The following is a 56379-nucleotide window of genomic DNA, read 5'->3' on the forward strand; positions in this document are numbered from 1 at the left end:
GAAACTCCTGAACGATGTCACCCAAGTCGTCGCTCACTGCCACGCTCCCCTTCTCCGACGGCCCAATCGACCGTCGGAGGGGGAACCTGAGCAAACAGCGGCCACCCGGCGAGAGCGGCCCGGTCCGGCCGGGTTACTGGCGGGCGCTGGTGCGTTTGAGGTCGATGTTCAGGCCCGCGCTCGTGAGGTTCATCGCGACGTTGCCGCAGTTGAGCTTCCGCGGCGGGAGGTTCCGCGCCGAGAGGTTGCGGGTGTAGACGTGCCCGTTGTCGTTGTACAGCAGCTCCGTGCCCTGGGCCCGCGGGTTGCTGTAGATGATCTCGCCGTTCTCGACCCGGTAGGTGTAGCTGATGAATCCGGTGAAGAGGAACTCGTATCGGGAGGATCCCTTGGTGCCGGCCAGGCGGAGGCCGTTGTCGTAGTCGAAGAAGGCCACGCCGTCGTAGCTGTACCGCTGGAACGTGCCGCCGCCGTGGACCGTGACGACGGTGCCGTCGGGGGTCGTGAGGTCCTCGTCGTGCCGTTCCTCGAGCCACACGCCGACGATGCAGGGGTCCCCCGACGGCGACGGACTGGCGCCCGGGCTCGTGCTGTCGCTCGGGCTGGGACCCACGCTCGGGCCGACGGTCGTCTCCGGCGTGCCGGCCGTCGTCACGGGAGCGGCCGTCGGCGCCGCCACGGTGTCGTCGGAGCCGTCGCCGCTGGTGGCCGCGTAGACGATGACGGCGGCGATCATCAGGACCGCCACCACGGCGAAGGCGATGCCGGGAATCAGCAGCGGGTTACGCTGGACCGGAGGGGGCGCCCCGATCCGAAGGCCGCACCGCAGGCACAGTCCCTGCGCGTCGACGCCGGTCGCACCGCATCTCGGACACCGCATGCGGACACGGTACAGTGCGACCCCAAGCCACGACACTCCACAGTGGAGTGAGACCCGGTGCGGTAGCATTCGGCTCAGGTGCGCCGGGAAGTCTGGTCGGCAGGACAGGATGAGTCTGCCCGCTGGAAGGAAACCCGGGATGGCACGTGGCACCGCACGCCGGCTCGACATGCTGCTGGAGTTCCTCCGCCTGGAGACGACCGGTGGCCGGCTGCTCATCCTCGCGACCGGGGTCGCCCTGCTGTGGGCCAACCTGCCCGGCGGCACCTACGAGCAGTTCTGGTCCCTGCGCCTGCCGTCCTCGGCGGTCCTCGACGCGCTGCACCTGGACCTGACCCTCGCGGGCTGGGTCACCGACGGACTGCTGACCGTCTTCTTCTTCGTCGCCGGCCTGGAGGTCAAGCGGGAGCTGACGGTCGGTGAGCTCGCCGGCTGGCGGGTCGCGGCCCTGCCGGTCGTGGCGGCGCTCGGCGGCATGATGGTGCCGGCGGTCGTCGCGATCGCGGTGTCGGGCGGCGCGGCCGCGCACGGCGGGGCGTGGGCGATCCCGGTCGCCACCGACATCGCGTTCGCGCTGGGGGTCCTGGCCCTCGCGGGCTCGACGCTGCCGTCCGGGGTGCGGGTGCTCCTGCTGTCCCTCGCCGTCATCGACGACCTCGGTGCGATCGCGCTCGTCGGGGTGTTGTTCGCGCACGACGTGCGGCTCTGGTGGCTGGCCGGCGGTCTGCTGCTGTGCCTGGGGTACGGGCTGCTGCACCGCCTGCGCTGGACGCCCGCGTGGCTCGTCGTGCCGGTCGCGGTCGGTGCGTGGGTGTGCGTGCAGGGCGGCGGCGTCCACGCCACCGTGACGGGCATCGTGCTGGGGTTGCTGACGCCGGTCCGGACCCGCGGCGGCGAGGACGAGTCCGCCTGCGACCGGCTCCTGCACCGGCTACATCCGTTGTCCGCCGGTGTGGTGGTGCCGATCTTCGCGCTCGCCGCCGCCGGAATCCCCCTCGCCGCGGCCGCCGACGCGATCGGCGACCCGATCGCGCGGGGGGCCGCGGCCGGGCTGCTGCTGGGCAAACCGGTCGGCATCCTGCTCGGCGCGTGGCTGGCGGTGCGGATCCGGCTCGGCGCGCTGCCGCCCGAGGTCGGCTGGGGTGACGTGCTCCCGGTGGCGATGCTCGGCGGGGTCGGCTACACGGTGAGCCTGCTGATCGCCCGCCTGTCGGTGCCCGGCGAGGCCGCCGACGCCGCGGCTGCCGCCGTGCTGGCCGCTTCGGTCGTCGCGGCGGTGCTGGCGACGATCCTGGTCCGGCGGCGGGGCAACGCCCGCGACAAGCTCCGGAAATGGTGAGACCGGCATCCACGGGGGAAGACGCCGGTCTCGTTGAAAACGATAAGGCTCGACGGGACTTTGCGCCAGCCGTGCGCCGAGGCAATCCACCGGAACCGGTTACGGATCTTCGGGCGTGACAGGGGGCGGTATCGTGTCGGTCCGTTGATCCGGACCTTTGGAGACTGATGTCGACGCTGCTCGTCGTCGGGCTCGGCCTGGTCGGGCTGGTGCTGCTGACCCTGGGCGCCGACCAGGTGGTGGTGGGTGCGAGCCGCCTCGCGACGCTGCTGCGGGTCGCGCCGGTCATCGTCGGCGTCGTCGTGATCGGGCTGGGCACCAGCGCCCCGGAGTTCGTGGTGTCCGGCACCGCGGCGGTCCGCGACAACGCGGGCCTGGCGCTGGGCAACCTCGTCGGCTCCAACATCCTCAACGTGACCCTGGTCCTCGGGGTGGTCGCGGTCGTGTCCCCGGTGATGGTGCGCTCGTCCGTGCCGGTCCGGGAGGCGCCGCTGATGGCGGCGGCGGTCGCGGTGTTCGGCGCGTTCGCACTGGTCGGGCTGAAGTTCGCGGCCGGGGTGCTGCTGGCGGTGCTCAGCGTCGGGACGCTCGCGCTGCTGGTGCGGCTGTCCCGGGTCCAGGACGGCGACCCGCTGCCGGACGAGGTCGCCGCGTTCGTGTCGCAGCGGCCGCGCCGCTGGTGGGTCGAGGCGCTGCGGACCGTCGTGGGGCTCGCCGCGACCCTCGGCGGGGCGCAGCTGCTGGTCGACAACGCGGTCACGCTCGCGCACCGGTGGAACGTCAGCGACCAGGTCATCGGCTACACCCTGGTCGCGTTCGGCACGTCGCTGCCGGAGCTGATGACGTCGGTCCAGGCGCAGCGGCGCGGCGAGGGCGACCTGCTGGTCGGCAACCTGTTGGGCAGCAACATCTTCAACAGCCTGATCGGCGGTGCGGTCGTCGGTCTCGCCGCGGGCAGCTCGACGATCGCGCCGTTCGGCTTCGCCGCGGTCACCGCGATGGTGTTCGCCGCGGTCCTGGCCTGGTTGCTGCTGTGGCGGGGCAGCAGGATCACCCGGCCGGAGGCTTGCGTCCTGCTGGCCGCCTACGTGTGCGTCCTGCCCCTGCTGATCTCCGCCAACCCGTGAGTTTCCGGTTCCGCTGACTGGGTACGCGACCTCAATGGGCGACGCGATGGTCCGGACACACCGCTCCGGAGATGTACTTGTGGTGGAAGTGTTGGGCCCGCTGGAAGCGGCCACGGTCGGTGCGCTTCGGTCGGTGGTGCTCGACACCATCGACGTCCAGCGTCCGGCGGTCCTCACCGTCGACCTGCGGCGGGTCCCGTTCATGGATTCGATCGGCATCGGCACCCTGGTCGCGATCAACAACAAGACCCGGGACGTCGGCGGCCGCATGGAGGTGCGCAGCCCGTCACCGTTCGTGCACCGGCTGCTGCAGGTGACCGGGCTGACGGAGCTGTTCGGGCTGCCGGACCTCCCGATCGACGCGCCCGTCTCGGGCGCCGGCGCGATCCTGCCCTTGTAGGTGTCAGTACCGGTCGACGACGACGCCGGACACTCCGGCGGTGTTGTCGATCTCGAACCGGTCGTTCGCGGTGGTGTCCCCGCTCGTGAACGACGCCCCACCGGCCACCCCGTCGTGGCGGGTGCCGTCGAGGGTCACGCTGCCGGCGCCGCCGCCGGCGACGACCCGGACCGGCCGGCCCTGCGGCAGATGGATCCGGAAGGTGCTGGCGCCGCCGCTCATCCGCACCGGGACCGTCCCCTTCGCGGCGGGAAGGCTGAGCTCGATGGCGGAGACGCCCCCGATGTACTCCACACCGCCGATCTCGCGCAGGCCGCGCAGGTCGGCGGTGTTGCTCGTGGCACCGGCGGTGAACCGGACGGTCCAGCGCACGTCGCGGTTGAGCTCGACGGCGACGACGCCCTTGTCGGCCGCGCCGTTGCCGGTGTCGTTGAGCTGGACGCCGACCCGGCCGCCGAGGTCGGCGACGCTGGGGACCATGCGGCCGCCGTCGGGGGTGCGCACCCGATACAGCACGTCGCCCAGGTCCGCGGCGGTCACGGTGACCGCGGTGACGCCGCTGAGCAGGTCCAGCGTCGCCTCGTCGCGACCGGCCACGGCCGCGGTCACGGTGTGTGACGCCCGGTCTCCGTCCTTGTGCCCGGCGCGCCACACGGCGACGGTGACCGCCGCCAGCACGAGGACGGCGAGCAGGATCATGCCGCCGATGAAGAGCACGGTGCGTGGGGGCGGCCCGGCGGCGTGTGCGGGGGCCGTGGCGCGCGGGCGAGCGGTGGTCACCATGTCGATGTGGTCTCCGCGCGCTCATGCATCGAAACGCGTCTCGGCCTGACCGGCCGCCCGGGATTCAAGACCGGGGCCGCCGCCACGGGGGAAGCGGCGGCCCCGGCGTCCTTGGATGCAACGCAATGTACTCCCAACGTGAGCCACTGCACAGCCCCCAATCCGTGCCGTCTTACCAGTGTCGGAGAACCGTCCAATGTAGAACGTCCAGCCGACGTAACCACACAGATTCACACACGTTCGGTGGGCCTCAGCTGAGCGCGGCCGCGCGACGGCCGACCTCGGCCGGGGTCAGCAGCTCGCCGTCGAGGACGACGGCCCAGAAGGCGGTGAGGGGGATCCGCTCGAACAGTGGCGAGCCGAGCCCGTCGAACACCCGCTCCGGCACCAGCTTCAACGACGTGGTGACCACGACCGTGGGGATGCCCTGCGCGAGCTTGAGGGTGCCCTTGATGTTGAGCACCCGGGTGGGGCTGATCGCGTCGGCCCCGGCCAGCCCCGTCACGGGCAGGAGCCCCTCGGTGCCGGGCGCGTCGACGGTGCCGGTGGGCAGCTGCGCTGCGACGGCCTTCACCAGCGCGCTGCTGGGCGCGGTGCGGGCCCAGCCGCCGCGCTGGTGCAGCAGGCGGGTCGCGGTGGCGACGCTCGCCTCGACGTCGCGGTCGAGCTGCTCCCGGATCGCGCGCAGGGCAGGGCCCGGGTCATCGGCGTTGGCCGCACGGGCGATGTGCCACATCGAGGCGTACCCCGGCAGCAGCCCCGGCAACGGCGCCACCACCTGGCGCAGCGTGACGGGATCGTGCACGAATTCCGCCAGGCCGTCGAGGACCTGCCGGGCCACTCCGGTCGCTCCGGAGGTCCTGTCCTGCACTGCCGCGGTGAGTAGCGGCGACAACGTTGGCGCGCTCATGAAAACCGGTCTCCCCTGTCGAAAACGGACAACGACCCCAGATGGACCTCATGTATGAGACAGCCGGGGTCGATCTCCGTCAAGGTACAAACGAGGTAGAACCGGTTGACGCTGCGGGTCTTTACCGACCAGCAATCGGAGCGTAATCCCGTGCGCCGTAACCGATATACACCTGACGCGGACGGCCGATCTTGGTCTCCGGGTCGTTGATCATCTCACGCCACTGGGCGATCCAGCCGGGCAGCCGGCCGAGCGCGAAGAGGACGGTGAACATCGTGGTCGGGAAGCCCATCGCCTTGTAGATGAGGCCCGTGTAGAAGTCGACGTTCGGGTACAGCTTGCGGGAGACGAAGTACTCGTCCGACAGCGCGATCTCCTCGAGCTGCATCGCCAGGTCCAGCAGCGGGTCGGGCTTCGCCATCCGGCCGAGCACCTCCTGCGCGGCCTTCTTCACCAGTGCCGCGCGGGGGTCGTAGTTCTTGTACACACGGTGACCGAAGCCCATGAGGCGGGTGGCGGTGTCCTTCTTGTCCTTGACCCTGCTGACGAACTTGGCGACGTCGCCGCCGTCCTCGCGGATCACCTGGAGCATCTCCAGGACCGCCTGGTTGGCACCGCCGTGCAGCGGGCCGAACAGCGCGTTGACGCCGGCGGACACCGACGCGAACAGGTTCGCCTGGCTGGAGCCGACGAGCCGGACCGTGGACGTCGAGCAGTTCTGCTCGTGGTCCGCGTGCAGCAGCAGGAGCATGTCGAGGACCTTGACCGCGACCGGGTCGATCTCGTACGGGGTCGCCGGGACGCCGAACGTCATGCGCAGGAAGTTCTCGACGTAGCCGAGAGAGTTGTCCGGGTACAGCATCGGCTGCCCGATCGCCTTCTTGTAGGCGTAGGACGCGATGGTCGGTACCTTCGCCATCAGCCGGATCGTGGAGATCTCGACCTGCTCCTGGTCGAACGGGTTGAGGCTGTCCTGGTAGAACGTGGACAGCGCGCTGACCGCGGAGGACAGCACCGCCATCGGGTGGGCGTCGCGCGGGAAGCCGTCGAAGAAGCGGCGCATCTCCTCGTGCAGCAGCGTGTGGTGCTGGATGCGGGAGGTGAAGTCCTCGAGCTGGGCCGGCGTCGGCAGCTCGCCGTGGATGAGCAGGTAGGAGCTCTCCAGGAAGGTCGACCGCTCGGCGAGCTGCTCGATCGGGTAGCCCCGGTATCGCAGGATGCCGGCGTCGCCGTCGATGTACGTGATCGACGATACACAGGAGGCGGTGTTGACGAATCCGGTGTCGAGCGTGACCTGACCGGTGTCCTTGAGCAGTTTGCCGATCTCGAGACCAGCGGGCCCTTCCGTTGCCTTGCGTGCCGGCAGGTCGAGCTCGCCGTCCGGGTAGGTGATCTTGTACTCACTCATCAGCGTCGTTCCCGTCTCGTCCCGCAGTCCGGCTTCTGGCCGCGGCCGCCATTGCCCACGACCGGCGCTTATGGCGCCGACGCGCAGGATTTCAGACGCTCGGGCCGCGCCGCCACGCGGGGCGCTCACGTGCGATATTTCCTACTCGTTACCTCATCCTCGCACCGGAGGAAGTGCGGGACCAACCGCACCTTTCTGGAAACTCTCAAGTTTACCGGGTGACCCCAGTGTCATGTTGCCACTCCTCCGCGGAAGGTGTTCGGCGATCACCCCGGTGCGGCGGCAAATGGGAACATGCGAAGAATCCTGCTGTCCGGCGCCATGCTCGCCGGTACGACGGCCGCGCTCGCCCTCCCTGGCGTGGCCGCGGCCGAGGGCGCCGGCGCGGTCACCCCCGAGACGGTCAAACCGGGCGGGCGCGTCACGTTCAGTACCGTGTGCGCCGACGGGGTGAAGTCCGCGGACGTCGCCGGGACCACGCTCGGACTGGCCGCTCGCATCCCGATGGAGGCCGGCAAGTCGCCCGGCACCTTCTCCGTCTCGGTCGACATCCCGGCGACGATCAGCGCCGGCACCTTCAACGTCAGCATCGACTGCGCGGACGGCAGCTCGTCGCTGGTCAAGCTGGTCGTGTCGCCGTCGGGCGGGATCCCGACCGGCGGCGGTTCCACCGCGCAGGGCCCGAACCGCACGCTCATGGCCGCCGGCGGAGGCCTGCTGCTGGTCGGCGCGGCCGGCGCCCTGGCGCTGCGCCGCCGGTCGGTGTGACGCCGAGGCACCGGCCGCGGCACATGCTCGTCAGGTCCAACGGGACCTGGCGGGGCGGCACCGTGGTCGGCGTCATCACCCTGGCCGTCAGCGGTGTCTCGTTGATCGGCGCCGGCTACGGCACGCCCGCACCGCCGCCGGTCGTGGAGTCCAGCGCCTCCACCGGACTGGGTTCCGCCACGCAGGCTCCCGCCTCGCCGCCGGTCGGGCTCAGCATCGCGGCGATCTCCGTCGACGCGCCGGTCGAGCGGGTCGACGTCGACCGCGACGGCACCCTGATCCCGCCGTCGCTGCGGACGGCCTCCCAGGTCGGCTGGTATGAACGGGGGCCCACCCCCGGCGAGACCGGCAACGCCGTGCTCGTCGGCCACGTCGACACCGCCAACAGCGGACCGGCGGTGTTCTACCTGCTCGGCCGGCTCAAACCCGGCGATCTCGTCACGGTGCGCCGCAGGGACCATTCGACGGTCACGTTCGCCGTCGACGGCGTGCGCCTCTACCCGAAGCAGGCGTTCCCGGCCGACCTGGTCTACGGCCCCGCGGACCGGCCCCAGCTGCGGCTGGTCACCTGCGGCGGCACCTTCGACCGGGCGACCACGACCTACTCCGGCAACACCGTGATCACCGCGACGATGGTGTCCTGGCGAGCCGCTCCAGGGTGACCGAGTGGATCCGGCCGGCCGGCACCGACCGCTCCAGCAGCATGTTGCGCATCACGCCGACGCCGAAGGGGGTGCCGCACAAATAGACGTCGTGGGAGGTCCACTCGGCGAAGTCGACCACCACCTGGGGCAGCGACCCGCTGAGGTACGGGTGCGCCGGCCCCCTCGCCACGACCGCGTGCACGGTGGCGTGCGCGCACTGAGCGGCGTGGGCCCGCAGCGACTCCAGGTCGTACAGGTCCTCACGGGTCGACACGCCCCAGAACAGGTGCACCACCCGCTCGTCCTGGCGGGCCGCCAGCTCGTCGAGCAACGCCTTCACCGGGGCGACGTGCACGTCCTCGGCGACGATGAGGATCGCCCGGCCGTGCTTCTCGATGACGAACTCGCCCTCGGCCCGGTGCAGCCGCACCCGGTCGCCGACCCGGGTGCCGTGCACCAGCGCGCCGGTCGCGTCGTCGCTGGGCATGGCCTGGACGTGCAGCTCCAGGCGGTTGTCGTCGGTCGGCGGGGCGGAGATCCAGCAGGACCGCCACGAGCCCGGCACCATCGGGTGCTCGACGACGGCCCGCTGTCCGGAGCGCGCCGGATACGGCAGGTCCGTCGCCAGGCGCAGCACCGCCACGTCGTCGCGGCGCTGGTCGTGCGCCAGGACGGTGGCCGTCCAGAACGGGATCTGCTCCTGCTGCAACGACTTGGCCTGGCGCAGCCACCCGACGACGAAACGCCAGCCTTCGCGCCACGAGCCGTCGTTGTCGTCGCTCCATTCGCCGCGGTACGTGTCGCGAACGGCCGCCACGAGCGCCTCGCCGAACAGGTCCAGCTGCCGGCTCCGCGGCCCGATCAGCGCGTCGAGCGCCGGGGCCAGCTGGGCGAAGTGCGGCACGACGGCGCTCGGCTGGTCGAAGTGCTCCAGCAGCCAGACGAACCCGCGCTCGGCGGCCGCGGGGTCGGCGGCGATCGCGCTGTGCAGGACGGTGCGCTGCTCCGCCGGCACCTCCGCGAGCCGGGCCACGACGGCCCGCTCCTTCACGGTTTCCCGGAGGCGCTGCTGGAGCTGCGTCAGATAGCCCTGATCGCCGGGTTTCGGCCCGTCCGTGGGACCGTCCTGTGCAAGACTGTCCTTCGGCTGATCTTGCACCCGCCTGGGCCTGGGCGACGCCGCCCGATCGTGCTGCTCGAGCTGGGCCTGCCGCCACGCCCAGAGCACCGTCAACGGCTCGCCACCAGTTCCGACCGGTCCCACGTGTGCCACGGGTCCAGTCTCCCGGGTTCAGCGCGTCAATGTTGCCAATTCCGACATACCTCCGCGTTTTGCCCCTGCTGCTTTTTGTCGTACCGCTTTCGTAGAGTGCGGTGCATGTCGTTGGATTTGCTCGAGCTGCTCCCCGCCGGCTGGCGGGACCTGATGAAGCCGCACCTGGACCTCGAGATCGTGCACAAGCTCGAGGCGTTCGTGGAGGCGGAGTATGCGGCCGGCCCGGTCTATCCCCCGCTGCCGGACCTGTTCACCGCCTTCCGGCTCTGCTCGCCGGAGGCCGCGCGGGTGCTCATCCTCGGCCAGGACCCCTACTTCAAGGAGGGCCAGGCCCACGGGTTGAGCTTCTCGGTGCGCCCCGGCGTGTCGATCCCGCCGTCCCTGCGCAATGTCTACAAGGAGCTTCGCGAGGACCTCGGCGTCACCCCTCCCACCAACGGTGACCTCACCGGCTGGGCGAGCGACGGCGTCCTGCTGCTCAACGCGGTCCTGACCGTCCGCGCCGGCAAGGCCGCCTCCCACGCCAACAAGGGCTGGGAGCACTTCACCGACGCCGCCATCGCCGCCCTCAACGCGATGCCCCGCCGGGTCGTGTTCGTCCTGTGGGGCAGCTATGCCCGCAAGAAGGCCGTCCTGGTCACCAACCCCCAGCACAAGATCGTCGAGGCCGGCCACCCCAGCCCGATGAACCCCGCCGGCTTCCTGGGCTCCAAGCCCTTCAGCCAGACCGACGCCGCGCTCATCGAGGCCGGCCTGCCCCCGGTCCGCTGGGTCTGACCCCACCATGAAGGCCCTCGAGGGACCGCTGTGGCGGGCGCTGCTCGTCTTCCGCATCGCCGCGCTCGGCTATGCGGCGGTGCTGATGATCGGCAACTTCCAGCACTATTACTGGCCCCTCGGCGGCTGGCTGATCCTGTCCGTCATGGCCGCCTGGACGGTGGTGAGCAGCCTGGCCTATGCCCGCCCCGAGCGGCGCGACTGGCCCCTGCTCATCACCGACCTCGCGGTCACGGCCGGCTGCCTGCTCGCCACCCGCTGGATCGTCCAGCCCGACGGTCTCGGCGTCGGCGCACCCACCCTGCCGATGGCGTGGGTGGCCAGCCCCGTCGTGGCCTGGGCCATCTCCGGCGGGCGGCGCCGCGGCGCGATCGCCGCGCTGCTGATGAGCGGCGCCGACGTGGTCGTCCGCGACGGCTTCTCCCAGGCCACCGTCAACGGCCCGGTCCTCATGGTCCTGGCCGGCATCGGCATCGGCCACATCGCCCGGCTCGCCATCGACGCCGAGGCCCGCCTGCAGCGCGCGACCGAGCTCGAGGCCGCCACCCGCGAGCGCGAGCGCCTCGCCCGCGGCATCCACGACTCCGTCCTGCAGGTCCTCGCCCTCCTGCAGCGCCGTGGCGCCGAACTCGGCGGCGAGGCAGCCGAGCTGGGCCGCCTCGCGGGCGAGCAGGAGGCCACCCTGCGCTCCCTGGTCACGTCCAGCGGACCCCCGCCCGCCGCCACGACCCGCCGCCGCACCACGTCCGCGGCGCCCCAGCCACCCGGCCGCCGCTCGTTCCGCCTTCCGGCCAGCCTGTCCCGTTCGCCGTCCACCACCCAGCGCGCCACGCCGGCCGCACGCGCCACCGCCGCAGCCGGCGTGCGCGGAGCGTCCTCCGCCGACCTCGTCGACCTGCGGACCCTGCTCGCCGGCTACAGCGCCATGGGCGTCAGCGTCGCCGCTCCGGCCACCGAGGTCCTGCTGCCGGCCGCGATCGCCGCCGAGGTCGCGGCCGCCGTCGCCGCCGCCGTCGACAACGTCCAGCTGCACGCCGGCCCGGACGCCAGGGCGTGGCTGCTGGTGGAGGAGCTCGACGACACGGTCACCGTCACGATCCGCGACAACGGCCCCGGCATCCCGGACGGCCGCCTCACCGAGGCCGAGCAGGCCGGCCGCCTCGGCCTGGCCCAGTCGATCCGCGGCCGCATCCGCGACCTGGGCGGCACGACCACCATCACCAGCACCCCCACCACGGGCACCGAGATCGAGCTCCAGGTCCCCCGCTGACCCCTCCACCCGCTGGCCGACCCGCAACCCCGATCCGCCCCGCGCCACTCCGCGCCGAGAGTTGGGGATGTGTTCGGAGTTCTTGGTGCGTCGGCGAGGAGCGCTCGGTAGACGACGTCGGAGAGTAGGCGTTTGAGTGCGCGCAGGGATTCGCTGGTGCTGTCTGCGTTGGGAGAGTCGATGGCGTTCTTGGTTGGCTGACCAGACGGGTAGTGGTGCTGTGCCGTTGTGTCGGGCGTAGGCGTGGCGGGAGCGGAACCTGCGGATGTCAGCGGTCTCGCCGAGGATCTTCGCGGCGGTCAGGGTGGCGCATCCGCGGATCGTGAGCAGGGTGGGCGCCAGGCGGTCGACGAGTTCCTCGAGCTCTTGCTCGAGAGCATTGCAAGAGCGGACATGGCCACCGCCGGAGCGGGGCATGCCGTGGTGGAGCGAGTCCGCCGGACACCACGAAGCTAGTCACTGACTGCGGTGGTGTGCGGCCGCGTGCTGGATCGAAGTCGCCCCGTAGCCCGTCCGGACGGCCGGGCCGCGACTTCGAACTGTGCAGGGCCCCAGCGGCATGGCGCGACAAGCGGAACCATTTCCGGGGTCAGGTGCCCTGGGATCCTTCCGGTTGTGGAGAAGTCCGGCGACGACCCCCGCACGTCCGGCTCGCGATCCGGCGTTGCCGAGGACCGGGTCAGCGCCTTCGCCCGTCTGCACTCCGCCGGGAGCGGATCTTTCCCTGGCGATCGAGGTCGCGGGCCGGGGCACCGTGCGGATGTCCGCCAGAAAGCGTGAAGGTGGGGGCGTGTAGACGCCCCGGTGCTGCACGCCTTCACCGAAACTCGGCCGGCTCGTTCGTGATCCAAGGCGCCACCCGACCGCTCGCACACCACCGCAGCGGACACGACCAGTGGATCTCCCCGGCGGCAGGATCGGACCGTGCGATGTGCGGCCGGATCGACCAGCTCGTGGTCCGGGTGCTTGTTTCCCGGTGACCGGCGGGCGGGTGGACACGGGCAGCCGGCGGGGAAACGGACCTATAGGGTGCTGGGTGTGGACGCAGCGGGACGGCTCCGGGTGATGGTGGTCGATGACCACCCGATGTGGCGTGAGGGTGTCGCCCGGGATCTGGCCGAGGCCGGCTATGAGGTCGTCGCCGCTGTCGGTGAAGGAGCGCAGGCGGTCCGGATCGCGGGGTCGGTGCGGCCCGACGTGGTGGTGCTCGACCTGCAGCTGCCCGACCGGTCCGGCGTCGAGGTCATCCAGGGGTTGCTGGCGTCGTGCCCCGAGGTGCGGATCCTGATGCTGTCGGCGAGCGGCGAGCAGCAGGACGTCCTCGACGCGGTCAAGGCCGGTGCCACCGGCTACCTGGTGAAGTCGGCGGCCCGGGAGGAGTTCCTGGCCGCGGTGAGCCGGACGGCCGAGGGGGACGCCGTGTTCACGCCCGGGCTGGCGGGGCTGGTGCTCGGGGAGTTCCGCCGGCTGGCGACGGTGACGCGGGCCGAGGACCCCGACGCGCCGCGGCTGACCGAGCGGGAGACCGAGGTGCTGCGGCTGGTGGCGAAGGGCGTCACCTACAAGGAGATCGCCGAGCGGCTGGTGCTGTCGCATCGCACGGTGCAGAACCACGTGCAGAACACGCTCGGCAAGCTGCAGTTGCACAGCCGGGTCGATCTGGTGCGGTATGCGATCGAGCGCGGGCTGGACGAGTAGTCCACCACCGGGTGGTCGCGCCGGTCCAGTGCCGGATGGTCACACGCCGTAGATGTCGAGCAGGTAGTGGCCCAGGACGGTCTCGGTGCGCAGGTCGAGGACGAGGACCAGGAACACGTTCGGGGTCTCGCAGTTCACCAGGACGTGTTGCAGTTTGCCGAGGGGCATCTGCCAGGCGTAGTTGACGCTGCCTTCGCTGAAGTCGTGGCCGCCGAGGTGCGCCTCGGGGATGGCGTCGAAGTAGGGCCAGAAGTCGAACGGCGGCTCGTCGTCCGGACCGATCTGTATCGGTTCGGGCTCCATCGTCGCCTTGTACTCAGCCTCGGTGAGCAACCGCATCCCGCCAGCATGCCGCGTCGCTCACGGGACAGGAAGATCTCACTACTCAGACGAGGATGAGTAGGGCACCCGATACGCACAATGCCCTTGCGGGATCATCCTGATCGGCATGATGACGTATCCGTGCCCGTTCTGCGGCGGCCAGGCCGACCTGGAGGCCGGCTGTGCCGGCTGCGGTCGGGCGCCGTTCCCGGATGCCGCCGAGGTGGTACGGCTCGGTGTCCGCGCCGACGAGCTCCTCGCCGAGGTCGAGGCGGCCCGCGCGGAGTTCGACGAGGCACGCAGCAGGTACAACGCGGCGGTCCAGCGGCTGAACGCGGTGCGCGCACAGCGCAACATGCTTGCGGCGCGGGTGAGCCAGGTGGTGCAGGCGGCCAAGCGCGCGCTGTCTCCGGCAGCGCTGGCGCCCGCCGCGCCTCAGCAGCCGCCGGCCGGAGCCGTGCCCGCGCCGGGTGGCCGCGGGCCGGTCCTTGCGCCGGGTGGCCGCGGGCCGGTGCTCACGCCGGTGGGGCGGGCCGAGGCCAGTCCCGGGACGGTGCAGAACCTGCTGTTCGTCCTCGGTGGCCTGTTGCTCGGCAGTGCGGCGATCGTGTTCACGGCGGTCGCCTGGGCGAGCTTCGGAGTGCTCGGGCGGGCCGCGATCCTGGCGACGGTCACGCTGATCACCCTCGCGGTGCCGCCGGTCGCGCTCGCGCGGGGTTTGCGGTCCACGGCGGAGACGTTCGCCGCGCTGGGGCTGCTGCTCGTGCTGCTGGACGGATACGCCGCCTGGTACGTCAACCTCGCCGGGCTCGCCGACACGACCCGGCCGAACACGTACGCGGGACTGGTCTTCACGGTCACCGCCGTCGTCGCCGGTGGGTACGCCGTCGCAACCGGCTTGCGGGGGCCTCGCTTCGCGGCCGTCCTCGCGGCCCAGCCGGTGCTGCCGTTGCTCGCCGCCGAACGGTCGTTCGAGGCGACGGGCTGGACGTTCACGTTCGTCGCGATCGCCGCGCTCGACATGCTCCTCGCCCGGACGGTGGAGAAGGCCGCGTGGGTCGGGGCCGGCCTCGCGGTCGCGGCCGCGGGGCTGCAGGGACTGGTCGCGCTGTCCACGGTGGACGGCGTGACCGGAGCGCTCGGCGCGGGCGCCGCGATGCTGTCGCTGGCCGCGGTCATCGTGATCGCCGGTCTCCTGCACCGGGACACGGCGCACGCCGGCGCCGGGGTGGCGGTCGGCATCGTCGCGCTCGTCGCGGTGCGGATCCTCGCGGAGGTCGTGCCGGACCAGCAGGTCGTCGCGTTCGCCTGCGTGCCGGTCCTGGTCGCGCTCGCCGTCATGGTGCTGCCGGACCGGGTCCGAGCCGGCGCCCGGGCCGGAGCGCTGGTGGTCGCCGGTGTGACTGCCCTCCCGTACACCGGCGCCGCCCTGCTCGCCGCCGCCTCCGCCGTCGACTGGGCCCTGCCCGCCTGGAACGGCCCGATGTCCACCATGGACGGACTGTTCTCCTGGCAGGTTCCGGTGGCCCTGCTGCCGGTCGCCGCGGCGTTCTTCGTGCTGACCCGGTTCCGCTGGGTGGTGTGGCCGGCGGTGGTGCTGGTCGCGTTCGCCGTCCCGGGAGCGTTCGACGCGCCGCTGCCGGTCGTGTCCGTCCTGGACTTCGCCGTCCTCGCCGGCCTGTCCGTCGCCGCGCTGCGCCGGTCCGCGCAGCGCGCGACCCCGCCCGCCACCGCGGTCACGACCGGAGACGGTGAGCCGGCCGCCGGAACCATCACGACGACACCGGCGGGCGGCGTGGGACAACCGGCCGCCGCGGGGCTGCCAGGAGTCAACCTGCCGGGCGGGTGGTGGGCGACGGTGGGGCTGCCGGTCGTGGCGACGCACGCCGTCCTCGTCGGGCTGGACACGCCGGCGGCGACGCTGCTCAGCATGGTCGGCCTGGTCGCGGTGTGCGTGCTGCTCGCCGCGAAGAGCGGGACGGTCCAGCTCACGGCGCCCGCGGTCACCGTCGGGCTGGCGGGGCTGCCGCTGCTCGTCACGGCGGCGGTCCGGCTGACCTGGTCCGGCGGCGCGCTGTCGGTGCCGGCGCCGATGTTCGGTGCGGCTGCCGGGCTGGTGCTCGCGACGGTCCTGGTCGCCGTGGCCCGGACCAGATCCGGCGCGTCCGGCACTGCGAGGGCGTCCGGTGCGATGGGGGTGTCCGGTGCTGCGGTGCTGGCGGGCGTGGCGGGGGTGTTCGGCGTGACGCTGGGCGGTCTCGGGGTGACCCTGGCCGCGGTTGTGCTGTCCGCGTCGGACGGCGGGCGCCTGCCGTTCGGGGTGTTCGCGGCCGCGGCTGTGTTGTCGGTCTGGCTCGTCGCGGCCGGGGTCACCCGCCGGTCGGAGCCTGACAACGGCGCTCCTCCCTCGGCAGGACTCGTGCCTGCACGGTTCGTGCCGGCGACGCTGCTCGCGGTCATCCCTGCGGTGGTGGCGGTGGTGGCGGTGGCGCCGGCGGTGTTCGAGACGCTGCTGCGGCCGTACCGGTGGCTCGGCGCCGTCTGGCAGGGTGCGCCGGACGGGGTCGGGCTCGACCCGACGGGGCGCTGGTGGGCCGATGAGGCGCAGGCATTCGGGCCGGGTCCGGCCGCCGTGGCGCTCGGGTTCGTCGCTGTGCTGGCGGTGCTCATCGGGCGGCGCACCCGGACCCTGGTGTGGACCCTCGCGGGGGCACCCGTGACCCTGGCCGTGGTGCTCGGCTGTCTGGCCGCCGAGGCGCCGTGGCCCGTGGTGCCGGCCGTCACGCTCGCCGGTGGGCTGGTCACGGCCCTGTCCGCGGCGCTGGTCGGGCCCGGGTCTCGGGTGCTGCCGGTCAATGTGGGGGCGTTCACGTGCTGGTTCACCGCCGGGGCGGGGTTCGCCGGCTGCCTCGCGACGCGGCCCGCGACGCTGTCCGCCCTGGCGGCGGTCCTCGTGACCGGCGCGGTCGCCGGTGCCGCCGGACGGACCGCGACGGCGCGGGTCCTCGGCTGGCTGGTCGGTGCGGTCAGCGCCGGGTGGCTGGCGTTCGCGGCGGCCCGCGCGGCGGACCTGCCGCTGCGGTGGACCGGATACTGGGTGCTGCTGGCCGCCTTCCTCGTCCTCGCGGCGTCGGTCGTCATCCGCCGGCTCCGGCCGGCTGCAAGCCTCGTGCAGCCGGGCTCCGCGCTGCTTGAGACACCGGGTCAAGGTCCGACCCCGGCATCCAGTCAGGATCCGGCGCAGGCGCACAGCCAAGGTCCGGCGCAGGCGCAGGCGCAGGCGCAGGGACCGGCACAAGCGCAAGGACCGGCACAAGCGCAAGGGCTGGCACAAGCGCACAGCCAAGGTCCGGCGCAGGCGCAGGGTCCGGCGCAAGCCCAGGGGCTGGCACAAGCGCACGGCCAAGGCCTGGCGCAGGCGCAGGGTCCGGCGCAAGCCCAGGGGCTGGCACAAGCGCACGGCCAAGGCCTGGCGCAGGGGCAGGGGCAGTTGCCCGGTGAGGCGCAGGTGCTCGAGGTGGTCGCCCACGCCACCGCTGTGGTGGCGTTCCTGCTCACCAGTGGCGACCTCGCCGCGATGGCCGGAATCAGCAGCCTCTGGGGCGTGGCGCTCGGCCTGCGGGCCCTCACCGGCGGGCCCCGGATCGCGTTCGCCGGGGCGGCGGCCGCCGCGCAGCTGGTCGCGTACTGGCTGGTGCTCGCGTCCAACGAGGTCGCCATGCTGGAGGCGTACACGCTGCCGGCCGGTGCGGTCGCCGCCGCCGTCGGGTGGTACGCGGTCCACCGCCACCCGGCCGGTCAGGAGCCGCTCGGCAGCTGGGTGGCCTACGGGCCCGCGCTGTTCGCCGCGTTCGGGCCCAGCCTCGGGTCGGTGCTGGTGAGCGAGGGCGAGCCGACCCGGCGGTTGCTGCTCGGCGTCGGTGCGCTCGCCGTCGTCGTCCTGGGGGCGGTGCGGCGGCTGCAGGCCCCGGCCGTCGCCGGCGGCGTGGTCCTGGTGGTCATCGCGTTGCACGAGATCGCCGTGTACTGGGACCTGCTGCCGAGGTGGGCGCCCCTCGCGGTGGCCGGCCTGGTGCTGGTCGCCCTGGCCACCACCTACGAGCGGCGCATCCGCGACGTCCGCCGCCTCCGGGCAGCGGTCACCCGCATGCACTGAACCGCCCCGCGCAAAACGCGGCAAGTGCCGCGAAAGACGCGGCAAGCGTCGGAACCGTCAGACGGGGACGATCATCTGGGTGCGGCGGGCCTGGTCCGCCGCACTCAGGATCCCGGTGATGGAGGCCCCGTACCGCACGTCGCACGGATGTGGCGTGCCGCCCGCCGCGCCGATCAGGGCCGTCACCGCATGGCCGAAGGCGGTGACGGGGGTGTCGTCGCCCCAGGCGGGCAGCGTGAGTGCGCCGTGCTCGCCGAAGTACGAGAACCCGAACGACGTCGCGTCCGGCGCCGCGTCGAGCGTCAGCGACAGCGTGCTCGCCGCTCCGCTGTCGTGCCGCAGGAGGAGGTGCACGGTGTCGTGGGGGCCGTCGGCGGCGCTGAGGTCGACGACGGGGCCGAGCAGCGGCAGCACCACCGACAGGGCGTGCGGGCCGAGGTCCCACAGCCCGCCGTGCTCCTTGCGCCAGGTCGAGCCCGCATAGGGGTTGCCGGGCTGGAAGATCGAGGCGTACATGGTGGCGTGCGCGGCGTACCAGCCACCGAGGGCGGCGTTGTCGCGCAGGAAGGCGTCGACGGCCGGGATGAACCGGTTGGTGAAGAAGACCACGGACGCGACGCCGCTGGACGTGACCGCGTCGACGACCTCGGTGGCGGACTCGACGGTCAGTGCCAGGGGCTTGTCGAGCAGGAGGTGCTTGCCGGCGCGGGCGGCCCGGACGGCGAGGTCGGCCTGGATCTGCGGCGGGAGGGCGATCGCGACCGCGTCGACGGCGGAGAGCAGCGCGTCGACGTCGTCGAACGCGGTGGTCCCGAACGACTCGGCGAACTCGGCGGTCTTGGCCGGGGATCGGCCCCAGACACCGGTGAGGGTGGCGTCGGGGTGCGCCGCCAGCGCCACCGCCTGCGTCGTCCTAGCCCAGTGGCCCGTGCCCAGCACCCCGAATCGCATCCGGCCATTCTCCACGAACGCCGCACCACGGACGCACGAGGGCCGCGCCAGCACGACGGGCCGCGCAACGAAACGAGCACGACGGGCCGCGCCACAAAACAGCACGACGGGCCGCGCCACGAAACGACAGGGTCGCGGCGGTCAGGCCGGGCCGTGCTGGTCGATCCACGCGTCGATGCGGGCCCACCACTCGTACAGCCAGTCGACCCGCTGCTCGTGACCCACCGGCACGTCCGCCGCGTCCACGGACCACCACCGCATCGTGATGGTCAGGTCGAGCGGGAGGTGCCGCCACAGGTCCGCGACCGTCAGCAGCTTGTCGAGGCCGGTGTGCGCGACCCAGATGACCCCGGCCTCGGGTGCGGCGTCGAGCGCGGCGAGCGTCCCGCCGGGCCGGGGCGCGAGGACGTGCCGCATCCGGGCGGCGCGTTCGGCCATCGCGTGCAGGCCGAGGTCGCGCAGCCGCTGGATGGCGCGTTCCCGCCGGGTTGGGGTGAAGTTGCCGCCCTCCGGGAAGAGCACGAGGGCGTCGTTGTCGTCGAGGCCGGTCGCGAGGCGGGCCACGTGCGACGGGTCGCCGCCGCCGGCGGTGAGGAACTGGTTGGGCAGCCGGTTGAGCATGACGTCGATGACCGGGTCCCACTGCAGGGTGTGCTTGAGGACGATGCGTGGCTCCCGGTCGAACCAGTTGACCAGCGCGTGGATGATCAGGAACGAGTCGCCGGGGCCGGCGTGCCGGCAGAACACCAGCTCCGGCTGGCCGGGCGCGGCGACGTCGGGGTCGGTGCCGACGACCGCGACCTTGACGCCGAGCGCCCAGCGGGCCTGCCCGTACAGCACCCGCAGGAACCGACCGGTCAGCACGTAGTGGATCCGCTGGAAGCGCGGGCCCCGCAGGCGGAGGCCGAACCCGCTGCCGACCCAGAGCCCGAAGAGCACCACCAGCGCGACCGCTTCCAGCAGCAGGTAGACGGCGAGCATCCAGGTGACCCGCAGGGCGCGCAGCCGTCCGGTCCCGAACGGTGCGCACAGGGCCGCGACGAGCAGCCAGACCGGCATGGTGAGCAGGACCGCGACGATGACCACGAGGAAGACCGGGGTGAGCACGACCCGTCGCAGCCACCGGGGCGGCATCAGGAAGCCGCTTGCAGGTAGTGACACGAGGCGTCATACGCGCGGTCGATGCGGGCCCGGGCGAGGGCCATGTTCCGGTAGGACAGCGGTGAGTCGTCGCGTGTGGTGCCGCCGCCGGTGGGCAGGACGTGGACGGTCACCGAAGGCGGCGCCTCGGACAGCTCGCGGGCGAAGCGGTGCCGCCGGGCGACCTCGAACGCGACCTGCGCGACCTCCCACGGCCGGCGCGGTGGGCGTAGCGGGCGTTCGATCCGGCCGACCTGCATGACGAAGACGGTCTTCGCGCCGAGGGCGACGGCGCGGCCGACGGGCACGGAGTTGACGATCCCGCCGTCGATGAAGTGCTCATCCTCGAGGTGTACGGGTGGCAGCAACCCGGGCACCGCGGAGCTTGCCAGGACCGCCTCGACGAGGGGTCCCTTGGCGAACCAGTGCTCCGCGGCCCGTTCGATGCTGGCCGCGCAGCACTGGAACGGCACGGGGAGGTCGTCGAAGGTGGTGTCGGCGCCGAGCTCCCGGGTCAGCAGCCGGCGCAGCGGTGCCGGGGAGTGCAGGTGGGTCCGGCGGGCGAAGCGGCCCAGTTGCCGGGGCAGCGAGTCGCCGTAGACGGTGCGGGCCTCCGGTGACACCCACAGCTCGGTCAGGCGGTCGGCGACCCGCTCGTCCGGGGAGGCGGCGACGGCCGCGCCGTTGAACGCGCCGATCGACGTGCCGACGACGAGGTCGGGGCGGATCCCGGCGTGCAGCAGGGCGCGGGCCATGCCGACCTCGACCGCGCCGAGGACGCCGCCGCCGCCGAAGACGAACCCGACGGGTCCGGGAAACCGTTCACGCACGGCTCACAACGTAACTCGGTGGCGCGGACGCCGCAGAACTCGACGGCCGCCCGGACGGCGGAGGACCGCCACCCTCCCCGGGCGGCGGGCCACCACCAGGGCCGCCACCACCAGGGCCGCCGCCCCCGGGGCCGCCACCACCGGGCGGCGGCGGGGGGCGGTCGTCCTTGCCCGGCCGGTCCTTGTCCTTGGGGGCCGGGACCAGGTCGGTCATCGGTGGGAGCGCGGAGCCCGGCGGGCGCTGGGAGATCCGGGTGTCGCAGTCGACGTCGTTGACGGTGAAGTTGCTCGGCGGGCTGGGGTTGCCACCGCTGCCGGCCAGGCCGACGGTGAGCGCCTTGCCCGGTGGCAGCGCGTAGGCGCCGATCATCTTTACCCCACCGCCGATGCGGTCCCACGTGGCGATCGCGCCGTCGATCCGGTCGACGTCCTGCCCGCCGGGCAGCAGGAAGTGCAGCGTCCACGGGTCGACCGGCCGGTTGCCGGTGTTGGCGACGGTGACCCTGGCCGAGAACGGGCGGTCGCCGTCGGCGTCCATTTCGGGATGGATGTAGAAGTCCACGTTGCAACCGGCTCTCGGCGCCCACGGCTTCCAGTACGCGAGCCAGCCCGCGCCGACGGCGACCACGACCGCGGCGATCGAGGCGGCCAGGGCGCGGCGGCTGCGCCGGCGGGCGGCCCGGCGGCGGCGCGGGACGGTCACCTCACGGCCGAACGTCGCGTCGGCCGGCTCGCGGTGCCGGGCCCCGATCACGTGGGGCACGTGCACCTCCTGGGTGGAGGAGCCGTCCTCCCCGGGGAGGACGACGTGGATGCCGGTGGCGGCGGCGAGGACCCCAGCGACCTCGGCGGCGGACGGCCGGTCCTCGGGGTCCTTGGCCAGGCAGCGGGCGACGAGCCGGCCGATCTCCGCCGGGAGGCCGGCGATCTCCGGCAGCGGGTGCGGCGGCTCGTACACGTGGTTGGCGATCATCTGGGTCGGCGTGTCCGCGTGCCACGGCAGCCGGTCGGTGAGGCACCGGTAGACGAGCAGGCCGACGGTGTACACGTCGGTCGCGGGGACGACGCCGCCGCCGAGCAGCCGCTCGGGGGCCAGGTAGGCGGGGGTGCCGAAGACGGTGCCGTCCTCGTCGTCGGGGTCGAACGAGCCGGTGAGCCCGGCGACACCGAAGTCGAGGATCTTCGCACCGGCGGCGGTGAGCATGATGTTGCTGGGCTTGATGTCACGGTGCACGACGTGCCGCTCGTGCGCGGCGGCGAGCCCGGCGGCGACCTGGGCGCAGATCTGGGTCGCGCGGCGCCACGACATGGGTCCGCTGCGTAGCCGGTTGGACAGCAGTTCGCCTTCGAGGAGCTCCATCACGACGTACGGCCGGCGGCCGTGGCGGCCCACCGTGAACGCGTCGCCGGCCTCGCCGTAGTCGTGCACGGCGGTGATGTTGGGGTGCTGGAGCCGGGCGACGACCTGTGCCTCGGCCCGGATGCGCTCCCGGTTGCCGGGTTTGTTCGCGAGCTCCTCGGCGAGGAGTTTGATCGCGACGTCCCGATCGAGCACGAGGTCCTGGGCCCGCCACACGACCGCCATGCCACCGGTGCCGACGGGTGCGATGAGCCGGTACCTGTTGCCGAGGACCTCGTCAGCCGTCCCGCTCACCCAGTCGCCGTCCTGATCGATTCCGGTCGCTGTACCCCAGAGACCCTAATCGTGAACCGGCCGGTATGCGAGACCCCAAAAGCGAACAGCCCCGGCAAACTTCCCGTCGAGGCCAACCGGGCGCGCGTTGCGGTAGAGGCCGGGCTGCGGCGGGCCCAGGTGCCGCCTGGAACCACGCCGGTCACGTCCGGATACAACCCCGGTATCCGGACGCACCCGGCGCGGCCCCAGCCGACGCCTGGACCTCGCCTCGCACCGGCCTCTACCGCAACGCGCGCCCGGACATCCGACTTAAATCGTCAAAAGGTTGCCGTCGGGCACGACGATCTGCGGCCGGCCGTGCTCGAGGACCGCGGCGGCCTGCCGGGCGGCGAAGCCGGGCGCCTCGTTGATGGCCGTGCGGTAGACGTCGGCGGTGTTGGCCGCGATGGTGGACCAGCCGTACTTGCGGCCGACCATGGTGCGGGCCTTCTTCGCGACCCGGCGGGCGAACGGCTCGTCCTCGAGGAGGGTGCCGACGGACGCGGCGAGCGCCTCGGGGCTCTTCGCCGGGAACGTCACACCGGTCTCGCCGGGTTCGACGATCTCGGCCAGGCCACCGGTCGCGGCGACCGCGAGGGGCGCACCCGCGGAGGCGCCTTCCAGGGCGACCATGCCGAACGGCTCGTAGATGCTCGGCACCACCAGGGCGTCGGTGGCCGCCATGAGCGCCGGCAGCTCGCCCTCGCCCATGAAGCCGGCGAAGCTGACCGCCCGTTGCAGCCGCAGCCGCCGCACGTCCTCCTGGAGCTCGCCCCGGTGCGGGCCGTCGCCGGCGATGACGACCCGCAGGCCGTTGTGCCTGGCCCGCAGCTCCGGCAGGGCGGCGATGAGGTCCTGCACGCCCTTCTCGTAGACCAGGCGGCCGGCGTAGCCGAGGAGCGGACCCTCGCCGGCGAACCTGGCGCGGGCGGCGTTGACGGCTCGCGACGGGGCCTTCCAGACGCTGGAGTCGACGCCGTTGGCGACGACGGAGACGCGGCCGGGCACGAGGTCGAGCAGCCGGGTCACCTCCCAGCGCATGTACTCGGAGCAGACCACCACCCGGCAGGCCTCGTGTCCCAGCCACCACTCGACGGAGTGGATGCACTTGTTCATCTCGTCGGGCAGCCAACCCTGGTGCCGGCCGGCCTCGGTGGCGTGGATGGTCGCGACCAGCGGCAGGTCGAGGCACTCCTTGAGGGTCACGGCGGTGTGCGTGACGAGCCAGTCGTGGGCGTGGATGAGGTCATACTCGCCGGTGGCCGCGGCGCGCAGGGCGGCCCTGGTGAGCGTGTGGTTGAAGGCCATCGTCCAGGCCAGCAGCGTGGAGGTCGCCAGGGGGAACAGCGGCGGGTCCTCCGCCGCGCGGACGATGCGGACGCCCTCGGAATACTCCTCCAGCGGAGCGCCGGGCGCGTGCCGCGTGACGACGGTGACCTCGTGGCCCGCCGTCACCAGTGAGGTGGCGAGCGCGTGCACGTGCCGTCCCAGCCCGCCGACCACGACGGGTGGGTACTCCCACGAGAGCATCAGGATCCGCATCGGTGTCGCCGCACTGCCGATGGTCTGGTCCACGTGGCCGCCCCCACAGTCGAGTTGTTGATCGAAAACGCCCGCCCTGCTACCCACGCGCGCCAACGCTGACACACGCATATCAGACTCGCGTGTGACGAGGTGGGTGGGCTTGAGACTCATCCTGCCGGGCGAGGGTTACCAGGGAGGCAAATCTCATTTCTGGGGTGTAACGGTCAGCCGAAGATTCGCCGGACCCGCAGGGTTTCCGCGACAGACCACGCCTGGAACGGGCACCCGGTGCCCCGGTGTGGGGCATGTCCGTCTGCTGTCTCGCTGACCGAACCTACACCCCACTCCCACAGATGCGCCTCGATACCGGCCAACAACTCACGGTGATTTTTTAACTGAGTGTGGTGGACCGCATCGATGTAGGGACCGGTCAGCCAGGGCCAGACCGTCCCCTGGTGATAGGCCCGGTCGCGGTCGCCGGGAGACCCCCGGTGCAGGCCGGTGAACGCCGGGTCGTCCATCGCGAGCGACCGCGGCCCAAGCGGCGTGAACAGCGAAAACAGTGCATCTGGCACCGGTGTGCCGCGCAGCGGGCCGTGCGGCAGGCTCCAGGCCAGCAGCTGGTTCGGCCGGGTCGAGGGATCGTCTCCGTCCGGGCCGTCGACCACGTCGAAGAGGGGGGCTGCATCCTGCACGCCGCTTGCAGAGTGCAACATCCGGTAGCGGGCGCCGAAGCTCGCCGTGGCCCGTTCGCGGAGCCGGTGCAGCCCGCTCGCGTCGCCCCCGAGCCGCTCCTTGAGCCCGGCGACGGCGGCGAGCCCGTTGATCCACAGCGCGTTGACCTCGACCGGTTTGCCGACCCTCGGTGTGACAGGGATCCCGTCGACACGTGCGTCCATCCAGGTGAGGGCGACCCCGGGGGCGCCCTGCGTGACGAGACCGTCGGCCGGGTCGACGCGGATGCCGAACCGGGTCCCGGCGACGTGCGCGGCGATCACCTGCTCGAGGCCCGGCAGGACCTCCCGTGCCAGGTCCTCGTCGTCGGTGGCCATGACGTGCCGCTCGACGGCGTGCAGGAACCACAGTGTGCCGTCGACCGTGTTGTACTCCGTCTGCCCGGTGTCGGCGGTGTTGGCGAGCATGCCCTCGGACAGGGTGGCCGCGTAGGCGCGCAGCAGCTCGCGGCCCTCGTCGCACCAGCCGGTCGAGAGGAACAGCCCCTCGTAGCTGATCATGGTGTCGCGGGCCCAGGTGCCGAACCACGGGTATCCCGCCACCACGTCGGGCGCGCCCTGCGCGCCGGCGACCACGAAGGCGTCCGCCGCGAGTACCAGCGCCGCATCCACCGCATCGGAAGCGTCGTGCGTCAACGATCGGTGCCGCTCCTCCGCACGGAGGACGACCCGCTGCGCGCCGAGCGCCTCGCCCTCACCGGCCCACGCCTCCACTTCGAGGGCCTCTCCGGCGTGCAACCGCGCGCTGAACTCCCCGGCGTACCACAGGTCCTCGGTCGCGTTCAGCCCGCGGGCGGCCTCCTCGCGGGCGTAGGCACCCCGGTACCACTGACCACCCGGCTGCCAGGAAGGGCCTTGCAAGCGGAACGCCCGCTCGACGACGGCGCCGCCGGAATCCGACGCCACCGCGGGCGGCGGCCCGGCGGCACCCCGCTCGCCGTGCGCGTCGCGCCACGTGACGAGGGCCTTCAGCGTGAGCGTCACCGGGCCGGGCGCGCTGAGCAGGCGGTGCACCACGCCGACGTGCGGGCTGCCGTGGACCATCGCGAGGCGGCGCTCCAGGACGACCGGCCCGATCCGCCAGCGCCACCGCGGCAGGCCGTCGACGATCTCGAAGCGCTCCAGCAGCGTGTGGCCCTCGGGGCTGACCACGCCGCCGTCCCACTCGTGCGTGGCGAGGGACACAGTGGCCCCGGACGGCAGCGTCAGGACCGGGTCGAGCGCGGCCAGCCCGAGGTGCCGGCGGGCAGGCTGGCCGGGTTCGGCGACCACGAGCAGGCCGTGGTACCTGCGGGTTCGCAGCCCGGACACGGTGCCCATGGCGTAGCCGCCGGTCCCGTCCGGCACCAGCCACTCCCGGGTCGCTCCGGCCGACAAATCACCGCATACCTGCGCACCGAACACCACCATGGGCACAATCTTGGTGGCAAGAGGTGGCAGAGTGCGAGCGACTCGCGACAAGATTATTGATCAAGGCAAGATTGGGGGGCGACAAAACAGACATCAGGCTAGACCAGGACCGCGCTCAACTTGAGCGAAACATCTGCGACGGAGAATGACTTCGTGATCGAGGACGATGGGAACGCGGAACGCCGCCGGCTCGCTGAGGCCGACAGCGGGGAGCGCCCATGGCGGGGGTGGGGGCCCTACCTGTCCGAGCGCGCCTGGGGCACGGTCCGCGAGGACTACAGCGCCCACGGCACGGCCTGGGACTATTTTCCGCACGACCAGGCCCGCTCCCGCGCGTACCGGTGGAACGAAGACGGCATGGCGGGCATCTGCGACGACCGCCAGACGTTCTGCTTCGCCCTCGCCCTGTGGAACGGCAAGGACCCGATCCTCAAGGAGCGGATGTTCGGCCTCGGCGGTGACCTCGGCAACCACGGCGAGGACGTCAAGGACTACTGGTGGTACATGGACTCCACGCCCACCCATTCGTGGATGAAGTGGCGGTACCACTACCCGCAGCAGGCGTTCCCCTACGACGACCTGGTCGCCGAGAACTGCCGCCGCGGCCGGGACGAGCCCGAGTACGAGCTGGTCGACACCGGCATCTTCGACGAGGACCGCTACTGGGCCGTCGAGGTCGACTACGCCAAGGCCGGCCCGACCGACGTGTGCATGCGGATCACCATCCAGAACATGGGCCCCGAGCCGGCCAGCCTGCACGTGCTGCCGACCCTGTGGTTCCGCAACACCTGGGCCTGGGGGCTGCCCGGCCGCGACTACATGCCCGAGATCCGCGCCAAGGACAACGGGCTGCTCGCCGAGCACCGGCTCCTCGGCCGCCTCGCGCTCACCGGCGACGGCGCGCCCCGCCCGCTGTTCTGCAACAACGACACCAACGGCGACCGGATCTGGGGCAAGCCGGGCCGCGAGTTCCCGAAGGACGGCATCAACGACCACATCCTGCACGGCAAGGACACGGTCAACCCCGACCTCGTCGGCACCAAGGCCGCCCTGCATTACCTCGTCTCTGTGCCCGCCGGCGGCACCCACGAGATCCGGCTCCGGCTGAACCTCAACGCCCCCGGCGCCAAGGACCTCGCCCCGGCCGACCTGCGCACCGACTTCGACACGACGATGTCGCGGCGCTCCGCCGAGGCCGACGAGTACTTCGGCGCGCTGGTCCCGCCCACCGCCACCCCCGAGGAGGCGATGATCGTCCGGCAGGGCGTCGCCGGTCTCATGTGGGGCAAGCAGTTCTTCCACTTCGACGTCGCGCGCTGGCTGGAGGGCGACCCCGTCTCCGAGCCACCGCCGGACAGCCGCCGCCACGGCCGCAACAGCCACTGGTGGCACATGAACAGCTGCGACGTCCTGTCGATGCCCGATCCGTGGGAATACCCCTGGTATGCGGCCTGGGACCTGGCCTTCCATTGCGTGGCCATCGCCCGCGTCGACCCCGGATTCGCCAAGGACCAACTGCTTCTGCTGCTGCGGGAGTGGTACATGCATCCGAACGGCCAGATTCCCGCCTACGAGTGGGCCTTCGGTGATGTGAACCCGCCCGTGCACGCCTGGGCCGCGCTGCGGGTCTTCGCGATCGACGGCTCCAAGGACTTCGACTTCCTCGCCCGCGTCCTGCACAAGCTGCTGCTCAACTTCACCTGGTGGGTCAACCGCAAGGACGCCGAGGGCAACAACGTCTTCGAGGGCGGCTTCCTCGGCCTGGACAACGTCGGCCCCTTCGACCGCTCCGCCGCCCTTCCCGTCGGCGGCCGCCTCGAACAGTCCGACGGCACGGCATGGATGGCGATGTACGCCCTCAACATGCTCGACATGTCCCTCACCCTCGCGGTGCACGACCGCGTCTACGAGGACATCGCCGCGAAGTTCCTCGAACACTTCGCGTACATCGCCGACGCCGCCTACGAGTTCGGCCTGTGGGACGAGGAGGAGGCCTTCTTCTACGACGTCCTGCGCACCGCCGACGGCCAGCGCATCCCGCTCAAGGTCCGCTCCGTCGTCGGTCTGCTCCCCCTCACCGCCACCACCATCATCAGCTCCTCCACCCTGCGCCGCCTGCCCGACGTCGCCGCCCGCCTGCGCTGGTTCCTCACCAACAAACCCGAGTACGGCGACGTCGTCGGCGCGAAGAAGAGCCGCGGCGGCCAGCAGCTGCGCCTGCTGTCGATGGTCGGCCCCGACCAGCTGATCCGCATCCTGCAGCGGATGCTCGACGAGGAGGAGTTCCTCTCCCCCTACGGCCTGCGGACCCTTTCCCGGGCCCACAAGGACGAGCCCTTCACCGTGCACGTCGGCGAGGCGGACTACACCGTCGGCTACGAGCCCGGCGAGTCGACCAGCGGCCTCTTCGGCGGCAACTCCAACTGGCGCGGCCCGATCTGGTTCCCGGTCAACTACATCCTGATCGAGGCGGTCCGCCGTTTCTCCGAGTTCTTCGGCGACGACCTGCAGGTGGAGTACCCGGCGGGCAGCGGCAAGATGGCGACGCTGGCCGCCGTGGCCGACGACCTGTCCCGCCGGCTGGTGAACCTGTTCCGCAACGACGACTCGGGGCGGCGGCCGGTGTTCGGGGACGTGCCGCTGTTCCAGAACGATCCCGGGTGGCATGACCTGTTGCTGTACTACGAGTACTTCCACGGGGATACCGGGGCGGGTCTCGGGGCGGCGCATCAGACCGGGTGGACGGCGCTGGTCATCGACCTGATCCTGAACCTGCACGCACCACCGCATCCCCGGCCCGCTGACTACTGATATGCGGCCGGTATCTCCTGCGTGGAAGGGCGCTACGTCAGCCACTCGCCGCCGACCATCAGGTCCCGTCCGGCGATCTCGTTGACCTCGCGCCAGGCCTGGATCAGTGCCGGCCGGATGCGGAAGTACGGGTAGTCGCGCTGCTCGCGGGGGTCGAACCCGGTCTTGGTCGCGAACGCGTCGGCGACCTCGTCGGTGATCCTGTCGGCGACGACCGCGGATCCTTCGATCAGGACCACGTCGCGGGTCGGCCCGATCGTGAGCCGGACCCGGCCGCCGGCACGGAGATTGCGGGCCGTGGGGTTGCCGGCCGCCGTCGAGATCAACAGCGTCTCACCGTCCCAGAGGAACGACAGCGGCACCAGATGTGGCGTACCCGCCCGGTCGGCGGTGGCCACCCAGGCGTCGACGTCTTCGTCGAGGCGGCGTCGGGCGTCCTGCACGCGCTGCCCGCGCGGTCGGGGTGCGGCGGTCATGGTGTCGAGCCTCCTGTTTCGGCTACGGGTGGTGAGGAAGGCCGGTCGCTGTTTCGGCGCCGCTTCCCGCACCGGGGTCACCGCCGTCCGGGACGGCAGCGGCACGCGCTGCCGTCCCGACGGCTGTGGGACAACGATCGCGGCTACTCCGCGTAGGGCTGGTCGGTTCCCTGGCTGCTGTAGCCGAGACTCCAGATGTAGCCGTCCGGGTCGGCGAAGGTGCCGCCGTACCCGCCCCACGACAGAGCGCCGGCGGGCTTGAGGACCGTGGCGCCGGCCTTCTCGGCCTCCGCCATGATCTCGTCGACCCGCGCCTCACTGCGCACGACATAGGTCAGCACCAGTCCGCTGAAGCCGCTGCCCTCCTGGTCCGCGCCCACCTGAGCGGCCAGGCCTTCGCGGCGGTAGAAGCCGACGGGCGAGGCGCCGTCCGACTCGAAGAACACCGAAATGCCGAAGTCGCTCCGAATCGTCCAGCCGAGCCCCTCGGTGTAGAACTGCTTGGCCCGGTCCATGTCCCGGACGCCAAGAAGGATCGAGCTGACGTGTGCCTTCATTGTCGTACTCCTTCTGCGTAGATGATCATGTGATGCATGGGTGAAGCTGGTTGCGAGCGCGGTGCTCACTGGTCCTGAATGAGGCCGAGGACGTTGCCGTCGGGATCGGTGAAAGTGGCCACCAGGCGGCCGCCGCCGACGTCGTGCGCCGCCTCCCGCACCGTGGCCCCGGCGGCGGTCACCTCGGCGAGCTTCGCCTCGATGTCCGGTACGTGCCAGTAGGCGACCGGGGCGGTCATGCCCTGCGGTCCACCGTTCGGCACCAGCCCGATGTGCTGACCGTCGGCCTCGAAGCCGACGTAGTAAGGAGTGTCGTTCTCCGGTTCACGGCCGAGCAGGGCCGCGTAGACCTCCTTGGCCTTGGCCAGGTCGGACACGGGGTGCAGCACAGTCCTGATCATGGTTGCTCCCGTCGGCGCGATCTGTTGTGCTCCTAGCTTTCAGCCCGTCCCGCTCGGTGGGCATCCGTGGTGACCACGGAACCGACCACGGATCGCCGGCACGGATGGCACACGGAGCGGATGCGACAGAATGTGACCATGGCGATCGAAGGTGACATCTCCCCGAGGGAGGCCGAGGTGTTGGAGCTCCTCGGCGCTCACCGCAGCAACGCTGAGATCGCGGCGCAACTGTTCATCTCGGTGCGCACCGTCGAAAGCCACGTCTCCTCACTGCTGCGCAAGCTGGACCTGCCGGATCGGCGAGCGCTCGCCCGGCACGCAGCCGTCGACCGGCCGCATCGGGAACCGGTCCCCCTGCCGGGCCCGTTGACCTCGTTCATCGGCCGGGCCAGGGAGCGGGCCGCGCTGGCCGAGATGATCATGGCGCATCGTCAGGTGACTGCGGTCGGTCCCGGCGGCGTGGGCAAGACCCGGCTCGCGTTGGCGGTAGCAGCGGAGGTAGCCGGCCGGCACGCCGATGGGGTGTGGTTCGTCGACCTGATCCCGGTCACCGATCCCGGCCTGATCGCGACCGCTGTCGCGGGTGCGCTGGGACTCGGCGAGCAGCCCGGCCGCGACCTGATCGAGTCGGTGGTCGCCGCGCTGACCGACCGTCAGGCGTTGCTGGTGCTCGACAACTGCGAGCATGTTGTGGACGGGGTGGCGCTGTTTCTCGAGCGGCTGCTCACGGCCTGCCCTCGAGTGACCGTTCTGGCGACCAGCCAGGCCCGGCTGATGGTGCCGTTCGAGCGGGTGTATCAGGTCCCGCCGTTGTCGCTGGCCGGCGAGTCGGACGCGGTCGCGTTGTTCATGGAGCGGGCGCAGGCGGCCGGCTGGCCCCTGGAGCCGTCACAGCACGACCAGGTCGCCGCGATCTGCGCGCGGCTGGACGGCATGGCGCTGGCGATCGAGCTGGCCGCAGCCCGCCTTCCGACGTTGGGGCTGGACGGCATCACCGCCGCCGTGTCGCACCCGCTTCGGATGCTCATCGGCGGCTCCCGTGCCGATAAGCGGCACCGCTCAGTCCGGGCCGTGCTGGACTGGAGTCACGCCCTGCTGGAGCCGGACGACCAGGAGCTCCTGCACCGCGTGTCGATCTTCGTAGCGCCCTTCACCGTGTCGGCGGCGGCCGAGGTTTCCGGATCCGCGACAGGCGTGGTCGCCGACGGACTGGCCCGACTTGCCGAGCAGAGCCTGCTGGGGGTGACGGCATCCCCGAAGGGCACCCGCTACCGGGCCTTGGAGACCATCCGCCAGTACGGGACGGAACGGCTCAGCCAGGCCGGTGAGCTGGCCGGCGCCCGGGCCCGGCACCTGCGCTGGTGCCTCACTCAGGCCGCCGACCTGGCGGTGGCCGGGCCGGACTGGCGGGCCCGGTTCGACGCGGCGGCGGACGAGCTCCGCGCATCGCTGAGATGGGCGGCGAGCGAGCCGGAGCAGCGCGCGGACGCCTACCGCCTGGCCCGGCAGCTGGCCGAGCTGACGTTCACCCGCCATCTGATCGGGGAGTCGCAGCAGCGATACGAGCAGGCGTCCACACTCGCCGACGAACCCGCCGCCACCGCGTCCATGCTCCGGCAGGCCGCGGAGGTGGCCGGCTGCCGCACCCGCGGCGATGACCTGTATCGCCTCTACCGCGCCGCCGCGGACGCCGCTCGCCGTGCCGGGGACAGCGCCGGCGCCGCCGTGGACCTGGCCACCGCCGCCACCGCCGCGTATCGGTTCTCGAGCACGTTCGGGCAGATCCCGCCCGAGGCAGAGGCGATCGCCCTGGTCGGCGAGGCCCGCGAGCTGGGAGGCGACGACCCGGCCGCCGAGGCGGCGGTGGCGCTGGCGGAGGCCGGGGTGCTCAGCGACGCGTTCGGCGCGGTGCAGGGCCCGGCCGACAACGCCGTGCCGGAGACGCTTGCGCGCGCCGGACGTGCGGTCGAGCTGGCTCGCCGGCTCGGCAACCCGCTCGCGGAGTCCGCTGCGCTCGACGCGCTCACCGCGGCACACGCCTGGGCCGGTGACACGTTCGCTTGCGCAGCCACGGCCGGGCGCCGGATCACGCTGCTCTCCACCATGGCGGACCAGCCGGAGACGCCGGGCGGTATCCACGAGCTGATCGACGGGCTCGGCATGGCCGTGCAGACCAGCCTCGGCGTGGGAAACCTGGCAGCCGCCCGGCGGAGGGGACGCCAGCTGGCCGACCATCCGGCACTGGCCGAGGTCGGCCATCGGGCCACGAGCTGGCTCCTGGTCACCGACGCGCTGGCGGGCAACGTCGAGGAACTGCTCGCCGGCAGCACGCGCTTCCTCGACGCGTGGCGGCGTGCGGGCAGCCCGGCCAAGGCGACCCTCGGCCCGGCGGCTGCCGCAGTGGCGATGATCCACAACTTCCGCGGCGACCACGACGCCGAGCGCGAATGGCAGGTGGTGCTGGATCGGCTCGGCGACTCATCCGAGCGCACGTATGGCTATGGGGCACTGTTCGACGGGATGCGGATGCTCCATCACGGGCGCGCCGGGGAGGCCATGGAGCGGATGGCGCCCGAACCCGGCGAGGTGTGGAAGTGGGTGACCTGGATCTGGCTTCACTGGTACGTGGCGATACGCGCCGAGGCAACCGTGCTCGCCGGAAGTCCCGAGGCGCGCGACCGCCTGACCGACGCCCGCGCCGTCACTGCCGGCAACCCGGTCGCCGGCGCCATCGTGGAGCGGGCGGAGTCCGTCCTCGACCAGGACCACAAGCGCCTGCTCGCCACCGCGGACGTATTCGAGGCCGCCGGTTGCCGCTACCAGGCAGCCCGGACGATGGTGCTCGCCGGTGGCGAGCATGCCGCCCGTGGCGCCGCCGTCCTGGCTGCTCTCGGGCTCGACCCGCAGGCGATGGTGCTCGTTCGTTGACCGAAGGCGGTGTTCAGCCTCAGAACAACCGAGCCCGATGCCGCTCCAGAAACGCCTCGACGTGCTCGGCGTGGTCCGGCCGGCTCAGCAGGAACCCCTGCCCCAGCTGGCACCCCGCCGCCCGCACCACGTCGACATGCGACTCGGTCTCCAGCCCGCACGCCACCACGTCGATCCCCAGCCGCCGGGCCAGACCGACCACCACGTCGACGATCGGGGTCGCCGGGGCCCGCTGCCCGGCCGGCTCGCTGAACAGGACCTGGTCGATCTTCAGGACGTCGACGGGAAGGCGGCGCAGGTGGGCGAGTGCGGTCGGGCCGGTGCCGAAGTGGTCGATCGCGGTGCGCACGCCGAGTGCCCGCAGGCCCGCGAGCTGCTCGATCGCGCCCGCGTCGTCGGGCAGTGCGGCCTCGGCGACCTCGACGATCAGCGACTCGGCGGGGACGCAGTGGGTGTCGATGGCGGTGGCGACGGTGGCGAGCCAGCCGGGGGCGGCGAGCTGGCGGGCGGAGGCGTTGACCGACATCCACAGGTCGCGGCCGTCGCCACGCCAGCGGGACAGTTGGCGGCAGGCCTGGTGCAGGGCCCACTCGCCGAGCTCCTCGGCGAGGCCGAGCTCCTCGGCGACGGGCAGGAACTCCTGCGGTGGGACGGCGCCGAGGCGGGGGTGCCGCCAGCGCAGCAGGGCCTCGGCGCCGACGGGGCGGCGCGTGACGAGGTCGACGACGGGCTGGTAGACGAGGTCGAGCTCGCCGCGGCCGACCACGCCGGGGAGCTGCTGCTCCAGGTCGGTGCGGCGGACGAGGGCGGCCTCGAAGGACTTGTCGTAGCACTCGACGCGGCCGCCGTCGCGGCCCCGGGAGAGCTGCCGGGCGCGGCGGCGGGCGATGTCGGCGTGGCGGAGGGCGTCCTCGGCGTCGGTGGCGCCGAGCAGGTCGGCGACGCCGACGTCGGCGGTGAGGTGCACGGTGTGGCCGGGCAGGTGGAACGGCTCGGCGAAGGCGGTGGCGAGGCGGGTGGCGAGCGCGAACGCGTGCACGAGCGGCGCGTCGGTGAGGACCGCGAACCCGGCACTGGCGAGGCGGGCGGGCAGGTCGTCGCGGCCGACGCCGGTGCGCAGCCGGCGGGCGGCCTCGACGAGCACGGCGTTGGCGACGGTCGGGCCGTGCAGGTCGGCGACGCTCTCGAAGCGGTCGAGCTCGACGACGAGCACGGAGCCGGCGTCGGCGGTGGCGGTGCGATGCGCCTCGGTGACGCTCGCCAGGAACTTGCGCCGGTTGGCGAGGCCGGTCTGGTCGTCGGTCCAGGTGGCCTCGTCGAGGCTGCGCTGCAGCTGGGCCCGGTCGCCGACGTCGCGGACGTGGACGACGACGCCGGCCACCTCGGGGGCGGCGCGCTGGTCGCTGACGGTGGACTCGGTGTCGCGCCAGCGGCCGAAGCCGTCGCGGAGGCGGGCCTGGACGAGCACGTGCTGGCGGCCGGCGAGGACGGCGTGCAGCGCCTCGGTGGCCGGGGCCGCGTCGGCGGGGTGCAGCAGGTCGGTGAGGGGGCGGCCGAGGACGTCCTGGTCGGAGAGGCTGAACTGGCGGGCCGCGGCCGGTGACTGCCACCGCACGACGAGGTCGGCGTCCAGGACGACGGTGACGTCGGTCGAGCCGGCGACGAGGGTCTTGAAGTGCGCCTCGCGGGTGGCGAGGACCCGGGCGTAGCTGCGGATGTCGCGGGCGGCGAGGGCCTCGCGGAGCGCGACGGCGACGACGGCGGCGAAGCCGAGGCCGAGCGCGGCCCGGTCGAACCGGCCGCCGGTGAGCAGGTGCAGCACGGACACCGCGATGGCGAGCAGGGCCGGGCCGACGAGCAGCGGGTAGCCGGCGAGGGTGCCGCTGCTGTCGGCGGCGTGCGGGCTGGTGGGCACGTCGTCGGCACGGCGGGCGCCGGTGACGATGAGGAACGGGCCGGCGATCAGGGCGAGCCCGGCGGCGACGAGGCCGGCGGCGACCCAGTCGGCGGTGGGGCCGAACGGGTGGTCGGGGCTGCGCAGCGCGGACAGCAGGACCGTGAAGACGCCGAGCCCGACGATCGATAGCGCGGCTCCGCCGGCGCAGGCGATCGCGGCGGGGCGGTGCCGGACGGCGCGCAGGCCGGTGACCACGGCGACGGAGACCGCGACGCAGCAGGTGACGGCGACGGTCAGCGGCAGCGGGCCGGCGAGGGCGGAGGCGGCCGGCCCGGAGGCGAGGACCCAGACGCTGTAGCACAGGGTCACGCCGATCCCGGCGCCGTCGAGGAGGCGGCGCAGCCGGGCGCTGACCGTCGGCGCGGTGCCGGGCAGCAGGAGCAGGCCGAGCAGGAACGTGGGCGCGGCGACGAGGGTGGTGACGGCGGCGACGAGGCCGGGCGCGGCGATCGACGGGGTCAGCGCGGCGACGCCGGTGGCGGCCACGCCGAGGCCGGTGAACAGGGCGCCCATGCCGAGGAACCCGGCACCACGGCACGGCCCGAAGGAACGGCGGCCGTGGTGGATCCGCAGGGCGAGGCGGATCAGCGAGCCGGCGTGGACGAGCGAGCCGGCGGTGACGCCGGCGGCGACGGCGCCGAAGGACAGCTCCGGACCGGCGGAGGCCGCGGCGCTGAACGCGGCCATCGCGGTGACCAGGACGAGCCAGAACATGCGCGGGTTGCTGACCACGGTCGTGTCGCTTTCGCGAGGCAATGGGCACGGGGGGATTCGTGCTCAACTCGCTCAACGATCCGAGCCGCCTGAGGTTACCGCCGGGTTGTGACAATCTCCTGGACGGCGGCGAGCCGGGCGGCGCGCTGCTCGTCGGTGACGGTGCCGCGGATCAGCTCGTCGAGCAGCAGCCCGTCGATGAGGGCGATCGCCAGCCTGGCCCGCTCCGCCGAGCCGAACAGCGCGGTCCCCTGCTCCACGAACCCGTCGGCCAGCCGGGCCGCGGAGGGGCCGAGCTCGGCCCGGGCCTGCGGGTCGAGCATGAGCATGAATCGCGCGCGGGTGCGGGCCGCGTCGCCGTGCACCCAGCCCCGGAGCACGTCGGCAAGGTCCCCCGCGCGGGAGTCAGCACCATCCAGCAACGCGATGCGGGTCAGCGCGGCGGTCAGCAGCGCGGCGCGGCTGGGGAAGTGGTAGCCGCACGTCCCCTGCGGCAGCCCGGCCCGCGTGTCGACGGCCCGGTGGGTCAGCGCCCGGACGCCGCCGGTGCCGATCACCTCGATCGCCGCGTCGGCCAGGCGGGTCTTGCGATCCGCGTCACGAGCGTTCACACCACGATGCTACAGGTGTAGCGTGAAGTCACTACAGCTGTAGCAACAGGGAGGAAGACATGCACGCGATCGTGGTCGGCGGCGGCATCGGCGGGCTGGCGACGGCCCGCGGGCTCGGACAGCAGGGCTGGGACGTCACGGTCCTGGAGCGGCAGCCCGACCTTCGGCAGATCGGCGCCGGCATCTCCCTGTGGCCCAACGCGCTGCGGGCGCTGCACCACCTCGGCCTCGCCGACGCCGTCGAACGCGCCGGCGGCCGCGTCCGCGGCGGCGGGCTGCGCACCTGGGACGGTCGCTGGCTCAGCCGGGTCGAGCTCGGCGCGCCCCCGCTCATGCTGCACCGCGCCGACCTGCACGAGATCCTGCTCGACGGCCTGCCGGCGACAGTCAGGACGGCAAGCCCCGTCACCGACGTCCATGCGCTCGACGCGGACCTGATCGTCGGCGCCGACGGCATCCGCAGCGCCGTGCGGACGGCGTACACGCCGAAAACGAAGATCCGTGACAGCGGTCAGGTGTCCTGGCGCGCGGTGGTGGCGGCCGAGACATCAGGCGGCGGCGAGACCATGGGCCGGCGTGGCTGGCGTTTCGGGTATGCGCCGACCGGCCACGGCACCGTCTACTGGTACGTCGCCGCGCCCGGCCCGCTGCGCACCGGCACCCCGGCCGAACAGCTCGCCGAGCTCCGCGGCGAACTCGGGAGCTGGCACGACCCGGTCGGCCGCCTGCTGGACGCCACCACGCCCGAGCACCTGCTGCACCACCCGCTGCTGGAGCTGCACCCGGTCGCCCCGATGCGCTTCGGCGAGCGGGTGGCGCTGGTTGGCGACGCCGCACACGCCATGACGCCCAACCTCGGCCAGGGCGCCTGCCAGGCCCTCGAGGACGCGGTCACCCTGGCGCTCCTGCTGCCGAAGGGTGCTTCGCTTCCGCCGGCATTGGAGGTGTACGACCAGCAGCGCCGCGCCCGCACCGCCGCGATCTCACGGCAGTCCCGGCAGATCGGCCGGCTGGTCGGCGCGAAGGGCAGGCTCAGCGGCGCGCTGGTGCGGACGCTGTTGCGCCTCACCCCGGACCGGCTGGCCGCCGCCGGCGCGCAACGGGTCGCCACCTGGTCCCCTGAGGACGTCAACCGCGCCGCCGGCGTCAGGCCGGCAGGCGGGCGCCGTTGACCTCGTCGCGGCCGAGCCAGCTCTTCAACCGGTGCCGCAGCCCCTTCGGCTCGGGCACGTCGTCACCCACGATGTCGGCCACGACCGCGGTGATGTTGTCCGGCCCGCCCGCCCGCATGGCGAGGTCCACGAGCCGGTCCGCGCACTCGGCGACGTCGTCGTGCTCCCGCAGGACCTCCTCGATCGTCTCCGCCCGCAGCACACCGGACAGGCCGTCGCTGCACAGCAGATACCGGTCGCCGGCCCGCGCCGGGACCACCGAGTAGACCGGGTCGGTCGGCTGGCCCTGCAGGACCCGGCTGACCAGGGACCGCTGCGGGTGCGTCGCGGCCTCCTCGAGCGTGATGCGGCCCTCGTCGACCAGCATCTGCACATACGTGTCGTCGCGGGTCACCTGGTCGAAGTCCTCGCCGCGCAGCAGATACGCCCGGGAGTCACCGATGTGGACGAGCCCGACCCGGTCGCCGGAGAACAGGATCGCGGTGAGCGTCGTGCCCATCCCCTGCTTCTCCGGGTCCGCCTCGACCTCGTCGCGGATGCGCCGGTTGGCGTCGGAAACGGCGGTGCGCAACGCGGTCAGCAGGTCGCTGCCGGCGAACTCCTCGTCGAGCGGCGTCATCGCCTCGATCGCGAGCCGGCTGGCGACGTCGCCGGCAGCCATGCCGCCCATGCCGTCGGCGACCGCGAGGAGCCGGCCACCGGCGAACATCGAGTCCTGGTTGTTGCTGCGGACCATCCCGACCTCGGTCCGGGCGGCCCACTCCAGCGCGAGGGGGCGCGGCTGCGACTCTTCCATGGCCGTCAGCGTGCCCGATCGACACAGACAGCGTCTGTACGCACTTCTGCGTATCGTGGCCGCATGCCCGCCACCCCGTTCATCGGACGAGCCGAGGAGCTCGCCGAGATCACGGGTGCCTGGACGGCCCAGACCGGGGCGGCGTCCGGCAACGGCCCACGGGTCGTGCTGGTCACGGGCGAGGCCGGCAGCGGGAAGAGCAGGCTGGTCGCGGAGGTCCTGGAGCGCCTCGACCCGCCGCCACCGGTCGTGCTGGCCGGCGCGGCCCGAACCCTCGGCGCTGCACCGCACGACTGGCTGGCCTCCGTGCTCAGCGGGCACCCCCTCGACGGCGGCGTGCCGGCCGAGCTCGCGCAGCGCTCCCCCGCCCCCGGCGCCGGGACCCGGCTGGCGCCCGCCGCGATGCTGCGGGCCGCGGTCGACGTGGTCCGCACCCTGCTCGACGGGCGCTGCGGCGTCCTCGTCGTGGAGGACCTGCACGACCTCGACCCGGCCAGCCTGACGCTCATCGGCGAGCTCGCCGCGACCGCCGCCCTGCCGGCGCTGCTGCTGGTCACGACCCGCCCGCCGCAGGAGGCCGCGTTCGCACCGGCCGCCGCGCGGACCCTGCGCCGACTCAGCGGCGCACCCTCGGTGGTCCGGGCGCACCTCGCGCCGTTCAACGCCCGCGAGACGGCCGAACTGATCGAGGCGCACCGCGGCGGCGCACCGGCCCCGGAGACGGTCCGGGCGCTGCTGACCCGCACCGGCGGCAACCCGTTCTGGCTGACCGAGCTGGTCACCGCCCGCGGCGACCTGGCCGGCGCGCCACTGCCCGCGCACGTCGCCGGCCTCCTCGTCGAACCCCTCGCCGGCGAGCCGGCCCTGGTCGGGCGGGTCGCCCGCGCCGCGGCGCTGCTCGGCGACCCGGTCGAGACCGACGTCCTCGTGCACGTCTGCGAGGGCGAGATCGAACCCGCGCTGCGCCGGCTGCTGGACCTCGGCATGCTGGTCATCGCCCCCGACCTGGCCCCGGCCGGCCCGCTGCGGTTCCGGCACCCGCTGCTGCGCGACGCCCTCGCCCGCAGCGCCCTGCCGAGCGAGCGGGCCAGGGTCCACGGCCTGGCCCGGGCCCTGGCGGTCGAGCTCGGCGACGACGCCGCCCTCGCCAGGCACGCGGCCGCCCTCGGGCGACTGGGTGAGGCGAGTGCGGCAGCGGTGCGCGGTGCCCAGGCCAGCCTGGCCGCCGGCCTACCGGACGCCGCCCTCGAACTGGTCGACCTCGGCCTGCGCGCCGGGGACCCCGCCGACCCGGCCCGGCCCGATCCGACCCGCCGCGACCTGGCTCGCGTCGGCGCGGCCGCGGCCTTCGTGGCGGGCCGGTTCACCGCCGCGGAACGGCACGCGGCGGACTGGCTGCGCCAGGCGGCCGACCCGGCCGGGCGCTCCGACGCGCACCGGCTCCTCGCCGAGATCCGCTGGTGTCTCGCCGACCGCGCCGGCCACCTGGCCGCCCTCGCCGACGCCCGCGCCGCCCTCACCGCGCCGGGGGACAGCACCGGGAGCGGTGGTGCGGCCGCGGGGGTGGGGGCGCGGCAGGCGGCGGCGGAGGCGGCGAGCGCGTTGCGCCTGTCCGAGCCGGCGCAGGTGGTGCCCCTGGCGGAGGCGGCGATGGTGGTCGCCGAACGGACCGGGGAGAGCATCGCGTCGGCCGGGGTCACGCTCGGGACCGCACTGGCGTTCAGCGGGGCGCACGACCGGGGCGTTGCCCTGCTGCACGCCTGCCGCCAGATCGCCGAGCACGACCGGGACCCGGTGACCGTCGGCCGGGCCGTCAACAACCTCGTGGCGGTCAGCCTGCCCCGGCTCGGCGACGTGACCGGGCGGCGGTTGTTCGACGAGGCGATGGCCGCGATCGGCCGGGCCGGCCTGGAGTTCTGCGCGGGACGCACGACCGCGCTCGGCGTCGCGCACGCGCTGCGGACCGGCGACCTCTCCCGTGCGGAGACGCTGGTGTGGTCCCGGCTGCCGATCGAGACCGACCCCGTCGAACGGGTCCGGTTCGCGGCGACCGCCGGACTCCTCGCGGTCGAACGCGGCGACGATCCCCTCGCCGTGCGGCTCCTCGCCCGCGCCGACGGCGAGGGTCGTGACGTGGGCCTGGTCCGGGTGCTGCGGGTGGCGGTCGCGGCCCGGGGCGTCCACCCCGTCGACCCGGCGCTCGCCCTCGCGGATTGCGTCGGCCGGTGCCGGCCGGCCCGCCTGGTCGAGGCGGCGCGGTGGGCCCTGCACGGTGGCGTGCCGGCCGCGACGGTCGAGGACCTCGTCGGCGACGCCGTCGGCGCGGCGCCGCAGCTGCGGCTGCTCCTGGCGGTCGCGGCGGGCCGGGACGCGGCCGCCGTCGACCTGCTGCCCGCCGCCCTGCACCACGGCCACCCGGCCAGGCCCAACCACGGCGACCAGACCCGGCCCGATCACCGCGACCCGGGCCGGTCCAACCACAGCAACCCGACCCGACCCGACCACGGCGACCCGAGGCGGCTCGACCACGGCGACGCGGGCCGGCTCGACCACGGCGGCCCGGGGCGGCCCAACCACGCCGGCCCGGGCCGGCCTAACCACCGCGACGCGGGGCGGCTCGACCACCGCGACGCGGGTCGGCTCGACCACGGTGACCCGGCTGCGGTGGGCGGCGGCGGGGGCGGCACCGTCGAGGTGGTGGAGGCCGCACCGTACGACGCCGCGGTGCACACCGCCGTCGCGCACGCCCTGCTGCGGCTCGGCCGCGCCGGCGACGCCCGGCAGCACGCGGAGCGGGCGGTCGCGCTGCTCGTGCACTGGCCCGGCTGGCGGCTCGCCGAGGCGGAGACCCTGCTGCACAGCCTGCGGGCCGGCGGCGACCTCACCGCCCGGGAGATCGAGGTGCTCGGCTGCCTCGCCGCGGGCATGTCGAACCAGCAGGTCGCCAGCTCACTGGGCATCTCGATCAGGACCGTCACCGTGCACGTGTCCAACCTGCTGCGCAAGACGGGCGCGGCGTCGCGGACCGAGGCGGCGATGTGGGCGGTCCGGCATCGGGTCGTCACACCGAGCTGAGGCGGGGCCCGGGATTGCTGTCGTCACACCGGGCCTGGTTCGTCACACCCTGCCTGGGTCGTCACACCTGCCTGGGTCGTCACACCGAGCTGAGGCGGGGCCCGGGATTGCTGTCGTCACACCGGCCTGAGGCGGACCTGGGATTGCTCCTGCATGGGTCCAGGAGCTACGTCAGGTGCGGCCAGGCTGCTTTCACACCGTAACATCGCCCATCTAATCGACCTTGCGGAAATTACCTTCCGCGTCAGGTCAGTGACGCGGCGAACGCGGCCACGGCGGCGTCGAGTTCATCGTATGCGGCGGCGGTGGTGATGCCGCCCTCGCGACGGCGGTCCACCAGCTGGTTGCGGAGCCGGTCGACGCGCGGCCCGGCGTCGACCGGCTGTCCCATGATGTTGTTGACCTGGTTGCGGATGTCGCCGGCGACGTCGGTGCGGATCTCGCCGGCGGCGGAGCGGCGGTCGACGACGTCGAGGACGGCCTGGCCGGCCTGCTGCGGGCTGAGCCTGGACGTCGCCGGCGACGACGGCGGCAGCGACGACGGCTGGCCCGTCGTGGCGCCGGCGGACGGGGTGCGGCCCCGGGTCGGCGTGGGGGTGGCCGCCGGCGTCGGCTGGACCGTGACCGCCGGTGGGATCGACACGACGATGCTCACCTTCGGGGCCGGGGCGGTGGTGTCGCGCCGTGCACTGTCGCGCCACACGTAGCCGAGCCCGGCCAGCACCGACGCCGCCAGGACGACGGCGAGCACCGTGACCCACCGGCGGCGGCCGCGTTCTGACGCCGATTCCAGGATGGCCGCGACCTCGGCGGCGGTGGGACGTTCCGTGGGGTCGGTGGCGAGGCAGCGCAGGCAGGCGGAGGCGACGGCGGGCGGGAGGCCGGGCACGTTGAGGGCGGGCCGCTGGTCCAGAGCGACGGCCCGCTCGAGCTCGTCCCAGGTGCCGGCCTGCACGGGCGGTGCGCCGGTGAGCATCTCGAACAGCAGCACGCCGAGCGCGTACACGTCGGTGGAGCCGCTGGCGGGCGCGCCGACGAGCCGCTCCGGCGCGACGTAGGGCGGGGTGCCGAACGTCAGCGTGTCGCGCTGGCCGACGTCGGCGGCGATGCCGAAGTCGAGCAGCTTGACGCCGTCGGTGGTCAGCATGACGTTCTCGGGGGTGACGTCGCGGTGCACGACGCCGCGGCGGTGCGCGGCGTGCAGCACGTCGGCGACGGTGGCGGCGACCGCGACGGCGTCCACCCAGGGCAGCGGGCCCTCGGCGAGCCGGCCGGCGAGGGAGACGCCGTCGAGCAGCTGCATGACGACGTACGCGGCGATGCGCCCGTGCGGGGTGACCGTCTCGCCGTAGTCGTAGACGCCGATCGCGTTGGGGTGCTCGATCCGTGCGGCGGCGCGGGCCTCGCGGCGGATCCGCTCCCGCTGGCCGCCGTCGGTGCCGACCGGGCCGTCGAGGACCTTGACGGCGACGGTGCGCTCCAGGTTGGAGTCCCAGGCCCGCCACACGACGGACATGCCGCCCGCGCCGACGGGTTGTCTCAGGATGTACCGGCGGGCCAGGACGTCGCCCTGCCGGAGCTGACCGTCATGCATCACGTCGTTAGCTTGATGCCCGCACGACGAGCTCGGTCGGCAGGACGGGGCTGTCCTCCGAGCCTTCCAGCAGCAGCGCGGCGGCGACCGCGCCGAGGTCGGAGACCGGCTGGCGCACGGTGGTCAGCGCCGGCGTGGTGTAGGAGGCCAGGGGCGCGTCGTCGAAGCCGACCACGGCGACGTCCTCGGGGACGCGCCGGCCGGCCTTGCGCAGCGCCTGCAGCGCACCGGCGGCCATCGCGTCGGAGGCGACGAAGAGCGCGTCCAGCCGGGGCATGCGGTCCAGCAGCCAGGCGGCGGCGTGGCCACCCGAGGCGGTGGTGAAGTCACCGTACGCCACGGCGGGGGCACGGCCCGCGGCCTCGACGGTGCGGCGGTAGCCGTCGAGGCGGTCGGCGGCGGCGGCCGAGTCCGGTGGCCCGGCGATGGTCGCGATGGCGCGCCGGCCGCGCAGCATGAGGTGCTCGACGGCCTGCCGTGCGCCGTCGTGGTTGTCGACGTCGACGAACGGGATCTCGAGGCCCTCGGCGGGGCGGCCGGTGGCCCGCAGCGGCACCCGGGACGCGGCGAGGGAGACCGCGAGGGGGTGGCTGCTGTGCCCGCCGAGCAGCAGCACGCCGCCGACGCCCCCGGTGGTCAGGAACTGGGTCGCCGAGGCGATCGTGCCGCGGGTCGCGGACATCGTCAGCAGCGGGATGCCGTGGCGGGTCAGCTCCTCCTCGGCGCCGGCGAGCAGCCGGGCGGAGAAGGTGTCGTGGAACAGCCGGGCGGTGGGCTCGAAGACGAGGGCCGCGACGGGGAGCCGCTGCGCCACGCGGTCGGGCCGGCGCGGCCCGCGGTGGCGGACGTAGCCGAGCTGTGCGATGGCGTCGTGCACCGACACCCGGGCCGAGGTGCTGACCCTGACCCGGCCGGTGAGGACGCGCGACACGGTCGCCGCGGAGACCCCCGCGGCGGCGGCGACCTCGGTGACGGTTGGTGGCGATGGCTCGTCAGGCATCCCGTCTCCTGTAGAGCGATTCCTGCGGCCAGCGTCAGCCACGGTTACCCGGATGTCAACTATGGGTTTCGATCGGCTGTGTGGTTCCTTTGGTGGACCCGACATATCCGTATTTATCGCATCGACACGGGCTGTGGTAAACGTCGCTGGGACTTCCGCGATCGGGACCGAATAGGGAATAGTCGGCGATTGTGTCGGAGATCGAGCTGGGGCGCCGGGTGCTGGAGCGCTTCCTGCTCGTCCGACCCATCGCTCGCGGCGGCATGTCACTCGTCTATGAGGCCGTCGACCTCGAGGAGCTGCGCCCCGCCGCGGTGAAGGTCCTCGCACCGGCGTTCGCCAACAACGGCCGGGCCGTCCACTCCGCCCGCCGGGAACCCCTGCTCATGCAGCGGATGCGGCATCCCACGGTGCCCAAGATCTTCGGGTACGGCGAGCTCGACACCGGCCGCGCCAGCGTCCCGTGCGTAGCGATGGAGCTGCTCAACGGCGTACCGCTGACAAAACGGCTGGCCGAGGGACCGCTGCCGTGGCAGCACGCCGTCGAGATCGCCGCGTCCGTCGCCGAGCTCCTCGCCGTGGCGCACCGCCGGGGCATCGCGCACCGCGACCTGACCGCCGACAACGTCATGCTGACCACCGCCGGCGTGAAGATCATCGACTTCGGGCTCGCGGTGCCCTTCGCGCACCCGGCGGCCTCCCGCATCGAGCACGCCCCGGCCTGGGACGTCTACGCCCTGGGTGTGCTGCTGTACCAGATGCTCACCGGACGCTCACCGCACGCGCCGGGCGCCAGGTTGCTGCAACCGGTGGCCACGCCGGTCCTGCTCGCGCCCGGACTACCACGCTCCGTAGCGGAGCTGTGCCGGCAGTGCATGGCCAAGCGGCCGGCGGACCGACCCGAGAGTGCCAGGGTCGCCCTGTCGCTCTGGGCAGAGTTCGCACCCGACTGGCAACACCCCACGTCCTTCACTGAGAGCTACCGCACACAGTCGCACCACTCTGCGTAGTCGCCGAGTTTTGCCTGCGTAAGGGCTCTGTCAGGTCGTTGGGCGGACTTGGTCCGCTCGGGTGCATCCGACCATCCTCACCCATTGTGATTGCCCCTCGGTCGTTCCAAGCTTCTCGGACAAGGTGCACAACGGTTGCCAGCAAGGAGCCGGGAAGCACCGCCGGAGAGATAGCCGAGGGGAAGCTGTCATGTCAGGTACGAAGGTCACCGGCGTCGTCGTGACCGGTGGATCCACCGCCGCGTCGCTGCCAGTCACCGGAAGCCCCGTCTTCGCCATCGTCGTCGCAGGTGTCGCGCTCGTCGTCACCGGCTTCCTGATGGTGCGGGCGTCCCGCTTCAACCGCAGCGCCGCCTGACGCATGACGGCGATCCTTCTGGTCGGCTTCGCGCTGCTGACGCTCTGGCCGGCATACAACCTGGCGCTGGTGGCCTTCACCACCCGCGACTCGGCCACTGCCGGCCGGCGCCGCCGGCGCGACGCCGTCGCGCCGAACCAGCACGAGCCGCTGACCTTCTGGATCGTCGTGCCCGCCCTCAACGAGGAACGGGTTGTCGGCCGGACCGTCTCCGCCGCACTGGCGTTGGCGGGCCCGGCGGGCACACGCACCAGGGTCCTGGTGGTCGATGACGGATCGGACGACGGCACCCCGGACGTCCTCGCCGCCATCGACCACCCGGGTTTGACCGTGCTGCGCCGGGACTTCCCCAACGCCCGCAAGGGCAAGGGCGAGGCGCTCAACGCGGCCTTCCGGACGATCCGCGACCTGACCCTGCGCTACGGCGAGGACCCGGCGCTGGTCGCGGTCGGCGTCATCGACGGCGACGGGCGGGGCAGCGACAACATCCTCACCGAGGTGTCGCGGCAGATGCGCGACCCGCAGGTCGGGGCGGTGCAGACCCGGGTGCGCATCCACAACCGCAACCGCGTCCTGGGCGCCGTGCAGGACCTCGAGTTCGCCGCCATCGCCAACGCCAGCCAGCTGCTCCGCAACGCCGCGGGGACGGTCGGACTGGGCGGCAACGGGCAGTTCGCCCGGCTGTCGTCGCTGATGCGGCTCGGCGACGCGCCCTGGTCGCACTGCCTGGTCGAGGACCTCGAGCTCGGGCTGCGCATGCACCTCAACGGCGAGCGCATCCGGTACACCTCGATCGCCAACGTCAGGCAGCAGGGGCTCGTCGACGTGACGCGGCTGCTGCGCCAGCGCACCCGGTGGGCCCAGGGCAACCTGCAGTGCGTCGGCTACGTGCCGAAGCTGATCGCCTCCCGGAAGATCCGCAACCACGCCCTGCTGGAAATGCTGTACTACCTGCTCGCGCCGTGGATGAACGCCTTCGGCACGGCCGCGGTCTTCGGCCTCTGGGCGGTCGCGATGTGGCGGCTGGTCCCCGGCCACGGACGGACCATCATGATCCACTCGTGGTCGCAGATGGGTCACGTCGCACTCTTCTGGGCGCTCGGCATGACCCTCCCCGGCCTGGTCTGGGCCCTGGTCCACCGCTTCCAGCTCGGCGACGAGAAGCTCTGGCGACTGCTGGTCGCCGCCGTCGCGTACCCCTTCTTCCTCCTGCTCGGCCTGGTCTCGACCTGGCGGGCGATCGGCCGGCAGGTCAGCCGGCGACAGGCCTGGGCGAAAACCGAACGCCTGGTCGAAGAGCCCGCTCTCTCGTAAAGGACGTCAGCACATGTCTCCCGAAGTCTTCCTCATCGCCGGTACCCGCCCCGAGGCCATCAAGCTGGCGCCCGTCGCCGCCGCGATGCGCGCCGCCGGCCGGCTCACCCCGGTGCTGGTCGCCAGCGGGCAGCACCCGACGATGGTGACCCAGGCCCTCGACGCGTTCGACGTCCAGGCCGACGTGACCCTGCCGCTGGAGCGGGTCACCGGCAGCCAGCCCGAGCTCCTCACGTCGATGATCTCCTCCCTGGACGCCCTGCTCGAGGAGCGCAAGCCGGCCGCGGTCGTCGTGCAGGGCGACACCACCACGACGCTCGCCGGTGCCATGGCCGCGTTCTGGCGGCGCATCCCGGTCGTGCACCTCGAGGCGGGGCTGCGCTCCGGCGACCTGGACTCCCCGTTCCCGGAGGAGGCCAACCGCAAGCTCGTCGGCCAGCTCGCCGCGCTGCACCTGGCGCCGACCGCCCTCGCCGCGACGAACCTCCTCGACGAGAGCGTCTCCCCGGCCAACGTCCTCATCACCGGCAACACGGTCGTGGACGCCGCGCTGGAGATCGCCGGCAAGGCGATGCCGTTCGAGAACCCCTCCGTGGCGGCCGCGGTCGACGCCGCGACCCATGGTGAGGCCCGGCTCGTGCTGGTCACCGCGCACCGCCGCGAGTCGTGGGGCGAGCCCCTGGACCGCATCCTGAGCGCGGTGCGCCGCCTGATCGAGGCCTACCCCGACATCCGGGTCGTCCTGCCGGCGCACGCCAACCCCGCGGTCCGCGCCCAGGTCGAGGCCGGCCTCGCCGGGGTGCCCCGGGTGACGATCACCGACCCGCTGCCCTACCCGGCCCTGGCGCGACTGCTGTCCAACGCGTACCTGGCGCTCACCGACTCCGGTGGCATCCAGGAGGAGGCGCCGTCGTTCAAGGTGCCGGCCCTGGTCCTGCGTGAGGTCACCGAGCGCGTCGAGTCGCTGCACGCCGGTTGCGCCAAGCTCGTCGGCACGGACGAGGACCTGATCGTCGCCGAGGCGGCCCGCCTGCTCGACGACCCGATCCTGCGCCAGTCGATGACCGCCAACGGCAACCCCTACGGCGACGGACTCGCCTCCCAGCGCACCGAGCAGGCCGTGGCCGCACTCCTGGGCCTCGCCTCGCACCCCGCCCCCATGCCGACCACCGTTTCCGTCTGAATTAGGGATCTCGTACCGACATGCGCAAGCTGATCAGTTCGCTCGCCGCCGTCACCGTGGCCGCGTCGCTCGCTCTCACCGTGCCGGCCACCCAGGCCTTCGCCGCCGCGCCCACCGCGACGCGCTCCGGCACCGGCGCCCCCGGCTCCAACGCCGCGACCAAGACGCTCGTCCTGTACGACAACACCGGCCCGTACTCGTGGCTCGGTGAGGACTACGGGACGATGGCGACGAACCTCGTCTCGCACTTCGGCTCCTGGACCGCGCACCCGGTCGGCGCCTACAAGGCCGGCGAGATGGCCGCGTACTCCGCCGTCGTCTACGTGGGCTCCACCTACGACGAGCCGCTGCCGACCGCGTTCCTCGACGACACCCTCGCGGGCACCAAGCCGGTCGTCTGGATGTACAACAACATCTGGCAGCTGACCGCGCGCTCCGCCGACTTCGTCGCCAAGTACGGGTACACCTGGAAGGGCTACGACACCTCCGCCGTCTCCACCATCGAGTACAACGGCACGAAGATGACCCGCGACGTGCGCAACGCCGGCGGCATCATGGACTACGTCATCTCCGACCCGGCCAAGGCCGTCGCCGTCGGCACCGCGGTCGGCGCCGACGGCACCACGTTCCCGTGGGGCATCAAGTCCGGCAACCTGACCTACCTCGGCGAGATCCCGCTGTCCTACATCACGTCGAACGACCGCTACCTGGCGTTCTCCGACCTGCTGTACTCGGTCCTCGCGCCGCAGACCGCCGCCCGCCACCGGGCCCTGGTCCGCATCGAGGACGTCGGCCCCGACGCCGACCCGGCCGAGCTGCGCGCCGTCGCCGACTACCTGTCGTCGAAGAACGTCCCGTTCACCGTCGCCGTCTACAGCCGCTACCGTGACCCGAAAGGTGTGAACAACAATGGCAAGGCCGAGGACTACACGCTGCGCCAGCGGCCACTGGTGGTCAGCGCCCTGAAGTACATGCAGAGCAAGGGCGGCACCCTGCTCCAGCACGGCTACACCCACCAGCTCGACGCGCTCAACAACCCCTACGACGGGGTCAGCGCCAACGACTTCGAGTTCTTCATGGCCCACGTCGACGCCAACGACGCCGTCATCTACGACGGCCCGGTGAAGAACGACTCGGCGCTCAACGTCACCGCCCGCGTCCTGGCCTCCCGCGCCGACTGGATGCTCGCCGGCCTGAAGCAGCCGACCATCTTCGAGTTCCCGCACTACGCGGCGAGCGCCCTGGACTACAAGACGATCAACTCGCTCTACAGCACCCGCTACGAGCGCGGCCTGTACTTCCCGGGCGTCCTGTCCGGCGGCACCGTCGACAACAGCACCGCGCGCATGGTCGGGCAGTTCTTCCCCTACACCGTCCGCGACGTCTACGGCACGACCGTCGTCCCGGAGAACATCGGCAACATCGAGCCCGAGCCGTTCAACCAGCACCCGGCGGTCCTGCCGGCCGACCTGATCGCGAACGCGAAGACCAACCTGGCGGTCCGGGACGGCGTGGCGAGCTTCTTCTACCACCCGTACCTCGGCACCGACTACCTCAAGCAGACCGTGGAAGGCATCCAGGGTCTGGGCTACACCTTCGTCTCCGCCGCCGCGATGTCGTAAGCCTCTGCAGTTTTCAAGTGGCCGGGCCCTGTCCAGGGGGCCCGGCCTCTTTCAGTGTGCAGGACCGGTCGGATGCCGACGGCTGCCGCTCGGGAGCATTCCGGGAGCGGGCCTCAGGTTTCGAGGAGGAGCTCGGGCATGAGGCGTTCGACGGCATACAGGTCGTAGACGCGGCGGACCTCGCAGATCAGGCCCGACTCCGTCAGCACCAGGAACTCGGCGAGGCGGAACTGCTCCGCGTCGACCGCGCAGTCGTAGACGAGGGCGACGCGCCGGTCGATCACGGTCCGGGAGAAGACCGAGACCGACGTCAGGGCGGCGGCGTAGCCGGTGAGCTTCTCGATGAAGTCGCCGTCGGGGTCCAGGTTGGACTCGACCCGGGCGCCGGCGGCGAGCAGCATGAACAGCCCGCTGGTGCGGCCGGTGGTCCAGGCCGCGACCCAGCGCGCGGCGACATCCTCAACAGCGGTCGCGTCCATCACGCGTCATCCTGCCACGCGCAGGTTCGTCCCCACCCCGGGGTTCTCAGGAAAGCGCTTTCCCCTTATCCTCGGGGGCATGTTGCGCATCGATGACGAACTCACAGCCAAAGACCTGCTGCCCGCGGTCGGGCGGATGTGGGAGCTGTCCGCCGGGAAGATCGACGCGATCGACCGGTCCAGCCCGCCGGGCGGCAGCCAGGGCGCGCCCGTGTTCACCGTTGAGGGCCGATACACCGCGCGCGGCTGGACGGAGTGGACGCAGGGGTTCCAGGTGGGCTCGGCGCTGCTGCAGTTCGACGCGACCGGCGACCGCCACTTCTACGAGCAGGGCCGCCGCCACACGATCGGCGTGATGGCGCCGCACGTCAGCCACATCGGCGTGCACGACCACGGGTTCAACAACATCAGCACCTACGGGACGCTGCGCCGGCTGATCGGCGAGGGCCGCGTCGATGACCGGGATCTGCTGATGGCGGAGCTGGCGCTGAAGGTCAGCGGTGCCGTGCAGGCGTCCCGCTGGAGCAGGACCGCGGACGGCGGCGGGTACATCTACTCGTTCAACGGTCCGCAGTCGCTGTTCGTGGACACGATCCGCTCGTGCCGGTCCCTGGCGGTGGCGCACCGGCTCGGGCACGTGCTGATGGGCGAGCACGACGAGCGGATCGACCTCCTGGAGCGGCTGCGGCAGCACGCGGCGAGCACGGCGAAGCACAACGTCTACTTCGGCGACGGCCGCGACGTGTACGACATCCGCGGGCGCACCGTGCACGAGGCGCTGTTCAACGTCAACGACGGGCGGTTCCGCGCGCCGAGCACGCAGCAGGGGTACTCACCGTTCTCCACGTGGACCCGCGGGCTGGCGTGGGCGATGCTGGGCTTCGCCGAGCTCCTCGAGTTCCACGAGTCCGACCTGTTCCGGACCGCGGCGCAAGCGACGTGCGACTTCTACATCGAGCACTCCCCCGCCGACGGCGTGCCGTACTGGGACACGGGCGCGCCGGGCCTGGTGCACCTGGACGTGGACGCGCCCGCGGACCCGTTCAACGCCCACGAGCCGGTCGACTCGAGCGCCGCCGCGATCGCCGCGCAGGGACTGCTGCGGCTCGGGCGGGTCACGGGCGAGGACCGGTACACCCAGGCGGGGCTCACCGTCGCAAGGACGTTGCTGCAGGAGCCCTACCTGTCGGTGGACCCGCGGCACGAGGGGCTGCTGCTGCACTCCGTCTACCACCGGCCCAACGGCTGGGACCACGTCGCGCCGGGCCAGTCGGTGCCGAACGGCGAGTCGAGCATGTGGGGCGACTACCACCTGCGGGAGCTGGCGCTGTACGTCGGCCGGCTGGTCGACGGGCCGTACTACACGTTCTTCGGCGGCCCGCCCGCCACCAGCGGTGCGGGGGTGTCGCAGTGAGCGCGGCACTGGTGACCGGGGCGTCCCGCGGGATCGGCCGGGGCATCGCCCTCGCCCTGGCGAAAGCCGGCTTCGACGTGGTCGTCAACTACGCGTCCAACCTCGGCGCCGCCGAGGACACCGCCGCCGAGATCGAGAAGCTCGGCGTCCGCGCCGCACTCGTCCGCGCGGACGTCGGTGACGCCGAGGACCGCGCAAGGCTCGTGGACGAGGCGCACGAAGCGCTCGGCGCCCTCGACCTCCTGGTCAACAACGCGGGTGTGGCGCCGAAGGTCCGTGCGGACCTCCTCGAGGCGACCGAGGAGTCCTTCGACCGGCTGGTCGGCATCAACCTCAAGGGCCCGTACTTCCTCACCCAGCAGGTCGCCCGCCGGATGATCGAGCACGGCACGCCGGGGAAGATCGTCACGATCTCCTCGATGAGCGCCTACACCGCGAGCGTCAACCGGGGCGACTACTGCGTGACCAAGGCCGGCCTCGGCATGATGACGAAGCTGTTCGCGGCCCGGCTCGCCGAGCACGGCATCACCGTGTTCGAGGTCCGGCCCGGGATCATCGCCACCGACATGACCAGCGCCGTGCAGGAGAAGTACGACAAGCTCATCCTCACCGACGGCATCACCCCGATCCGGCGCTGGGGCACCCCCGAGGACGTCGGCCGCGCGGTGGTGGCGATCGCCACGGACCTGCTGCCGTTCTCCACCGGCCAGGTCATCGACGTGGATGGAGGGTTCCACCTGCGGACTCTGTAGCGGCGCGGGTGCGCAGCAGCTCGTGCACCGCCTCGATGTCGGCCGGGGCGGTGCGGGAGGCGCGCCAGTACATGACCCCGGTCGGGATGAAGAAGACCTGGAACGCGGCGAGGCCCACGGCGAGGTTCGTCGGTGGCGGGAAACTGCGGGCGAGCGCGGCGAAGACCGCCCCGACGAGCCCGTTGCCGGCGGCCCGGCCGACGCCGTTGACGAGGTTGCCGAGGGAGTAGACGGTGCCGCGGTGCTCGGGCGGGTTGACGTCGGCGATGAGCGCGAACCAGTTCGGCGAGTTCGCCGACGTGAGCGCGAGGGCCAGCAGCGCGCACAGGAACGCCGCCAGGAGGCTCGGCGTGGTGAACAGCGCGCCGAGGACCAGCACCGTCGCCGTCCGTCCGTCCGGGGCGGGCAGGGTCAGCGGCGCGAAGAACAGCAGCACGTACAGGGGAACACCGGCGAGGATCCCGATCGCGGCGACCTTGGCCCGCCCGCCGGCGTCCCGCCGCTGCCAGCGGTCGCCGATCATCCCACCCACGACGGACAGCACCCCGCCGAGCTGGAACAGTGTTGCGAGGATGCCGCCGATCTGGATGGCGGACTGCTCGTCGTAGCCCTGCGCCTCGGCCTTGGCCTGGAACAGCCGCGGCAGCCACACCAGGGAGCCGAACGCCGCCTGGGCGGTGAGCCCCTGCAGGATCAGCCAGACGTTGGTCCGGCGGGCGACGATGCCGGGCAGGTCGCCGCGGGAGATGCGGTGCTCGTACTCCTCACCGGCGGCGAACACCGCGGCGAGGTCCGGTTCGCTCTGCCCGCGGCGGATGTCGGCGGTGGTGAAGTACGCCAAGGAGGCGAGGACCCCGAGGACCGCGAGCACGAGGAACGGCCGCCGCCAGTCCGCGCCGCCGAGCTGGCTGGCGACGAGGACCCCGGCCAGGGTCCCGATCCCCTGCGACAGCCCCCACAGGCTCATCACGAGCCCGCGGCGGCGGGGTGAGATGAGGTCGCTGACGACGGAGAAGCCGACCGAGCCGACGGCGCCGAGGCCGACCGCGGCGACCAGCTGCGCGGCGAGGAACGTCCAGTAGCCGCCGGCGAACACGGTGCCGACCGCGCCGCCGGCCCAGATGAGCGTGCCGATCATGAGGACGGGTTTGCGGTCGGTGCGGTCGCCGGCATACGCCCAGCCGACGGCGGCGACCGCGGTCACGAGGTAGCCGACCGCGGTCACCACGCCGAGCGCTCCCTCGCCGACGCCGAGGGAGCGGCTGATCGGCGAGTAGAGCGGCGGCACCAGGCTGATCGCCACGTTGTCCAGCGACGCCAGCACGATGAAGACGGCGACGCTGTAGACGCGGTGGAAGCTCATGCCGCCACCTCCACCGCGCTCCGGCGTCGGCCCGAGCCGATACGGCAATGCTGGTTGTCGGCTCCTGCGCTCCGCTCCGGCCCGCTCACATGCGGACGGTAGCCCCTCGCACCGGCGGCCGCGACGTCAGCCCGTCTCGCCCGCGACGGCGAACGTCCGCAGTTTCTGCACCGCGAGCGCCGTCATCCCGACGGTGAAGACGCCGGCCATCACGAAACTCACCGGCACCGACACCGAGCCGGCGAGGATGTCGGTCGGTGCCAGCCAGTCGACGATCGTCCGCACGTACTGCTGGATGCTGAGCTTCGCCGTGCCCGACATGATGTTGCCGAGCAGGCCCTCCCACAGCACGACGTACACCAGGCCGAGCAGCACCGGCCGGCGGGTGAGCACGCTGATCGCCAGGAACAGCGCCGAGTAGGCGAGGGCGCCGACGAACGCGCCGACGACCAGCGCGAAGGCCAGCGGGGTCGAGTCGGCCAGGAGCCCGACCACGAACAGCGGCACCCCGGCGAACCCGCCGGTCACCCCGACCGCGACCGCGAGCTTCGTGAACACGATCTCGGAGCGTGGCAGCGGCTTGGACAGGATGTGGGTGATCGTGCCGTCGTCGATCTCGGAGCCGAGCACGCCGGTGCCCACGATGAGCGCGATGACGGGCAGCACGGCGGTGAAGCCGAGCCCGACGATGACGGGCTCACCCCACTCTGCCGGCGGCTCGCCGAACGCGCGGGCCGCCCACGCGAAGCCGATGAGGAGGATCGGCAGCGGCACCAGCAGCCAGATCCGCCGGCGGCCGAGCAGGCCGCGCAGGGTGATGCGGGCGATGGTCGGATTCATCAGGCACCCACCAGGTAGGAGAAGACGCTTTCCAGGGACTCGTCGGCGGGCAGCAGCTGGCGCACCCGGACGCCCTCCTTGAGCGCGATGCGGGGCAACGCCCGGGTGAACGTGCCGTAGTCGGACGCGCGCACCTGCAGGCCCGTCGCGTCGACGTCGACACCCGCGACGGATGCCTGGCCGATGAGCGCCACCGCGAGGCGGCGGTCGTCGCTGGACCGGATGGAGAACACGTGCGGCCGGTTGGTCATCAGCCGGCGGATGGTGCGGAAGTCACCGGAGGCGGCGAGCCGGCCGGCGACCATGACCTGCACGGTGCCGGACACCTGCTCGACCTCCTCCAGGATGTGCGAGGAGAACAGCACGGTGCGGCCGTCGTCGCCCATCTTGTGCAGCAGGTCCATCATGTGGAAGCGCTGGCGCGGGTCCATGCCGTTGAACGGCTCGTCCAGCAGCAGCACGCCCGGGTCGTGCACGAGCGCGGCCGCGACCCGGATCCGCTGCCGCATGCCCTTGCTGTAGGTGTCGATCCGCCGGTCCTGCGCCGGCTCCATCTCCACCATCGCCAGGGCGCGGCGGGCCGCCTCCTCCGGGTTGGCCAGGCGGAACAGCCGCGCGCTGGCGACCACGAACTCCTTGCCGGTGAGGAAGCCGTGCACCGCCTCCCGCTCGCTGACCAGGCCGAGGGTCCGGTACACGTCGGGGTTGCGCCACGACGGCGCGCCGTCGACGGTGAGCGTGCCCTTCGACGGGGCGAGGAAGCCCGACATCATGTGCAGCAGCGTGGTCTTGCCCGCGCCGTTCGGGCCCAGCAGGCCCGTCACGCCCGGACCGAGGGTCATCGTGACGTCGTTGACGGCGACGACGTTGCCGTACCAGCGCGACACGTGTTGCAGGTCGACGGTGCCCATCAGGCGGCCACCTTCCGGTAACGAAGCAGCAGGAGACCGAGGCAGCCGGCGAGCAGGACCAGGGTGGCGGCGCCGTAGAAGGGGCCGTAGTCGCCGAGCGGCATGCCCCCGCCCTGATCCCGCTCCGCCCCGAACAGCCACTGGTCCAGCCCGATGAGCAGGGTCATCGGGTTCACCGCGAACGAGAGGCTGGCCAGCGCGCTGCCCTCGCCGCCGATGACGTTGAGGATGCCGACCATCGGCGTGGTGATGATGAACACGCCGACGATGAACGCCGCCGCGAACGCCCGCCGGCCCGTCAGCGACGCGACGAGCAGCGCGATCGCGGCCAGGACCAGCGCCCGGATGAAGGCGCCGACGAGGCCCGGGCCCATGTCGCCGAGCTCCTTCATGGCGCCGGAGAACCCGTCGGTGCGGGTGAAGACCGCGCCGATGTACATGAGCAGCTGCGGCACGGCGAGCAGCAGCAGGATCACGGTGGCCAGGGCGCCGTACTTCGCCAGGGCGTAGTCGGTGCGGGCCAGGGGCCGGCTGAAGTACAGCGGCAGCGTGCGGTCCCGCAGATCGCGGGAGACCAGCTCGGGCGCGACGATGGCGAGGAACAGCATCACCGGGAACGCGATGGTGGCCGCGAACCCCCGATAGGTGATGAACGACTGGTCGGTGAGCGACCGGACCGCGATCTGGATGACGGCGACGCTGAGCGCGATGCCGATCACCATCCACGGGAAGATCTTCGCCTTGGCGCCCCGGCCGATGCCGAAGGCCGTGCGCAGGCTCTGCTCGTAGAGGGAGCGGTTGGCGTACCAGCGGCCGAGCCGGGGCCCCTTGTAGCGCTGGTAGCCGATGTCATGGATGACGCTAGTTGGCTGCGCCATGGCCGACCTCCTGTGCTGCCGGTCCGGCCTGTCCGTTCGGCCCGGTCACTGACGGGGTTTGGAAGAGCTCAGCGACGCGGTGCCGGCGCTGGTCGAGGCGGTGCAGCGGCAGGTCCAGCTCGGCCACTGCGACGAGGATCTG

Annotated in this window: 45 protein-coding genes and 2 pseudogenes (1 of these 47 only partly in view); 20 read left to right on the forward strand and 27 right to left on the reverse strand. The window is 72.5% G+C overall.

Annotated features, from left to right (window positions below; genetic code table 11):
- Positions 1-133: 133 nt before the first annotated feature.
- The gene (locus Dsi01nite_RS50455; RefSeq protein WP_203853650.1) at positions 134-880 is read right to left on the reverse strand and encodes a hypothetical protein; all 747 of its coding nucleotides are present in this window, start codon (positions 878-880) and stop codon (positions 134-136) included.
- A 139-nt stretch (positions 881-1019) separates the two neighbouring features.
- On the opposite strand from Dsi01nite_RS50455, the gene nhaA reads away from it, so the two are divergent.
- The 3 genes from nhaA (at position 1020) to Dsi01nite_RS50470 (ending at position 3746) form a co-directional block, all read left to right on the forward strand.
- Complete coding sequence (gene nhaA / locus Dsi01nite_RS50460; protein WP_203853651.1) at positions 1020-2219, forward strand: Na+/H+ antiporter NhaA; 1200 nt, start codon at positions 1020-1022, stop codon at positions 2217-2219.
- A 167-nt stretch (positions 2220-2386) separates the two neighbouring features.
- Positions 2387-3346, forward strand: coding sequence for a calcium/sodium antiporter (locus Dsi01nite_RS50465; RefSeq protein WP_203853652.1), 960 nt, complete (start codon positions 2387-2389; stop codon positions 3344-3346).
- Between the two features lie 46 nt (positions 3347-3392).
- Positions 3393-3746, forward strand: a complete 354-nt coding sequence (locus tag Dsi01nite_RS50470) for an STAS domain-containing protein (protein WP_275423494.1) — start codon at positions 3393-3395, stop codon at positions 3744-3746.
- 3 nt (positions 3747-3749) lie between these two features.
- On the opposite strand, the gene Dsi01nite_RS50475 is transcribed toward Dsi01nite_RS50470, so the two are convergent.
- The 3 genes from Dsi01nite_RS50475 to Dsi01nite_RS50485 form a co-directional block, all read right to left on the reverse strand.
- Positions 3750-4529, reverse strand: coding sequence for a hypothetical protein (locus Dsi01nite_RS50475; RefSeq protein ID WP_203853654.1), 780 nt, complete (start codon positions 4527-4529; stop codon positions 3750-3752).
- A 250-nt stretch (positions 4530-4779) separates the two neighbouring features.
- Complete coding sequence (locus Dsi01nite_RS50480; protein ID WP_203853655.1) at positions 4780-5439, reverse strand: hypothetical protein; 660 nt, start codon at positions 5437-5439, stop codon at positions 4780-4782.
- A 121-nt stretch (positions 5440-5560) separates the two neighbouring features.
- On the reverse strand, positions 5561-6847 hold the full coding sequence (locus Dsi01nite_RS50485) for a citrate synthase (RefSeq protein WP_203853656.1): 1287 nt from the start codon (positions 6845-6847) through the stop codon (positions 5561-5563).
- 294 nt (positions 6848-7141) lie between these two features.
- On the opposite strand from Dsi01nite_RS50485, the gene Dsi01nite_RS50490 reads away from it, so the two are divergent.
- A complete protein-coding gene (locus Dsi01nite_RS50490; RefSeq protein ID WP_203853657.1) occupies positions 7142-7615 on the forward strand; it encodes a GVDTG sorting domain-containing protein in 474 nt (157 codons plus the stop codon).
- Between the two features lie 23 nt (positions 7616-7638).
- The gene (locus tag Dsi01nite_RS50495) at positions 7639-8277 is read left to right on the forward strand and encodes a class F sortase (protein ID WP_203853658.1); all 639 of its coding nucleotides are present in this window, start codon (positions 7639-7641) and stop codon (positions 8275-8277) included.
- Here Dsi01nite_RS50495 and Dsi01nite_RS50500 read toward each other — a convergent pair.
- Positions 8237-9532 (reverse strand): hypothetical protein, encoded by a 1296-nt coding sequence (locus Dsi01nite_RS50500; RefSeq protein WP_203853659.1) that lies wholly within the window; start codon positions 9530-9532, stop codon positions 8237-8239. The two genes, Dsi01nite_RS50495 and Dsi01nite_RS50500, sit on opposite strands and share 41 nt — an antisense overlap.
- A 105-nt stretch (positions 9533-9637) precedes the next feature.
- Here Dsi01nite_RS50500 and ung point away from each other — a divergent pair, with 105 nt between their 5' ends.
- Positions 9638-10312: a uracil-DNA glycosylase gene (gene ung, locus Dsi01nite_RS50505; RefSeq protein WP_203853660.1), complete on the forward strand. Its 675-nt coding sequence runs from the start codon at positions 9638-9640 to the stop codon at positions 10310-10312.
- A gap of 7 nt (positions 10313-10319) precedes the next feature.
- The gene (gene macS, locus Dsi01nite_RS50510; RefSeq protein WP_239136995.1) at positions 10320-11582 is read left to right on the forward strand and encodes a MacS family sensor histidine kinase; all 1263 of its coding nucleotides are present in this window, start codon (positions 10320-10322) and stop codon (positions 11580-11582) included.
- Positions 11583-11759: 177 nt separating this feature from the next.
- Here the strand turns inward: macS and Dsi01nite_RS59055 are convergent.
- Positions 11760-11999: pseudogene (locus Dsi01nite_RS59055) on the reverse strand (transposase); the annotation flags it as partial.
- 648 nt (positions 12000-12647) lie between these two features.
- Here Dsi01nite_RS59055 and Dsi01nite_RS50520 point away from each other — a divergent pair.
- Positions 12648-13280 (forward strand): response regulator, encoded by a 633-nt coding sequence (locus Dsi01nite_RS50520; RefSeq protein WP_203853701.1) that lies wholly within the window; start codon positions 12648-12650, stop codon positions 13278-13280.
- A 39-nt stretch (positions 13281-13319) separates the two neighbouring features.
- On the opposite strand, the gene Dsi01nite_RS50525 is transcribed toward Dsi01nite_RS50520, so the two are convergent.
- Complete coding sequence (locus tag Dsi01nite_RS50525) at positions 13320-13619, reverse strand: hypothetical protein (RefSeq protein WP_203853661.1); 300 nt, start codon at positions 13617-13619, stop codon at positions 13320-13322.
- A 109-nt stretch (positions 13620-13728) separates the two neighbouring features.
- Here Dsi01nite_RS50525 and Dsi01nite_RS50530 point away from each other — a divergent pair, with 109 nt between their 5' ends.
- The gene (locus Dsi01nite_RS50530) at positions 13729-17757 is read left to right on the forward strand and encodes an SCO7613 C-terminal domain-containing membrane protein (protein WP_203853662.1); all 4029 of its coding nucleotides are present in this window, start codon (positions 13729-13731) and stop codon (positions 17755-17757) included.
- A 57-nt stretch (positions 17758-17814) separates the two neighbouring features.
- On the opposite strand, the gene Dsi01nite_RS50535 is transcribed toward Dsi01nite_RS50530, so the two are convergent.
- The 6 genes from Dsi01nite_RS50535 to Dsi01nite_RS50560 all read right to left on the reverse strand — a co-directional run bounded on the left by Dsi01nite_RS50535 (position 17815) and on the right by Dsi01nite_RS50560 (position 26021).
- The gene (locus Dsi01nite_RS50535; RefSeq protein ID WP_203853663.1) at positions 17815-18708 is read right to left on the reverse strand and encodes a Gfo/Idh/MocA family protein; all 894 of its coding nucleotides are present in this window, start codon (positions 18706-18708) and stop codon (positions 17815-17817) included.
- A gap of 141 nt (positions 18709-18849) precedes the next feature.
- Positions 18850-19842, reverse strand: a complete 993-nt coding sequence (locus Dsi01nite_RS50540; protein WP_203853702.1) for a 1-acyl-sn-glycerol-3-phosphate acyltransferase — start codon at positions 19840-19842, stop codon at positions 18850-18852.
- Positions 19842-20678 (reverse strand): patatin-like phospholipase family protein, encoded by an 837-nt coding sequence (locus tag Dsi01nite_RS50545; RefSeq protein WP_239136997.1) that lies wholly within the window; start codon positions 20676-20678, stop codon positions 19842-19844. Before Dsi01nite_RS50545 ends, Dsi01nite_RS50540 begins: the two co-directional genes overlap by 1 nt.
- Entirely contained in the window at positions 20671-22332 is a 1662-nt protein-coding gene (locus Dsi01nite_RS50550) for a protein kinase domain-containing protein (protein ID WP_203853664.1), read from the reverse strand. The genes Dsi01nite_RS50545 and Dsi01nite_RS50550 overlap by 8 nt, the downstream gene beginning before the upstream one ends.
- 291 nt (positions 22333-22623) lie before the next feature.
- Positions 22624-23895, reverse strand: a complete 1272-nt coding sequence (locus Dsi01nite_RS50555) for a glycosyltransferase family 4 protein (protein ID WP_203853704.1) — start codon at positions 23893-23895, stop codon at positions 22624-22626.
- Positions 23896-24101: 206 nt separating this feature from the next.
- Entirely contained in the window at positions 24102-26021 is a 1920-nt protein-coding gene (locus Dsi01nite_RS50560) for an amylo-alpha-1,6-glucosidase (RefSeq protein WP_373318952.1), read from the reverse strand.
- 153 nt (positions 26022-26174) lie between these two features.
- On the opposite strand from Dsi01nite_RS50560, the gene Dsi01nite_RS50565 reads away from it, so the two are divergent.
- A complete protein-coding gene (locus tag Dsi01nite_RS50565) occupies positions 26175-28832 on the forward strand; it encodes an MGH1-like glycoside hydrolase domain-containing protein (RefSeq protein WP_239136999.1) in 2658 nt (885 codons plus the stop codon).
- Between the two features lie 32 nt (positions 28833-28864).
- On the opposite strand, the gene Dsi01nite_RS50570 is transcribed toward Dsi01nite_RS50565, so the two are convergent.
- From Dsi01nite_RS50570 to Dsi01nite_RS50580, 3 genes are all read right to left on the reverse strand, one after another.
- The gene (locus Dsi01nite_RS50570; protein WP_203853666.1) at positions 28865-29308 is read right to left on the reverse strand and encodes a pyridoxamine 5'-phosphate oxidase family protein; all 444 of its coding nucleotides are present in this window, start codon (positions 29306-29308) and stop codon (positions 28865-28867) included.
- A gap of 143 nt (positions 29309-29451) precedes the next feature.
- The gene (locus tag Dsi01nite_RS50575; protein WP_203853667.1) at positions 29452-29865 is read right to left on the reverse strand and encodes a VOC family protein; all 414 of its coding nucleotides are present in this window, start codon (positions 29863-29865) and stop codon (positions 29452-29454) included.
- Positions 29866-29930: 65 nt separating this feature from the next.
- Positions 29931-30266, reverse strand: coding sequence for a VOC family protein (locus Dsi01nite_RS50580; protein WP_203853668.1), 336 nt, complete (start codon positions 30264-30266; stop codon positions 29931-29933).
- A 138-nt stretch (positions 30267-30404) separates the two neighbouring features.
- Here Dsi01nite_RS50580 and Dsi01nite_RS50585 point away from each other — a divergent pair, with 138 nt between their 5' ends.
- Positions 30405-33194: an ATP-binding protein gene (locus Dsi01nite_RS50585; RefSeq protein WP_203853669.1), complete on the forward strand. Its 2790-nt coding sequence runs from the start codon at positions 30405-30407 to the stop codon at positions 33192-33194.
- Between the two features lie 19 nt (positions 33195-33213).
- Here Dsi01nite_RS50585 and Dsi01nite_RS50590 read toward each other — a convergent pair whose 3' ends face one another.
- Positions 33214-35865 carry a putative bifunctional diguanylate cyclase/phosphodiesterase gene (locus Dsi01nite_RS50590; RefSeq protein WP_203853670.1) on the reverse strand — a complete coding sequence of 884 codons (2652 nt, stop codon included), beginning with the start codon at positions 35863-35865 and terminating at the stop codon, positions 33214-33216.
- 95 nt (positions 35866-35960) lie between these two features.
- Positions 35961-36476, reverse strand: coding sequence for a TetR/AcrR family transcriptional regulator (locus Dsi01nite_RS50595; protein WP_203853671.1), 516 nt, complete (start codon positions 36474-36476; stop codon positions 35961-35963).
- Between the two features lie 59 nt (positions 36477-36535).
- Here Dsi01nite_RS50595 and Dsi01nite_RS50600 point away from each other — a divergent pair, with 59 nt between their 5' ends.
- Positions 36536-37648 carry an FAD-dependent oxidoreductase gene (locus Dsi01nite_RS50600; RefSeq protein ID WP_203853672.1) on the forward strand — a complete coding sequence of 371 codons (1113 nt, stop codon included), beginning with the start codon at positions 36536-36538 and terminating at the stop codon, positions 37646-37648.
- 49 nt (positions 37649-37697) lie between these two features.
- Here the strand turns inward: Dsi01nite_RS50600 and Dsi01nite_RS50605 are convergent.
- Positions 37698-38444, reverse strand: a pseudogene (locus Dsi01nite_RS50605) (PP2C family protein-serine/threonine phosphatase); the annotation flags it as partial.
- Between the two features lie 63 nt (positions 38445-38507).
- Between Dsi01nite_RS50605 and Dsi01nite_RS50610 the strand changes: the two are divergent.
- Entirely contained in the window at positions 38508-41519 is a 3012-nt protein-coding gene (locus tag Dsi01nite_RS50610; protein ID WP_203853674.1) for a helix-turn-helix transcriptional regulator, read from the forward strand.
- A 244-nt stretch (positions 41520-41763) separates the two neighbouring features.
- Here Dsi01nite_RS50610 and Dsi01nite_RS50615 read toward each other — a convergent pair whose 3' ends face one another.
- Both Dsi01nite_RS50615 and Dsi01nite_RS50620 read right to left on the reverse strand, forming a co-directional pair.
- Positions 41764-43113: a serine/threonine-protein kinase gene (locus tag Dsi01nite_RS50615; RefSeq protein WP_203853706.1), complete on the reverse strand. Its 1350-nt coding sequence runs from the start codon at positions 43111-43113 to the stop codon at positions 41764-41766.
- A gap of 7 nt (positions 43114-43120) precedes the next feature.
- Positions 43121-44113: a LacI family DNA-binding transcriptional regulator gene (locus Dsi01nite_RS50620; RefSeq protein ID WP_203853675.1), complete on the reverse strand. Its 993-nt coding sequence runs from the start codon at positions 44111-44113 to the stop codon at positions 43121-43123.
- A gap of 191 nt (positions 44114-44304) precedes the next feature.
- On the opposite strand from Dsi01nite_RS50620, the gene Dsi01nite_RS50625 reads away from it, so the two are divergent.
- The 5 genes from Dsi01nite_RS50625 to Dsi01nite_RS50645 all read left to right on the forward strand — a co-directional run bounded on the left by Dsi01nite_RS50625 (position 44305) and on the right by Dsi01nite_RS50645 (position 49600).
- Positions 44305-45123, forward strand: a complete 819-nt coding sequence (locus tag Dsi01nite_RS50625) for a serine/threonine-protein kinase (RefSeq protein WP_203853676.1) — start codon at positions 44305-44307, stop codon at positions 45121-45123.
- 190 nt (positions 45124-45313) lie between these two features.
- On the forward strand, positions 45314-45481 hold the full coding sequence (locus Dsi01nite_RS50630; RefSeq protein ID WP_203853677.1) for an LPXTG cell wall anchor domain-containing protein: 168 nt from the start codon (positions 45314-45316) through the stop codon (positions 45479-45481).
- Between the two features lie 3 nt (positions 45482-45484).
- On the forward strand, positions 45485-46795 hold the full coding sequence (locus Dsi01nite_RS50635; protein ID WP_203853678.1) for a glycosyltransferase: 1311 nt from the start codon (positions 45485-45487) through the stop codon (positions 46793-46795).
- A gap of 13 nt (positions 46796-46808) precedes the next feature.
- A complete protein-coding gene (wecB, locus tag Dsi01nite_RS50640; RefSeq protein WP_203853679.1) occupies positions 46809-47978 on the forward strand; it encodes a non-hydrolyzing UDP-N-acetylglucosamine 2-epimerase in 1170 nt (389 codons plus the stop codon).
- A gap of 20 nt (positions 47979-47998) precedes the next feature.
- Positions 47999-49600, forward strand: coding sequence for a DUF2334 domain-containing protein (locus Dsi01nite_RS50645; RefSeq protein WP_203853680.1), 1602 nt, complete (start codon positions 47999-48001; stop codon positions 49598-49600).
- 113 nt (positions 49601-49713) lie between these two features.
- Here the strand turns inward: Dsi01nite_RS50645 and Dsi01nite_RS50650 are convergent, their stop codons facing one another.
- Positions 49714-50082 (reverse strand): hypothetical protein, encoded by a 369-nt coding sequence (locus tag Dsi01nite_RS50650; protein WP_203853681.1) that lies wholly within the window; start codon positions 50080-50082, stop codon positions 49714-49716.
- A 76-nt stretch (positions 50083-50158) separates the two neighbouring features.
- Here Dsi01nite_RS50650 and Dsi01nite_RS50655 point away from each other — a divergent pair, with 76 nt between their 5' ends.
- Positions 50159-51493 carry a glycoside hydrolase family 88 protein gene (locus tag Dsi01nite_RS50655; protein WP_203853682.1) on the forward strand — a complete coding sequence of 445 codons (1335 nt, stop codon included), beginning with the start codon at positions 50159-50161 and terminating at the stop codon, positions 51491-51493.
- Positions 51490-52245 carry a 3-ketoacyl-ACP reductase gene (locus tag Dsi01nite_RS50660; RefSeq protein ID WP_203853683.1) on the forward strand — a complete coding sequence of 252 codons (756 nt, stop codon included), beginning with the start codon at positions 51490-51492 and terminating at the stop codon, positions 52243-52245. The genes Dsi01nite_RS50655 and Dsi01nite_RS50660 overlap by 4 nt, the downstream gene beginning before the upstream one ends.
- Here the strand turns inward: Dsi01nite_RS50660 and Dsi01nite_RS50665 are convergent.
- The 5 genes from Dsi01nite_RS50665 to Dsi01nite_RS50685 form a co-directional block, all read right to left on the reverse strand.
- Complete coding sequence (locus Dsi01nite_RS50665; RefSeq protein WP_203853684.1) at positions 52205-53608, reverse strand: MFS transporter; 1404 nt, start codon at positions 53606-53608, stop codon at positions 52205-52207. The two genes, Dsi01nite_RS50660 and Dsi01nite_RS50665, sit on opposite strands and share 41 nt — an antisense overlap.
- A 126-nt stretch (positions 53609-53734) precedes the next feature.
- A complete protein-coding gene (locus Dsi01nite_RS50670) occupies positions 53735-54448 on the reverse strand; it encodes an ABC transporter permease (protein ID WP_203853685.1) in 714 nt (237 codons plus the stop codon).
- Positions 54448-55359, reverse strand: a complete 912-nt coding sequence (locus Dsi01nite_RS50675; protein WP_203853686.1) for an ABC transporter ATP-binding protein — start codon at positions 55357-55359, stop codon at positions 54448-54450. The genes Dsi01nite_RS50670 and Dsi01nite_RS50675 overlap by 1 nt, the downstream gene beginning before the upstream one ends.
- On the reverse strand, positions 55359-56237 hold the full coding sequence (locus Dsi01nite_RS50680; RefSeq protein ID WP_203853687.1) for an ABC-2 transporter permease: 879 nt from the start codon (positions 56235-56237) through the stop codon (positions 55359-55361). The genes Dsi01nite_RS50675 and Dsi01nite_RS50680 overlap by 1 nt, the downstream gene beginning before the upstream one ends.
- Positions 56221-56379, reverse strand: partial view of an ABC transporter ATP-binding protein gene (locus Dsi01nite_RS50685; protein WP_203853688.1) — the 3' portion only. The gene runs 807 nt beyond the window's last position; the window shows 159 of its 966 coding nt (coding positions 808-966); its start codon lies beyond the right edge, outside the window; it ends in the stop codon at positions 56221-56223. Before Dsi01nite_RS50685 ends, Dsi01nite_RS50680 begins: the two co-directional genes overlap by 17 nt.

The organism is Dactylosporangium siamense, from assembly GCF_016862795.1.
Lineage (GTDB): Bacteria > Actinomycetota > Actinomycetes > Mycobacteriales > Micromonosporaceae > Dactylosporangium > Dactylosporangium siamense.

Excerpts from the sequence above, each read along its gene's own strand:
- Dsi01nite_RS50455 (WP_203853650.1), bottom strand. The coding sequence starts at position 880 with ATGCGGTGTCCGAGATGCGGTGCGACCGGCGTCGACGCGCAGGGACTG.
- nhaA (WP_203853651.1), top strand. The coding sequence starts at position 1,020 with ATGGCACGTGGCACCGCACGCCGGCTCGACATGCTGCTGGAGTTCCTC.
- Dsi01nite_RS50465 (WP_203853652.1), top strand. The coding sequence starts at position 2,387 with ATGTCGACGCTGCTCGTCGTCGGGCTCGGCCTGGTCGGGCTGGTGCTG.
- Dsi01nite_RS50470 (WP_275423494.1), top strand. The coding sequence starts at position 3,393 with ATGGTCCGGACACACCGCTCCGGAGATGTACTTGTGGTGGAAGTGTTG.
- Dsi01nite_RS50475 (WP_203853654.1), bottom strand. The coding sequence starts at position 4,529 with ATGGTGACCACCGCTCGCCCGCGCGCCACGGCCCCCGCACACGCCGCC.
- Dsi01nite_RS50480 (WP_203853655.1), bottom strand. The coding sequence starts at position 5,439 with ATGAGCGCGCCAACGTTGTCGCCGCTACTCACCGCGGCAGTGCAGGAC.
- Dsi01nite_RS50485 (WP_203853656.1), bottom strand. The coding sequence starts at position 6,847 with ATGAGTGAGTACAAGATCACCTACCCGGACGGCGAGCTCGACCTGCCG.
- Dsi01nite_RS50490 (WP_203853657.1), top strand. The coding sequence starts at position 7,142 with ATGCGAAGAATCCTGCTGTCCGGCGCCATGCTCGCCGGTACGACGGCC.
- Dsi01nite_RS50495 (WP_203853658.1), top strand. The coding sequence starts at position 7,639 with ATGCTCGTCAGGTCCAACGGGACCTGGCGGGGCGGCACCGTGGTCGGC.
- ung (WP_203853660.1), top strand. The coding sequence starts at position 9,638 with ATGTCGTTGGATTTGCTCGAGCTGCTCCCCGCCGGCTGGCGGGACCTG.
- macS (WP_239136995.1), top strand. The coding sequence starts at position 10,320 with ATGAAGGCCCTCGAGGGACCGCTGTGGCGGGCGCTGCTCGTCTTCCGC.
- Dsi01nite_RS50520 (WP_203853701.1), top strand. The coding sequence starts at position 12,648 with ATGGTGGTCGATGACCACCCGATGTGGCGTGAGGGTGTCGCCCGGGAT.
- Dsi01nite_RS50525 (WP_203853661.1), bottom strand. The coding sequence starts at position 13,619 with ATGCGGTTGCTCACCGAGGCTGAGTACAAGGCGACGATGGAGCCCGAA.
- Dsi01nite_RS50530 (WP_203853662.1), top strand. The coding sequence starts at position 13,729 with ATGATGACGTATCCGTGCCCGTTCTGCGGCGGCCAGGCCGACCTGGAG.
- Dsi01nite_RS50535 (WP_203853663.1), bottom strand. The coding sequence starts at position 18,708 with ATGCGATTCGGGGTGCTGGGCACGGGCCACTGGGCTAGGACGACGCAG.
- Dsi01nite_RS50540 (WP_203853702.1), bottom strand. The coding sequence starts at position 19,842 with ATGCCGCCCCGGTGGCTGCGACGGGTCGTGCTCACCCCGGTCTTCCTC.
- Dsi01nite_RS50555 (WP_203853704.1), bottom strand. The coding sequence starts at position 23,895 with ATGCGGATCCTGATGCTCTCGTGGGAGTACCCACCCGTCGTGGTCGGC.
- Dsi01nite_RS50560 (WP_373318952.1), bottom strand. The coding sequence starts at position 26,021 with ATGGTGGTGTTCGGTGCGCAGGTATGCGGTGATTTGTCGGCCGGAGCG.
- Dsi01nite_RS50570 (WP_203853666.1), bottom strand. The coding sequence starts at position 29,308 with ATGACCGCCGCACCCCGACCGCGCGGGCAGCGCGTGCAGGACGCCCGA.
- Dsi01nite_RS50575 (WP_203853667.1), bottom strand. The coding sequence starts at position 29,865 with ATGAAGGCACACGTCAGCTCGATCCTTCTTGGCGTCCGGGACATGGAC.
- Dsi01nite_RS50580 (WP_203853668.1), bottom strand. The coding sequence starts at position 30,266 with ATGATCAGGACTGTGCTGCACCCCGTGTCCGACCTGGCCAAGGCCAAG.
- Dsi01nite_RS50585 (WP_203853669.1), top strand. The coding sequence starts at position 30,405 with ATGGCGATCGAAGGTGACATCTCCCCGAGGGAGGCCGAGGTGTTGGAG.
- Dsi01nite_RS50590 (WP_203853670.1), bottom strand. The coding sequence starts at position 35,865 with ATGTTCTGGCTCGTCCTGGTCACCGCGATGGCCGCGTTCAGCGCCGCG.
- Dsi01nite_RS50600 (WP_203853672.1), top strand. The coding sequence starts at position 36,536 with ATGCACGCGATCGTGGTCGGCGGCGGCATCGGCGGGCTGGCGACGGCC.
- Dsi01nite_RS50610 (WP_203853674.1), top strand. The coding sequence starts at position 38,508 with ATGCCCGCCACCCCGTTCATCGGACGAGCCGAGGAGCTCGCCGAGATC.
- Dsi01nite_RS50615 (WP_203853706.1), bottom strand. The coding sequence starts at position 43,113 with ATGCATGACGGTCAGCTCCGGCAGGGCGACGTCCTGGCCCGCCGGTAC.
- Dsi01nite_RS50620 (WP_203853675.1), bottom strand. The coding sequence starts at position 44,113 with ATGCCTGACGAGCCATCGCCACCAACCGTCACCGAGGTCGCCGCCGCC.
- Dsi01nite_RS50630 (WP_203853677.1), top strand. The coding sequence starts at position 45,314 with ATGTCAGGTACGAAGGTCACCGGCGTCGTCGTGACCGGTGGATCCACC.
- Dsi01nite_RS50635 (WP_203853678.1), top strand. The coding sequence starts at position 45,485 with ATGACGGCGATCCTTCTGGTCGGCTTCGCGCTGCTGACGCTCTGGCCG.
- wecB (WP_203853679.1), top strand. The coding sequence starts at position 46,809 with ATGTCTCCCGAAGTCTTCCTCATCGCCGGTACCCGCCCCGAGGCCATC.
- Dsi01nite_RS50645 (WP_203853680.1), top strand. The coding sequence starts at position 47,999 with ATGCGCAAGCTGATCAGTTCGCTCGCCGCCGTCACCGTGGCCGCGTCG.
- Dsi01nite_RS50655 (WP_203853682.1), top strand. The coding sequence starts at position 50,159 with ATGTTGCGCATCGATGACGAACTCACAGCCAAAGACCTGCTGCCCGCG.
- Dsi01nite_RS50665 (WP_203853684.1), bottom strand. The coding sequence starts at position 53,608 with ATGAGCTTCCACCGCGTCTACAGCGTCGCCGTCTTCATCGTGCTGGCG.
- Dsi01nite_RS50670 (WP_203853685.1), bottom strand. The coding sequence starts at position 54,448 with ATGAATCCGACCATCGCCCGCATCACCCTGCGCGGCCTGCTCGGCCGC.
- Dsi01nite_RS50675 (WP_203853686.1), bottom strand. The coding sequence starts at position 55,359 with ATGGGCACCGTCGACCTGCAACACGTGTCGCGCTGGTACGGCAACGTC.
- Dsi01nite_RS50680 (WP_203853687.1), bottom strand. The coding sequence starts at position 56,237 with ATGGCGCAGCCAACTAGCGTCATCCATGACATCGGCTACCAGCGCTAC.